The 53,913-nt window shown below is 61.7% G+C and carries 64 protein-coding genes (1 of these 64 running past the window's edge); 30 read left to right on the top strand and 34 right to left on the bottom strand.

Annotation, left to right across the window (positions count from 1 at the left end; translation table 11 throughout):
* Both FEZ61_RS21775 and FEZ61_RS21770 read left to right on the top strand, forming a co-directional pair.
* Positions 1 to 758: the 3' portion of a site-specific DNA-methyltransferase gene (locus tag FEZ61_RS21775; RefSeq protein WP_064306939.1), read on the top strand. 490 nt of this gene lie to the left of the window's left edge; 758 of the gene's 1,248 nt are visible here — the last part of the coding sequence; its start codon lies beyond the left edge, outside the window; its stop codon occupies positions 756 to 758.
* An 85-nt stretch (positions 759 to 843) separates the two neighbouring features.
* Entirely contained in the window at positions 844 to 1,131 is a 288-nt protein-coding gene (locus FEZ61_RS21770; protein WP_064306938.1) for a hypothetical protein, read from the top strand.
* 6 nt (positions 1,132 to 1,137) lie between these two features.
* On the opposite strand, the gene FEZ61_RS21765 is transcribed toward FEZ61_RS21770, so the two are convergent.
* Positions 1,138 to 1,446 carry a hypothetical protein gene (locus tag FEZ61_RS21765; protein WP_064306937.1) on the bottom strand — a complete coding sequence of 103 codons (309 nt, stop codon included), beginning with the start codon at positions 1,444 to 1,446 and terminating at the stop codon, positions 1,138 to 1,140.
* Between the two features lie 98 nt (positions 1,447 to 1,544).
* Here FEZ61_RS21765 and FEZ61_RS21760 point away from each other — a divergent pair, with 98 nt between their 5' ends.
* On the top strand, positions 1,545 to 1,835 hold the full coding sequence (locus FEZ61_RS21760) for a hypothetical protein (protein WP_064306936.1): 291 nt from the start codon (positions 1,545 to 1,547) through the stop codon (positions 1,833 to 1,835).
* On the opposite strand, the gene FEZ61_RS21755 is transcribed toward FEZ61_RS21760, so the two are convergent.
* The 5 genes from FEZ61_RS21755 to FEZ61_RS21735 all read right to left on the bottom strand — a co-directional run bounded on the left by FEZ61_RS21755 (position 1,832) and on the right by FEZ61_RS21735 (position 6,068).
* On the bottom strand, positions 1,832 to 2,200 hold the full coding sequence (locus FEZ61_RS21755) for a response regulator (RefSeq protein WP_231893018.1): 369 nt from the start codon (positions 2,198 to 2,200) through the stop codon (positions 1,832 to 1,834). The genes FEZ61_RS21760 and FEZ61_RS21755 overlap by 4 nt on opposite strands.
* Before the next feature lie 141 nt (positions 2,201 to 2,341).
* Positions 2,342 to 2,668 (bottom strand): hypothetical protein, encoded by a 327-nt coding sequence (locus FEZ61_RS21750; RefSeq protein WP_156522269.1) that lies wholly within the window; start codon positions 2,666 to 2,668, stop codon positions 2,342 to 2,344.
* A complete protein-coding gene (locus FEZ61_RS21745; RefSeq protein WP_064306934.1) occupies positions 2,640 to 4,124 on the bottom strand; it encodes a DUF87 domain-containing protein in 1,485 nt (494 codons plus the stop codon). Before FEZ61_RS21745 ends, FEZ61_RS21750 begins: the two co-directional genes overlap by 29 nt.
* Positions 4,124 to 4,903, bottom strand: coding sequence for a hypothetical protein (locus tag FEZ61_RS21740; protein ID WP_064306933.1), 780 nt, complete (start codon positions 4,901 to 4,903; stop codon positions 4,124 to 4,126). Before FEZ61_RS21740 ends, FEZ61_RS21745 begins: the two co-directional genes overlap by 1 nt.
* A gap of 100 nt (positions 4,904 to 5,003) precedes the next feature.
* Complete coding sequence (locus FEZ61_RS21735) at positions 5,004 to 6,068, bottom strand: helix-turn-helix domain-containing protein (protein WP_064306932.1); 1,065 nt, start codon at positions 6,066 to 6,068, stop codon at positions 5,004 to 5,006.
* A 167-nt stretch (positions 6,069 to 6,235) separates the two neighbouring features.
* Here FEZ61_RS21735 and FEZ61_RS21730 point away from each other — a divergent pair, with 167 nt between their 5' ends.
* Positions 6,236 to 7,027 (top strand): hypothetical protein, encoded by a 792-nt coding sequence (locus FEZ61_RS21730; protein ID WP_064306931.1) that lies wholly within the window; start codon positions 6,236 to 6,238, stop codon positions 7,025 to 7,027.
* Positions 7,028 to 7,095: 68 nt separating this feature from the next.
* On the opposite strand, the gene FEZ61_RS21725 is transcribed toward FEZ61_RS21730, so the two are convergent.
* Positions 7,096 to 7,536 carry a hypothetical protein gene (locus tag FEZ61_RS21725; RefSeq protein WP_064306930.1) on the bottom strand — a complete coding sequence of 147 codons (441 nt, stop codon included), beginning with the start codon at positions 7,534 to 7,536 and terminating at the stop codon, positions 7,096 to 7,098.
* A gap of 426 nt (positions 7,537 to 7,962) precedes the next feature.
* On the opposite strand from FEZ61_RS21725, the gene FEZ61_RS21720 reads away from it, so the two are divergent.
* Positions 7,963 to 8,418: a hypothetical protein gene (locus FEZ61_RS21720; RefSeq protein WP_156522267.1), complete on the top strand. Its 456-nt coding sequence runs from the start codon at positions 7,963 to 7,965 to the stop codon at positions 8,416 to 8,418.
* 59 nt (positions 8,419 to 8,477) lie between these two features.
* Here FEZ61_RS21720 and FEZ61_RS21715 read toward each other — a convergent pair whose 3' ends face one another.
* Positions 8,478 to 8,951 carry a hypothetical protein gene (locus FEZ61_RS21715; RefSeq protein WP_207105571.1) on the bottom strand — a complete coding sequence of 158 codons (474 nt, stop codon included), beginning with the start codon at positions 8,949 to 8,951 and terminating at the stop codon, positions 8,478 to 8,480.
* Positions 8,952 to 9,272: 321 nt separating this feature from the next.
* On the opposite strand from FEZ61_RS21715, the gene FEZ61_RS21710 reads away from it, so the two are divergent.
* The 9 genes from FEZ61_RS21710 to FEZ61_RS21670 all read left to right on the top strand — a co-directional run bounded on the left by FEZ61_RS21710 (position 9,273) and on the right by FEZ61_RS21670 (position 15,627).
* Positions 9,273 to 9,716, top strand: coding sequence for a DUF2170 family protein (locus FEZ61_RS21710; RefSeq protein WP_064306927.1), 444 nt, complete (start codon positions 9,273 to 9,275; stop codon positions 9,714 to 9,716).
* Positions 9,713 to 10,411, top strand: a complete 699-nt coding sequence (locus tag FEZ61_RS21705) for a PspA/IM30 family protein (RefSeq protein WP_064306926.1) — start codon at positions 9,713 to 9,715, stop codon at positions 10,409 to 10,411. Before FEZ61_RS21710 ends, FEZ61_RS21705 begins: the two co-directional genes overlap by 4 nt.
* A 189-nt stretch (positions 10,412 to 10,600) precedes the next feature.
* Complete coding sequence (locus FEZ61_RS21700) at positions 10,601 to 10,855, top strand: hypothetical protein (protein ID WP_156522266.1); 255 nt, start codon at positions 10,601 to 10,603, stop codon at positions 10,853 to 10,855.
* Between the two features lie 23 nt (positions 10,856 to 10,878).
* Positions 10,879 to 11,220 carry a hypothetical protein gene (locus FEZ61_RS21695; RefSeq protein ID WP_156522265.1) on the top strand — a complete coding sequence of 114 codons (342 nt, stop codon included), beginning with the start codon at positions 10,879 to 10,881 and terminating at the stop codon, positions 11,218 to 11,220.
* A 429-nt stretch (positions 11,221 to 11,649) separates the two neighbouring features.
* Entirely contained in the window at positions 11,650 to 12,285 is a 636-nt protein-coding gene (locus tag FEZ61_RS21690) for a DUF2491 family protein (RefSeq protein WP_173150415.1), read from the top strand.
* Positions 12,286 to 12,300: 15 nt separating this feature from the next.
* A complete protein-coding gene (locus FEZ61_RS21685) occupies positions 12,301 to 12,738 on the top strand; it encodes a DUF350 domain-containing protein (RefSeq protein WP_064306923.1) in 438 nt (145 codons plus the stop codon).
* An 11-nt stretch (positions 12,739 to 12,749) separates the two neighbouring features.
* On the top strand, positions 12,750 to 13,532 hold the full coding sequence (locus tag FEZ61_RS21680) for a DUF1190 domain-containing protein (protein ID WP_064306922.1): 783 nt from the start codon (positions 12,750 to 12,752) through the stop codon (positions 13,530 to 13,532).
* A gap of 10 nt (positions 13,533 to 13,542) precedes the next feature.
* Positions 13,543 to 14,697: a glutathionylspermidine synthase family protein gene (locus FEZ61_RS21675; RefSeq protein ID WP_064306921.1), complete on the top strand. Its 1,155-nt coding sequence runs from the start codon at positions 13,543 to 13,545 to the stop codon at positions 14,695 to 14,697.
* A 30-nt stretch (positions 14,698 to 14,727) separates the two neighbouring features.
* Positions 14,728 to 15,627, top strand: a complete 900-nt coding sequence (locus tag FEZ61_RS21670) for a hypothetical protein (protein ID WP_156522264.1) — start codon at positions 14,728 to 14,730, stop codon at positions 15,625 to 15,627.
* 121 nt (positions 15,628 to 15,748) lie between these two features.
* Here FEZ61_RS21670 and FEZ61_RS21665 read toward each other — a convergent pair whose 3' ends face one another.
* The 4 genes from FEZ61_RS21665 to FEZ61_RS21650 form a co-directional block, all read right to left on the bottom strand.
* Positions 15,749 to 16,288: a hypothetical protein gene (locus FEZ61_RS21665; RefSeq protein WP_064306920.1), complete on the bottom strand. Its 540-nt coding sequence runs from the start codon at positions 16,286 to 16,288 to the stop codon at positions 15,749 to 15,751.
* Between the two features lie 65 nt (positions 16,289 to 16,353).
* Positions 16,354 to 16,587 (bottom strand): hypothetical protein, encoded by a 234-nt coding sequence (locus FEZ61_RS21660; protein WP_156522263.1) that lies wholly within the window; start codon positions 16,585 to 16,587, stop codon positions 16,354 to 16,356.
* Positions 16,588 to 16,783: 196 nt separating this feature from the next.
* Positions 16,784 to 17,602, bottom strand: a complete 819-nt coding sequence (locus tag FEZ61_RS21655; protein ID WP_064306918.1) for a hypothetical protein — start codon at positions 17,600 to 17,602, stop codon at positions 16,784 to 16,786.
* Between the two features lie 2 nt (positions 17,603 to 17,604).
* The gene (locus FEZ61_RS21650; protein ID WP_064306917.1) at positions 17,605 to 17,994 is read right to left on the bottom strand and encodes a hypothetical protein; all 390 of its coding nucleotides are present in this window, start codon (positions 17,992 to 17,994) and stop codon (positions 17,605 to 17,607) included.
* A gap of 2 nt (positions 17,995 to 17,996) precedes the next feature.
* On the opposite strand from FEZ61_RS21650, the gene FEZ61_RS21645 reads away from it, so the two are divergent.
* On the top strand, positions 17,997 to 18,146 hold the full coding sequence (locus tag FEZ61_RS21645) for a hypothetical protein (RefSeq protein WP_156522262.1): 150 nt from the start codon (positions 17,997 to 17,999) through the stop codon (positions 18,144 to 18,146).
* Positions 18,147 to 18,594: 448 nt separating this feature from the next.
* Here the strand turns inward: FEZ61_RS21645 and FEZ61_RS21640 are convergent, their stop codons facing one another.
* The 3 genes from FEZ61_RS21640 to FEZ61_RS24720 are packed head-to-tail and all read right to left on the bottom strand — an operon-like array spanning position 18,595 to position 20,678.
* Positions 18,595 to 18,786 carry a hypothetical protein gene (locus tag FEZ61_RS21640; RefSeq protein ID WP_064306916.1) on the bottom strand — a complete coding sequence of 64 codons (192 nt, stop codon included), beginning with the start codon at positions 18,784 to 18,786 and terminating at the stop codon, positions 18,595 to 18,597.
* Complete coding sequence (locus FEZ61_RS21635; protein ID WP_064306915.1) at positions 18,780 to 19,169, bottom strand: hypothetical protein; 390 nt, start codon at positions 19,167 to 19,169, stop codon at positions 18,780 to 18,782. Before FEZ61_RS21635 ends, FEZ61_RS21640 begins: the two co-directional genes overlap by 7 nt.
* Positions 19,170 to 19,184: 15 nt before the next feature.
* Positions 19,185 to 20,678 carry an ATP-binding protein gene (locus tag FEZ61_RS24720; protein ID WP_064306914.1) on the bottom strand — a complete coding sequence of 498 codons (1,494 nt, stop codon included), beginning with the start codon at positions 20,676 to 20,678 and terminating at the stop codon, positions 19,185 to 19,187.
* A gap of 866 nt (positions 20,679 to 21,544) precedes the next feature.
* Between FEZ61_RS24720 and FEZ61_RS21625 the strand changes: the two genes are divergently transcribed.
* Complete coding sequence (locus tag FEZ61_RS21625; RefSeq protein WP_064306913.1) at positions 21,545 to 21,757, top strand: DUF3892 domain-containing protein; 213 nt, start codon at positions 21,545 to 21,547, stop codon at positions 21,755 to 21,757.
* Between the two features lie 92 nt (positions 21,758 to 21,849).
* Here the strand turns inward: FEZ61_RS21625 and FEZ61_RS21620 are convergent, their stop codons facing one another.
* Entirely contained in the window at positions 21,850 to 22,503 is a 654-nt protein-coding gene (locus tag FEZ61_RS21620; RefSeq protein ID WP_064306912.1) for a hypothetical protein, read from the bottom strand.
* 164 nt (positions 22,504 to 22,667) lie between these two features.
* Between FEZ61_RS21620 and FEZ61_RS21615 the strand changes: the two genes are divergently transcribed.
* The 8 genes from FEZ61_RS21615 (at position 22,668) to FEZ61_RS21580 (ending at position 30,981) form a co-directional block, all read left to right on the top strand.
* Positions 22,668 to 24,101 (top strand): Ig-like domain-containing protein, encoded by a 1,434-nt coding sequence (locus FEZ61_RS21615; RefSeq protein WP_064306911.1) that lies wholly within the window; start codon positions 22,668 to 22,670, stop codon positions 24,099 to 24,101.
* 22 nt (positions 24,102 to 24,123) lie between these two features.
* Complete coding sequence (locus tag FEZ61_RS21610) at positions 24,124 to 25,593, top strand: Ig-like domain-containing protein (protein ID WP_082900351.1); 1,470 nt, start codon at positions 24,124 to 24,126, stop codon at positions 25,591 to 25,593.
* Positions 25,594 to 25,661: 68 nt separating this feature from the next.
* The gene (locus FEZ61_RS21605) at positions 25,662 to 25,973 is read left to right on the top strand and encodes a hypothetical protein (RefSeq protein WP_156522261.1); all 312 of its coding nucleotides are present in this window, start codon (positions 25,662 to 25,664) and stop codon (positions 25,971 to 25,973) included.
* A gap of 41 nt (positions 25,974 to 26,014) precedes the next feature.
* Positions 26,015 to 27,190, top strand: a complete 1,176-nt coding sequence (locus FEZ61_RS21600; RefSeq protein WP_156522260.1) for an Ig-like domain-containing protein — start codon at positions 26,015 to 26,017, stop codon at positions 27,188 to 27,190.
* A 180-nt stretch (positions 27,191 to 27,370) separates the two neighbouring features.
* Complete coding sequence (locus FEZ61_RS21595; protein ID WP_064306907.1) at positions 27,371 to 29,581, top strand: DNA cytosine methyltransferase; 2,211 nt, start codon at positions 27,371 to 27,373, stop codon at positions 29,579 to 29,581.
* A gap of 173 nt (positions 29,582 to 29,754) precedes the next feature.
* Positions 29,755 to 30,009 carry a hypothetical protein gene (locus FEZ61_RS21590; protein WP_064306906.1) on the top strand — a complete coding sequence of 85 codons (255 nt, stop codon included), beginning with the start codon at positions 29,755 to 29,757 and terminating at the stop codon, positions 30,007 to 30,009.
* Positions 29,999 to 30,256 (top strand): hypothetical protein, encoded by a 258-nt coding sequence (locus FEZ61_RS21585; protein WP_178121682.1) that lies wholly within the window; start codon positions 29,999 to 30,001, stop codon positions 30,254 to 30,256. Before FEZ61_RS21590 ends, FEZ61_RS21585 begins: the two co-directional genes overlap by 11 nt.
* 161 nt (positions 30,257 to 30,417) lie before the next feature.
* On the top strand, positions 30,418 to 30,981 hold the full coding sequence (locus FEZ61_RS21580; RefSeq protein WP_064306904.1) for a hypothetical protein: 564 nt from the start codon (positions 30,418 to 30,420) through the stop codon (positions 30,979 to 30,981).
* Positions 30,982 to 31,110: 129 nt separating this feature from the next.
* Here FEZ61_RS21580 and FEZ61_RS21575 read toward each other — a convergent pair whose 3' ends face one another.
* The 3 genes from FEZ61_RS21575 to FEZ61_RS21565 form a co-directional block, all read right to left on the bottom strand.
* Positions 31,111 to 31,752 (bottom strand): DUF6012 family protein, encoded by a 642-nt coding sequence (locus FEZ61_RS21575; protein ID WP_064306903.1) that lies wholly within the window; start codon positions 31,750 to 31,752, stop codon positions 31,111 to 31,113.
* A 26-nt stretch (positions 31,753 to 31,778) separates the two neighbouring features.
* Entirely contained in the window at positions 31,779 to 32,096 is a 318-nt protein-coding gene (locus FEZ61_RS21570) for a hypothetical protein (RefSeq protein ID WP_064306902.1), read from the bottom strand.
* 435 nt (positions 32,097 to 32,531) lie between these two features.
* A complete protein-coding gene (locus FEZ61_RS21565) occupies positions 32,532 to 33,125 on the bottom strand; it encodes a hypothetical protein (protein ID WP_064306901.1) in 594 nt (197 codons plus the stop codon).
* A 181-nt stretch (positions 33,126 to 33,306) separates the two neighbouring features.
* Here FEZ61_RS21565 and sppA point away from each other — a divergent pair, with 181 nt between their 5' ends.
* Entirely contained in the window at positions 33,307 to 34,251 is a 945-nt protein-coding gene (sppA, locus tag FEZ61_RS21560; RefSeq protein WP_064306900.1) for a signal peptide peptidase SppA, read from the top strand.
* A gap of 91 nt (positions 34,252 to 34,342) precedes the next feature.
* Here the strand turns inward: sppA and FEZ61_RS21555 are convergent, their stop codons facing one another.
* The 4 genes from FEZ61_RS21555 to FEZ61_RS21540 form a co-directional block, all read right to left on the bottom strand.
* Entirely contained in the window at positions 34,343 to 34,651 is a 309-nt protein-coding gene (locus tag FEZ61_RS21555) for a DUF3509 domain-containing protein (RefSeq protein WP_064306899.1), read from the bottom strand.
* 357 nt (positions 34,652 to 35,008) lie between these two features.
* Entirely contained in the window at positions 35,009 to 35,350 is a 342-nt protein-coding gene (locus tag FEZ61_RS21550) for a hypothetical protein (RefSeq protein ID WP_064306898.1), read from the bottom strand.
* 5 nt (positions 35,351 to 35,355) lie between these two features.
* Positions 35,356 to 35,532 (bottom strand): hypothetical protein, encoded by a 177-nt coding sequence (locus tag FEZ61_RS21545; RefSeq protein WP_173150413.1) that lies wholly within the window; start codon positions 35,530 to 35,532, stop codon positions 35,356 to 35,358.
* A gap of 113 nt (positions 35,533 to 35,645) precedes the next feature.
* Positions 35,646 to 36,635, bottom strand: a complete 990-nt coding sequence (locus tag FEZ61_RS21540) for a hypothetical protein (RefSeq protein WP_173150411.1) — start codon at positions 36,633 to 36,635, stop codon at positions 35,646 to 35,648.
* A gap of 385 nt (positions 36,636 to 37,020) precedes the next feature.
* On the opposite strand from FEZ61_RS21540, the gene FEZ61_RS21535 reads away from it, so the two are divergent.
* The 4 genes from FEZ61_RS21535 (at position 37,021) to FEZ61_RS21520 (ending at position 40,258) form a co-directional block, all read left to right on the top strand.
* Entirely contained in the window at positions 37,021 to 38,079 is a 1,059-nt protein-coding gene (locus FEZ61_RS21535; RefSeq protein ID WP_064306897.1) for a hypothetical protein, read from the top strand.
* Between the two features lie 220 nt (positions 38,080 to 38,299).
* Positions 38,300 to 38,881, top strand: a complete 582-nt coding sequence (locus FEZ61_RS21530) for a hypothetical protein (RefSeq protein ID WP_064306896.1) — start codon at positions 38,300 to 38,302, stop codon at positions 38,879 to 38,881.
* Positions 38,882 to 39,484: 603 nt separating this feature from the next.
* Positions 39,485 to 39,922 carry a glyoxalase superfamily protein gene (locus FEZ61_RS21525; RefSeq protein ID WP_064306895.1) on the top strand — a complete coding sequence of 146 codons (438 nt, stop codon included), beginning with the start codon at positions 39,485 to 39,487 and terminating at the stop codon, positions 39,920 to 39,922.
* Positions 39,923 to 40,258, top strand: a complete 336-nt coding sequence (locus FEZ61_RS21520; RefSeq protein WP_064306894.1) for a hypothetical protein — start codon at positions 39,923 to 39,925, stop codon at positions 40,256 to 40,258. It abuts the gene before it with no gap.
* 126 nt (positions 40,259 to 40,384) lie between these two features.
* Here FEZ61_RS21520 and FEZ61_RS21515 read toward each other — a convergent pair whose 3' ends face one another.
* From FEZ61_RS21515 to FEZ61_RS21495, 5 genes are all read right to left on the bottom strand, one after another.
* Positions 40,385 to 41,710 (bottom strand): HipA domain-containing protein, encoded by a 1,326-nt coding sequence (locus tag FEZ61_RS21515; protein WP_064306893.1) that lies wholly within the window; start codon positions 41,708 to 41,710, stop codon positions 40,385 to 40,387.
* Positions 41,711 to 41,793: 83 nt separating this feature from the next.
* Positions 41,794 to 42,093, bottom strand: a complete 300-nt coding sequence (locus tag FEZ61_RS21510; RefSeq protein ID WP_082900349.1) for a HigA family addiction module antitoxin — start codon at positions 42,091 to 42,093, stop codon at positions 41,794 to 41,796.
* Positions 42,094 to 42,607: 514 nt separating this feature from the next.
* Complete coding sequence (locus tag FEZ61_RS21505; protein WP_064306892.1) at positions 42,608 to 43,027, bottom strand: hypothetical protein; 420 nt, start codon at positions 43,025 to 43,027, stop codon at positions 42,608 to 42,610.
* Entirely contained in the window at positions 43,020 to 43,307 is a 288-nt protein-coding gene (locus FEZ61_RS21500) for a hypothetical protein (protein ID WP_064306891.1), read from the bottom strand. Before FEZ61_RS21500 ends, FEZ61_RS21505 begins: the two co-directional genes overlap by 8 nt.
* A gap of 223 nt (positions 43,308 to 43,530) precedes the next feature.
* Positions 43,531 to 43,881 (bottom strand): hypothetical protein, encoded by a 351-nt coding sequence (locus FEZ61_RS21495; protein WP_064306890.1) that lies wholly within the window; start codon positions 43,879 to 43,881, stop codon positions 43,531 to 43,533.
* Positions 43,882 to 44,028: 147 nt separating this feature from the next.
* On the opposite strand from FEZ61_RS21495, the gene FEZ61_RS21490 reads away from it, so the two are divergent.
* Complete coding sequence (locus tag FEZ61_RS21490; protein WP_064306889.1) at positions 44,029 to 45,159, top strand: phosphoadenosine phosphosulfate reductase family protein; 1,131 nt, start codon at positions 44,029 to 44,031, stop codon at positions 45,157 to 45,159.
* A gap of 65 nt (positions 45,160 to 45,224) precedes the next feature.
* Here the strand turns inward: FEZ61_RS21490 and FEZ61_RS21485 are convergent, their stop codons facing one another.
* The 6 genes from FEZ61_RS21485 to FEZ61_RS21460 all read right to left on the bottom strand — a co-directional run.
* Positions 45,225 to 46,343 carry a hypothetical protein gene (locus FEZ61_RS21485; RefSeq protein ID WP_064306888.1) on the bottom strand — a complete coding sequence of 373 codons (1,119 nt, stop codon included), beginning with the start codon at positions 46,341 to 46,343 and terminating at the stop codon, positions 45,225 to 45,227.
* Positions 46,340 to 47,578 (bottom strand): hypothetical protein, encoded by a 1,239-nt coding sequence (locus FEZ61_RS21480; RefSeq protein ID WP_156522259.1) that lies wholly within the window; start codon positions 47,576 to 47,578, stop codon positions 46,340 to 46,342. The genes FEZ61_RS21485 and FEZ61_RS21480 overlap by 4 nt, the downstream gene beginning before the upstream one ends.
* A 616-nt stretch (positions 47,579 to 48,194) precedes the next feature.
* The gene (locus FEZ61_RS21475; RefSeq protein ID WP_231893025.1) at positions 48,195 to 49,214 is read right to left on the bottom strand and encodes a ParB/RepB/Spo0J family partition protein; all 1,020 of its coding nucleotides are present in this window, start codon (positions 49,212 to 49,214) and stop codon (positions 48,195 to 48,197) included.
* A 5-nt stretch (positions 49,215 to 49,219) separates the two neighbouring features.
* Positions 49,220 to 50,449, bottom strand: a complete 1,230-nt coding sequence (locus FEZ61_RS21470) for an AAA family ATPase (protein WP_064306885.1) — start codon at positions 50,447 to 50,449, stop codon at positions 49,220 to 49,222.
* Positions 50,450 to 50,760: 311 nt separating this feature from the next.
* Positions 50,761 to 53,424, bottom strand: a complete 2,664-nt coding sequence (locus FEZ61_RS21465; protein ID WP_064306884.1) for a DEAD/DEAH box helicase — start codon at positions 53,422 to 53,424, stop codon at positions 50,761 to 50,763.
* A gap of 40 nt (positions 53,425 to 53,464) precedes the next feature.
* On the bottom strand, positions 53,465 to 53,913 hold a 449-nt coding region (locus tag FEZ61_RS21460), incomplete at its 5' end, for a hypothetical protein (protein ID WP_207105570.1).

The raw sequence follows: 53,913 nt of genomic DNA, 5'->3' as shown, positions 1-53,913 counted from the left end.
GCACGATCGAGCCCTTGTTGGGCAACCTTGCCAGCACCGGTAGCCTGGTCCTGAACCTGTCCAACGACATCTTCCTTCACCGATCGCCGGCGCGTTCCACGTATCTGGAGCGTCTCGTCATCGCCCTGGAAGATCGTCTTGGCCTGCACCTGATGGACCGCCTGGTGTGGGAGAACCGTAGCAAGGCACCGGGCCCCCTCCAGTGGGCGAGCCTCAGCCGGCAACAGCTCAACGTTGCTTGGGAGCCTTGCTACTGGTTCTCGCCTGATCCGCTTCGATGCAAAGCGAACAATCGGAGGGTCTTGGTTCCGCATTCCGATCGGCAAGCTAGGCTCATCGCGGCCGGGGGCGAGACGCGGCAGACCTCCTATGGCGACGGCGCTTACCGACTGCGCCCGGGTAGCTTCGCGGCGCCCACAGAGGGTGCCATACCGAAAAACGTGCTGCAGATCGGCCACAGCTGCAGACGCAGCCGTGAGCACCGGAAGGCGTTGATCGAATCCGGCCTACCGGCGCACAGCGCGCCCTTCCCCTTCGCCCTGGCAGACTTCCTCATACGGTGGCTGACCGAGGCGGACGACCTGGTGGTGGATCTGTTCGCCGGCCGCATGATGGTCGGGCGGGCGGCGGAAGAAGCCGGGCGACGCTGGATCTGCGTCGAGAACATCCTCGAGCACGTGATGGGCGCAGCGGCGCTCTTTCGCGGGTTCGACGGCCTGTGGATCAACCCTGCGCTCCAGCCTTCATCGCAGCTTTGAACGCCCGGCGATGGGTCGAACTCAGGCTTTTCGAAGACTGGCCCTGGCTACCCTGCTGCTGTCGATCAAACCGGAGCTCGGCAGCATGCACCTTCTTCAGCGAATCACCCAGGGCACTACGAGCGGGACGCTCCTCGCCGTCGGCTTTTGCAGCGCCATCAGCATCGCATTTTCCGCCGGCCCGCTGAGCCGATCGCTCTCCGGTGGCAACGCCGTCGACGGCTGCCCACTGGCAGCGGATCGGGCGGCGAGCTCCCAGCAGCTCGACGCCGCCAGCCTGGCAGCTTCGCACCCGAACTTGCTGAACGAGCGACCGGCCTCGCCGGACTGGCTCGATCACTCCTTGGCGGCTCTCTACTGCCACACCAAGTAGCTCAGCTCAGGCGTGCTCTGGCCGCCTATGACTTTCATCAATCCTAGCTCCCACCGCGCCCGCTATCCGCCGCCGAGGCTTCTGCTTGCGCTTAAGGTACTCGGCCCGGCACTGGGCAAACCACTCGCCGGCCAGGCGGGCGAGATGTCGATGCTGTGGCGCGGTAATCGAGCCGACATCGAGCAGGGCCAGGATGTATCCTTCCAGCTGCCCGTAGAGGCGAACCAGGTGGCCAAGGCCCATGACGGCCATCTGCTCGATCAGCGCGACCCAGCGCAGCCGCGCTTGGTGGGGAAGAAACTCAAGGTCTGCCATAACGCCTCCTTAAGGTCGTCGTACTACTGTAGACCTTCTCAATTCGGCCGCCATCCCGGTAGTAGGCGTCATCACCGCAAAAATAAGGGCCCGCCGGCATGACATTCTCTCCGGAGCAGCACATCCAGTTTCTGCTTGCCGTGATCGCCCAGGCGAAGCGGCTGCACGCCGAATCGTCCGACGGACACGATATGGATTGGCCTGATCTTGACGATCTGCAGCAGCAGGCGTGGGCGTGGAGCGCCTGTCAGAGCCTGGGCCACCCTCTTCAGCGGTGGCGCGCGGCGATAAGCGCCACACGGCAGCCCGGCCAGACGGTCAAGCAGCTGCTGTCGACCCTCCACGGCCCGGGTACCGCAGGACTCCAAGCTGTTCAGCGTGCAGGCTAGCCCGGGCGCTGGTGGAGCGCCTGGACGTTGCGACACAGGGTGGTCAGCTGACCGAACGACCACGGCTTAGGAAGGAACGAGGCCTTCGGTAGCTCCGGTGTCGCTGACACATCGCCGGACGATACGACGATCGAAGTTGCTGGCCAGCGCGCCATCACCTGCTTGGCCAGGGCCAACCCATCCATGGCTCCGGGCATTCGCACATCGGTGAACAAGAGATCCGGCGCTTGCGCCGCGGTCTGCAGGTGCCGCCAGGCATCGTCCGCCGTTGCGAAGGCAGTGACGTCGAGTCCTTCGGACTCGAAGATCTCGGTCAGCATCTCCACAAGAAGCGGCTCATCTTCAGCAATCACTACCAGGCACATCGAGGCCACCGCTAGAGGAAACGCATGCATCACCAGATGCGGACGGCGAGGCGTTCGTTCGGCTAATCCGATGAAGGGATAGCTAATCCACACGGCATCGCCAATAGTGCGGAGTAGAAGGCCTTATCGCTTATCGCGCGCTTAATTCACCAGCGGCGTGCGGCGCGCCTGCGGCTCCGGCTCAGCCCCCGGTGCAGCACCTGGCGCAGCACTCCGGCATAAGGCGTTGCCAGCCTCATCGGAGATGGCCACAAGCTGCGGGACCTTAGGGCCTGGCCGTACGCCCCACAGGCAGCCCTGGGCGTCCTGCAGCACAGCGCCGCGGCCGATCGGGTTGGCCACGGCCTCCAGGCGGTCGAGCAGGGGGAGTTCGTCCGGCGTTTCGGCCGCAACGGCTCCGGCCAGCGGCAAACTGGCAATCACGGCCAGCAGCAGCCCCTTAAGCAATCGTGCACCAGAACCAGTCATTCTGGGTCTCCCCCTTCATCTTCAACTGAACCAACATGGTCTTCGTCGGGGTCACCCAGGCCAGGGCATCCTCCCGCAAACGAAGCTTGGTGGCGCTCTGGCGCCAGTACATCTCATCGATGCCGAGGACGATCTTGGTCGCAACGGATGCGACGAAGTCCTCCGGAAAATGCGTTGGGCTTTGCGAGGCAGCCACGAGCATCAGGCCGAATTTGCGCGCCTCCTTGGCGATGCGGTTGATTGGGCTCTCGGGGTCGTCGTCGGCGTAGATGTGGGCCTCATCCAGGATCACGACGTCGACGATGTGGTCTTGCTCGCCGCGCTCGACAGCCGCCAGGAACAGCTCCTCCAGCCGAAAGAGCACGATCAGCTTGCGCTCCTCCATCGACAGGGCGTGGATGTTGTAGCGCCATACCGGATTGGTGGGGTCGAAGGGCGGAATCCCCGATTTGAAGATGCCGATCGCCTCGAGGTTCTGCAGCCGATCGACCACCGACTTCAGCACGTCGGTGCTGTCGTAGCGCATCAGGCTGTCGAGCTCCTTGCCGGTGGTGATCGCATCGATGTAGGCGGTATAGCTGTCGATGGCCTTGCGTTTGCTCTTATCGAGCTCCGACTTCTCCGCTTCTTCGTCGAACTGGCTTTGGCCTTTGCGCAGAGCCTGGATCACCTTCTTGCGGTGCCCCTGGGCGGCGCGGTTGGCGACCTCCAGGTAGGTGACGGCCTCGGCGCCGGAGCCCAGAAACGACTGCTGCAGGATGTTCTGCGCCATGCGCAGCGCGTCGCGGATACTAGGATGGGCCCGCCCCATGAGCTTCGGCGGCCAGCGGGTGATGGCGCCCTGGTACTCGATCTGCGGTACCCACCAGCTGTACAACGGCGCGCCCGACCAGCGCGCGCCCAGGGCCTTGGCCTCGTCCTTCTCGCCCTTGGGCACGTCGATGAACAAGCGATCGTCGTTGCCGTCAGTCATGACCACTGCGGCGCCTTCCTCCACAACCCAGGTACTTGGATCCTCCTGCCTGAAGCCGTACTGGGCGTAGACGTCGTTCAGCACATTGCGCAGGCAAGCCTCCTGCTTAGGCCCCATCTGGCGCATGCTGCGATTCATGGTGGCAAGAAAGGACTGCACGCGCTTTCGCACACCGCCGAAGTGCGGATCGGGGTTCACGCGAAGCGGATTGAGGCCGTAGTTGGTGCGCTCGGAAAAACGAACCTCCGACGCCCCGGGAATCGACAGATCGCCGTGCACGTCGAAGATGTGGATCCGCGGAATGTGCCTGCCACAGGACTGCAGCATGTGGCTGATCATCTTGCGCAAGGTGTAGGTCTTGCCGGAGCCGGACATCCCCACCAAGAGGGTGTGGCCGTTCACCAATTTCTCGCTATCCCACATGACCGGGACCTGACGATTCTTCTTTTGCTCAGCCGCGTCGATACCGAAGATGATCTGCATCAGGACGCCTTGTCACCGCGGTTTGGTCGGGCTTCTCCGCCAGCAACCGGCTGTGATGTCCGCATTAGATCCTGACGCGCAGCAGCGCGAAGAGCATTATCCTTCGCAGCGCTTTTTCTCTGGCCAGCGGCGAGCCCGAGGAGCACCAGGCTCACCGCGCCCACCGGTAGACCGTAGGTAAGACGCCCTGTCCAGCAAGAGGTAACGGCATCGACGAGAAAAATTGCTCCTAGCAGAGCGAGCGTTGCCGGGCTGGGCAAATGTCGCTTCCAGCCCAAGCTATCTCGGTGCGCCACTTCCAGAGCCGCCAGCGTCCGGACGCACTTAGGCGTGGTCTGCCGCAGATTCGACTTGTCCAGCGTCTCATTGATGAGTTCGAGTACCTGGTAGGCGTGACTGTCCGACTCGCCAGCGATTAGGCCTTTGACATGGGCGTAGCGTAGATGGCCAACGCGATAAAGACCTTCCGCTTTGGATCGAACTCGCTCCATGTGTGCCGCGAGAAAATCCACCTCTTCATCCAGCCGTAGCGAGCCCCTCGCCATGCGCTGGACTAGAGCCACAGCGTCAGGTATCCCAAGCTGAGTTAGCGAGCAGGCGAGTTCATCCAAATCAGCAACTTCGCTGATTGCAAGATAGCCGTCTGCATAGGGCGCAGTACTGAGCCGTAGTAGCCGGCGATGCATCTGCTTTGGGGATAGCTCGCTTTCAATCGGACACCACGGAAAGGGGTCGATACCTGCGCGCGATAGCGCGGCGAATACAGCATCTGTGTTCATGGACAGAGCTCCTTGGAGAAGCCCAGCATGGCGAAAGGGACTGCAGTTTCGAGCCGAGTTCACTCCCGCAGCGGGAGCGAACCCTGCTCATTCACCGCCCCTACGTACCGTTCCTGCCTTGACCCAGCAGCGCGATGGCGAAGCTCGGCACAGCCCGTCTGCAGATTCGCACATCCAGCGTCTGGCCAGACTCGCCGACCAATCCCAGGCGTACCCCGCCTTCAACCGCCGCAACCTTAGCCGCTGGCGCAGCTGTCTGATCGCTGCACGAAAGCGGTACCGGGTCAGCCGCATAGGTCATCTCTACGCGGGAGGCGATGTCAGGGTCTGAGCGCACGTCCAGGAGGTGAGCCTTGGTTTCGGGTGGCAGTGAGGTAAACAGCACCTCAGTCACCTCAAACCGCACACGCAGGATCCAGCGCTCATCCTGCGCGCGTCGGCGTATCGCGTTGAAGCGTCCGTGCAGTCCGGGCAATCCGACCATGTCACGCAGGGGGAGCCAAAGGCCGGTGCCCAGACTCAAGCGCGATGCTTCCGGAACCTGGCGTTCCTGATGCTCGCCATCAGGGGTGTCAGTGCCGAGCGCTCGCCCATCGCGGCCGTATCGCTCCGGCCAGAGCTCGCGGGGTGACACGCCGAGGCAGCGCGCGATGAGCGCCTGCAGGCCGACATGTGGTGAACGGCCGAGGCTATCGAAGATCTTCCGCGTCACACCGGCATGATGGGTAAGGTGCTCAAGGACGAACTGCCGCTGCTGCAGCCTTGCCTTGATCCAACGAAGCCGGCCTGGCTCAGTGCGAGGACATTCCTGCAAAGGCTGCGGGCGCGTCTCCCATTGGGCGACATGCATGCCGAAGCCCTCCATACCGGCCTGTGCCGCTGTGGCGCCGCTCAGCTGTTCGAGCAGTGCATCGAAGGCCTGCCGTGCGGCCTCCGACCACGGTACGCCATAACGCTCCGGGAAGAGCGCTTCCACGGTCACCTGAAGCGCTTCGGCGATAACCGCTTCTGCAGCAGGAAAGGTGCGCCGTGCGGCGGTCCGCAGGTTCGATAACTGATTGCTATCCGCGAGCTGCGTCAGATTGGTTCCGCGCTGAGTGAGCGCCCGCCGGATGGCTGGCCATCGTCTCTCCAATCGATTCGCTTCAAACCACTGGTTCGTCATATCTACTACCTCTGTTGGGGTAGATCGACGGTCCCACGAGTTTTCAAAATGCAAGTCCGCACTCCAGATACCGGGCTAGAGGGGTTAGAGCCTCGCTCGGTGCGCTTGTGACTTGCGTATTTCAAAAGGCTGACAGGGTAGGCATTTTCCTTAGCGAGTCGCCGACCATGCCGTCATCTTTCACCTGGAATATCGCGTTCCATTCCGGCTTCACCGCCGACAGCGACCTGCAAGCCGCACTCGACGTCGGGATAGCAATTGGGGTCGTCGCCGATCGAGTGACGCTCAGGCAGCAGCTACGGGCCCTGCCTGATCACCTGGACAGGGGTGGGAAGGTCTTCGTCGACTCAGGCGCGTTCACGGCTTTCCGCCGGCAGCTGGCCATGGATTGGCCCAGGGTTCTCACGCTCTATCGCGCCTTGTGCACCACGACCCTGCGGCCGGAGAACCTGAGCATCGTTGCCCCAGACGTAGTGGGCGATCAGCAGGCGACCTTGCTCCTTTGGCACCGCTACGCTCGGGACATACGGAGCTGGATAGACGCCGGCGCCAGGGTGATCATTCCCCTGCAGGCTGGATCGCTATCAGCCGGCGAGCTGCTGCAGGAGGTGATCGGCCTTCTGGGTACCAAGGCGTTCTGCGCCGGTATCCCTTCCAACCTCGCCGCAATGACCGCCGCCGACTGTCGTACGCTTGAGCACAACGACTTCCACATCCTGGGACGGGTGGTGATGACCGACGAGCTACGAGACAAGGTCGAGGCCCTGCTGACCTGCAACGCTGGGGCCACGATCAGCTCTGACGCCAATTGGCTGAGATCTCGCACCAGGCAGATCGCCGGCGCAGTGGAGATGCTGCGTGGCACCCCTCACTTGCTGCAGACCCGCCGCACCCGTGCGGTGAAGGCGCTGCTGATGCAAGATGCGTTTAGAAGCGTCGATCAGTTGGCGCCGCGGTAGAAGGCGGGCGCCGCACCTGAGCGGATAGGCCTACGCGTCGCTGGGCCTCAGCCGCATGAATGCGCCAGTCAACGCGCTGCCAACCGGCGCCCTGCTTGCGACCGCACCGTGTCGTAAGCGACCAGACCGTAGGCCAGTGCCACCCCGCCCGGTGCCACATACATCACCACCTGAGCCATCAACTGCGCCATAGCCTCTAGCTGCTGTTGCATCCGCTCGACCATATCGCCGGTGGCGTGCACATCCATCATGCCCACGAACCCGACGCTCATGACGAGCCCGATTGCGATGACGAATGCCAGCATCCAAGCGGCGTGCTTACGGACGGTATCGAAGCCGACCAGCAAGCCTACACACAGTCCCATGCAGATCGTGTAGTACCAGAACGTCCAGGCGCTGAAGCCAAGCTCCTCCCCGCCCTTGCCGATCAGCACGCTGAAAAACGCAATACCGGCCCCCAGGAAGGAGCCAGCTACCAAACTCCAAAACAAACGGCTAATCGCTTTCATCTCATTCTCCCGTGCAGACATCCTCAGCGGGCCATGCGGTGTCGCTGGGTGCCTACGAATGCGCTGTGCCCACCATGAGCCAGTCGCTGAGCTCGCGCTTGCTGCTGGCGCGTAACCCTTCCCTAGATCTTCCAGGCTTCGCGCATGTGGCTGTGAGCTCATTCGCACCCCAAAAGGGGGTGAACTCGCGCGACGCGCTTTCCACACATCATGAGTGGTGGAACAGGCGTCGCCGCCCATCAGAGGGATCGAGTTCGAGATTGCGTCCCGGTAGGACCTGGCAACCTGCATATTGCCGCCGACTTCGGCGCCGACGTCCGCCTTCTACCCTAATGTCGAGGTCACATGACAGCTCCAGAACCACTATGCCTATTCCTCTCCCGAGCCGATGCAGAACGGTTCCGGCCGGCGGCCGGCGGCCACCTGGTGTCTATCTCCGATGGGCCCGAAGACCTGGCGGTGATCGACGAAACCGAATGGGAGAGCGTCAGCTACCACCACTTCATCGACGCAGGCTTCGATGAGGAGACCATCGCGCTGTACGGCAGCAATTTCGAACGCACCTTTCGGGACTACCTGCTGATGCCCAAGGCTGACGCGCTGCGGGACCGCCTAAATACTCTGGCGCAGCAGCGCGCATTCGTCGTGATCAACTGCCAAGCAGGCAGATCGCGAAGCGCAGCAGCTGCTGCCTATCTCCGGGATCGACACAGCTACCGTCTCGAAAAGCCGACGCCTGATGCGAACATGTGCGTGGTCCGCATGCTCTCCCGCGACGCCTCGTTGATGGCCGCGTATCGCGAGGCCACGAGGCAAACAGAGCCTGCGCAGGCGCCTGGCGGCTTCCTGTCGATTATCAAGTCCATGCTCTCCAGGCTATAGGAGACTCCGCTCAGCAGGTGGCCAAGAGACGCCGGTATCAGCAAGGCGCCTGGCCACCATTAATCTTCAACGGCCCCGCGGCCACCTTTGTAAAGCTGCTCTCGGAAAACACGGTCTAGCAGCGCGCGATTCCGCACCGCCGCGGCCAGGTAGCGGGGCGAGATCTTGTCTCTCACCAGGCGATAGCCTTCGGTGGCCTCCCTGTGCAGCCAGACGTACGCGCCGATCTGGAATGCCAGAACTACCGAAGGCAGGATCGCCATCCACCAGCGCCAGCCGCCGGCGACGCTGACCACCACGCTTAGAGACATCAGGACCAGCCCCCATGCCAGCAGGCCTTGGCGGCCGGCGAAGAAAGGCCGCGCCGATAGATAGGCGTGGATAGCGCCGACGCCCAGCGCTTCGCGCCGATCCAGAGTCTGCAGCTGTTGCAGCACTCGCTCGAGGTCCTGTTCGGCTGGTTCGTTCTTGAAATCGGGAAGCATCCCATAACTCTCGTTGGGGGAGTTGTAGTTCGCGAAGACAACGCGCATCGCTCTGAGCGTTATCAGATAGCGTCAGCGAGGCCACTCAGATACGGACACTCGTTGCCAAACCTGCGTCGCCGCAGGGCATTCGGCAAGGCAAGGCGTGGGTGAACTGGAGACCTGGATTGTACCCGTCCGCTGCGTCGCGGGGATCACCGGACAGTTGGGCCAGGACCCGGTCTGCAGGCATCGAAGGTACCGCGTACAGATGGAATGTGGGGTTCACGCCCCCAGGCGGGGCGAACTCGGCCTTGCATTTCCACGGGAGGCGGCAAGCTAGGCTCTGGCAGCGCCATGCTGCAAATTGCCACCGCCAAGGAGCGATGCATGCCCTCACCGAACTGGACTCCCTCAACGCTCTACGACGCACTGGCGTCTGGCGTTTCTGTCAGCAGCTTCGCCTTCGACGTCACCCTCCTGGACCAGCAAGACGCGATTCGCGTCGTACTGCCGGCGATGGGCGACCTCAAGATCTACATCGCTGTCGTCAACGACGTAGTCGTGGTCGACTCAGCCCTCGTGCCTGCTGAGGCGGTCAGCGACGCCCAGGCCTTCAATGCTGCGGTCCTTTCATCCCGCAGCCTATTCCCGCTTTCCGCTATCGGCCTCGAGACCGACGCTGACGGCACTGGCCATTACGTCATGTATGGCTCGCTGCATGCCGGCTCCGACCTGGCCACCGTACTGACCGAGATCTTCACGCTGGCAACCAACGTGCAAACCGCGGCCGCGACCTTCCAATCGTTCTTCAAGCAGCAGGATTCCCTATGACCAGCCCCTCCATCCTCTCCAAACTCGTCACCCTGTTCCGCGGTAAGGTCACCGAGGCCGGTACCGCGGTGATCGACGCCAACGCGACCACCATCATCGACCAGGAAATCCGCGATGCTCGGGCAGCGATCGATCAAGGCAAGCGCGAGCTGGCCATCCTCATGGGCCAGCAGACCCTCGTGGAGCGCGAAATCGAGCAGCTGGAAGCGTCTATTCAGCAGGACGAGAAAGCGGCCCGCGCCGCCCTGGAAAAAGGCGCGCAGGACCTGGCAGAAGAGGTAGCAGGCCGGATCGCACGCACCGAGACCGCCCTCGAAGGGAAGTGCAGCATGGCTGCGGACTATGCGCGCAATATCGCCTCCATCAAAGGCAGCCTCGATACCTCGGCCGGCACCATCCAGCAGCTGGAGCAGCGTATCCAGGTTGCGAAGGCCCACCAGGTCACCCACAGCGCCCGGACGAACGCCTCTCTGGCCAGCGGACAGGCGAATGGCCGGATGAAGACCGCGGTTGACTCGCTCGCACGCATGGAGCAGCGCCTGCAGCAGCAAACGGCGACTCAGGACGCTGCTGAGCAGCTGGCCAAGGAGGCGTCGGGTGCTGATCTCGACGAGCGCCTGAAGAATGCCGGCATCACACCCGGCAAGCAGAGTGCAGCCGCCGTGCTGGAACGACTGAAGCGGCCGTCCGCCTGACACCAGCGGGCCCGACACGGGATCAGGTATCCGGGCAGATGTTTCTGCCTCGGCTACCTGACGCTCTAGATCCCTCCATGTTCAGCATGGCCCCATTCTAAAGAGTGGAACCACTGGCGAAACTTTTTAAAACGCGAATGTGAATGGCTCGATTCCAACTATTTCGCTTCAAAACGATAGGTTTGACGTATGAATGCTGACCATACTGAAGAACTTGCACAAGCTCGTCGTGAGAAGCTGAAAGCTCTTGCGCGGACGAGCCTTTGGTTTATTCCTTTTACCCTAGGAACAATGATCGCAGCTCTGTATGAGATGAATAATACAGAAGGTACTATGCTCTCATTAATGACTCTTAACGTGGAAGTTTGTTCTTGGGCGGCACCGGGTTTCGCTATGTTCGCTGTGCTTTTTCGGTTGCTTCTTGCTAATATGCAAAAGCCCTGAAACACCTTTGACGAAGATCATGCGTGCCAAGCCAGACTTCGTTGGTCCAACGCTGGACCCGTCTAGCAAGCCATTTAGCTGAAAATGGTCAAGCTTTAAAATTACTTTTTATCTTAGGACTCCTCTATATTTCTGCTGCTCTCTTGATGCTACTTGCCTACGTCGTCTTGGTGTTCACTATCATTCCACTGCACGATGTCCAGTCAATCGAGCAATTTTTCAACATCCTTATTACATACGTCTGGGGTGCGGCCTGCATCGTCGCGGTCATCGCCATAGTGGGCATCTATCTTTTTGTATGGATCGAAAATCGCAATGACGCGAAGGAAGAAGAGGAGAAATCCAAGCTCGCAGGTAGGGAGTGATGCCGAGATGATCCTAAGGGTGCTCATCGTTCTTATCTGCACGATAGCGGTCCCGACTATCGTAGTGCTGCACGACATTCAATCTGCAGAGCAGTTTGTCCGGATTTTCAGCATATACATGCTGGCAGCGATACTGGTTCCAGCAGTGCTTTACGGTATTGCTCGCTGTGCACTCGCCTGGCTAGACAGATAGACCAACCCCCGCGACGACCACGCCAGTCTGCGCTATCTCATGCCTGGTCACGCTTGGTGGGGTGATGCCCTGGCGCTCGTCACCCGGTTCACGCCCTGTCCCGGGGCGAACTCGCCACCCCTTCGGAGCTTGCATATTTACCTTTGCCGGTAGCGTGATCCTGCCGGCGACGCGTAACGGACCTTGCCGGCGGCCATCAGCCATTCCCACCGTCACGAGGATCCTCAATGTCACTCTTGCAACGTATCCGCAGCGCACTGGGTTTCAGTGCCATGCCTACCGGCCAACTCGTCGTAGGCTATCCCCTGGATTTGCGCGAGGGTCTTCCCCTCACCATCGACCCCCAGCTAGCCAGCGCCATGACTGGCCTGACGCTGGTCACCTTCCCCGGTGCGCAGCCCATTGAGAACATCGGCGTCATTGACCTCGGTGCTGGCGCGCAGCTCTACCGGGTCTACCTTGCCGATGAGGACTACTGGCTCCAGGTGCACACAGAGCACGGGCAGGTCGAGTCGATCGTCCTGTTCAATTACCTCAGTTGGTTGCCCATGGAATCGCAAGACCACCTCCTGCAGACCGCCGGCCCGGCTAGCCCCATCGGCCGCCCCACCTACCTGCTCGACGGCGTCACCTTCAGTCGCGACTGGGGTACCGCCGGCAATCAAGCAGAGCTCCAGAGCTTTACCGAGCGCTTTCCTCCAGCAAACCACGAACGGGACCAGGTGCAGCACCGGGCCATGCTCTACAGCCGTGACCTCGGCATTCCTGGCCGGCGGGAATTTCTGCTGTTCTCAGTCGAGGAAAACGCCCTGGGCGAGGTTTCCGTTTCAACCTCGCGCGGCCTGACGCTCTTCGCTCACGACCTCATCTGAATCAAGGATTGACCCATGCTCGACGCTCTGCAACTCACCCTGACCCTGTCCCTGAATCCGACCGCCCTGCTGGGGTTCGTCCTGTACGTGGCCACCGCCTGTGTCCTGCTGGCCCTGTTCCAATTCGCCTACACCAAGGTGACCCCGCACAACGAATGGGCGCTGATCCGGGCAAACAACACCGCAGCGGCCATCGCCCTGGGCGGCGCCATCATCGGATTCGCCTTGCCGGCCAGCAACGTCATCGCCTATTCCGTGAACCTCCTGGACTTCGTCGTCTGGGCGGTCCTGGGCGCCTTCATCCAGTTGGGCGCGTTCTTCGCGACCTCACTCGTGCTGCGGCCGCTGCGTACCCGAATCGAGAGCGGCGAAATCGCGGCCGGCGTCTACGTCGCGGCGGTGGCCATTGCCGTGGGCCTGATCAACGCCGCCTGCATGACGCCCAGCGCCTAAGGAAGAACGCCATGAAACGCAGTTCACGTGTCCAACTGTCCTTGCTCGCCGTAGCCGTCGTATCGGTCAGCGGCTGCGATGCCCCGGAGAAAGGCCAGGTCCTCAACAAGGTGGCGTCCTTCGACTCCGTGAAGCAGTGCGTCGACGCACGCATTCCGGATAACATCTGCGCCGAGTCCTACATGGACGCGCTGGCCGAGCACAAACGGCGCGCGCCCACCTATGACACCCAGGCGCAGTGCGAGGAAGACTTCGTCGCCGGCTACTGCGAAACGGCTGATGCCGGCAAGTTCGCGCCGAAATTTGGCGGCTTCGAGATCGCCGCCAGCGGGCGTGCTACCGAATCGCAGATCGCCGCGGCGCAAGCGGCGGCAAACAGCAGCCATGCGGGCGGCTCGAACGACGGCCTGCTCACCGGTCTGCTGATCGGCAGCATGCTCAACAACGGCGGGACCAGCCGCTTCAGCGAGCCGGTCTACCGCTACCGGGATGATCGCGGTGGCTTCGCCTCCTCCAGCCTCAATCGACGCATCGAGACGGGATCGCATTTCAGCAATTCGACCCAGGCTCGCACGAGCAATGCCTACACCGCGCCAGCGCCCCGGGTGAGCAGCGGCTACACGAGTCCGCCGTCTACCAGTCGCTATTCCAGCTCCCCCAGCACCAGCTCTACCAGCTCGATCGGCAGTAGTCGGTCCTCCATAAACACCTCCGCCGCTACCTCGCGTGGTGGCTTTGGCGGCAGCGCCGTTGCGAGAGCAAGCGGCTTCAGCGGCGGCAGCTTCGGCGGCTAGGGAGAACACCATGCAACGCATTGCTCATCAAGAACGACCAGACTGGCAGGCCCGGGCCGAGCGCAACGGTTTCAAGTTTCACACCATAGAGGGGGAGCGCTACTGGGACGAGCGTCACTACTACGCCTTCACCCTCGACCAGGTCGAGAAGGACCTCGAGGCGCCCACCGAAGAGCTGCACCACATGTGCCTTGACCTGGTAGGCCGTGTTGTACGCGATGAGCAGTTGCTGAAGCGCCTGGGCATCCCAGAGGCGTTCTTCGACCCGATCGCAGAATCATGGCGAGAGGGGCATCCGCACCTCTATGGCCGCTTCGACCTGGTCTACGACGGCAAGCGCCCGGCCAAGATGATCGAAGCCAACTACGACACCCCCACGTCGATCTACGAAGCGGCAGCGTTCCAATGGGACTGGCTTGAGGATGGCATGGCGCGCGGCCTGCTCCCCCAAGGAAGCGACCAGTTCAACAGCATCGAGGAAAGACTGGGCCAGGCGTTCCAGGCGCTGCGCCTGAAGCACCCCTTTTACTTCGCCTCCATCGACGGCTCCGAAGAAGACAAAGGCACCTGCGATTACCTGCGCGCTGTTGCCGAGAAGGCCGGCCTGCAGACCGAACACATCTACCTGCAGGAGATTGGCCTGCAGGAAGGTCGCTTCGTCGACCTGCAGGACCGGTGGATCCCCCACCTCTTCAAACTGCACCCCTGGGAGTTCATCTTCGAGGAAGACTTCGGCGCGGCGGTGGCCAAGTCGGACACCCAGTTCATCGAGCCCATGTGGAAGGCCATCATCTCCAACAAGGGCATGCTGCCGCTGCTTTGGGAGATGCACCGCGGGCACCCGAATCTGCTGGAATGCCACGTCGACACGACGCGCTCCGCCCCGGTACCGCCGGGCTGGGTGCGCAAGCCGTTCTTCTCGCGTGAGGGCTCGAACATCGAGCTGCACACCGCCAACGGCGAACGCGAGGTCGTGGATGGCCCGTACGGCGATTCGCCTCAGATCCTGCAGCGCTGTGCGTCGCTGCCACGCTTTGGCCAGGACTACACCCTGATCGGCAGCTGGGTGATCGGCGATTGCGCGGCTGGGATCGGTATTCGAGAGGACAGCACCTTAGTGACCAAGGATAGCTCGCGCTTCGTGCCACACCTTATCAAAGCCTGATCGGGTTAATCAAATAGATAGGACGCCTACTTGGATATCTGTTTTAAACTCATTGAAAAAGCCACGCTCTCAGAATGGCTATCATTTCTGGTAATAATACTTGGTGTCACGCTATCAGTCTTTTGGGGTTTTGTAATTGCATCAAACTTGAAGTCTTTCGACCCACCGCTGATATGCCGTAGCCGCATTTTCAGGCTGCTCATGTCTCTGCACGGTAAGTACCTGGGCATTCCTATAAGCGTCACGTTACTGATGGCAGGGTGGGTGCTCCTGGTAGATAATTTTCGCTTTCTAATTGTCTGTCAAAATCCCACGCAGCCAATGGACGTACTGGGTCTCTTTACTTGCTTTTTCGTTCCGCTCGTCTTATGGTTTTTTTTTGCTCGTGGTCAGGGATTGCCGTTCCGCCTAAACGAGTCTCTGAGAATGTCGTGGGATCGGAAAAATCAGCTACAACTGCATTTGAGCGGGCCTGTACCCCGAGCGATTTCAAAGAAATATATTCTGAAAACGGCACTTGAGCTCCACAGCCATCTCACCCAACTCAGAAGGCACAATATCTACAATACGACAGTATTAGAGAGTTGGCTTTTCTTGAGAAAAGCAATCACGGTCAGCCCCCGTTTGATTCAACTTCGCCAAAAGCTTTATTTCGCGGATCTTCACATTGCTCACTCCAGAGCAGAACATGTGCAAAATAAGCCAAAACGACTGGCGTTGCTATTCGTATTAAAGCTTCGGATCGTTGGTCGTCTTATCCTGTCGAGCCAAGAGATATATCAGCTGATGAGCCAGATATGTGTTGAGGACCTTATGCTCGACGGAGCAGACCATCATCGCAGGCCTCAGGGGGATGCCGAGATTTTTGTGCAATCTTTGTCACTGCTTGATAGCAGCTATAGATTTGAAGAACGGCCTATAAAAAATTAAATCTGGTCACAGTATTCATGTTGATCATCCACTACCCACACATCGTAAAATATTTCGTACCCTTCTCTACGGGTATCGAAATCAAATAAAAAAGCCCGGCAATGCCGGGCTTTTTTATTAATCAACCACTAGCCGTGCAAGCTCGGACAAGGCCATGAAGCCCCAGCCCGATCTCGTCGGCAGGCACATCGAGCCTGGCCAGCTCGAACCCGAACTGGCAGACCCGTGCGTAGCTGCTAACGCTGGGCACGGCAGGGGTTCGCAATTCCCGGCCGGAGCCGAGCATCACGATGTCCTCCGCCGGCGCCGGAGCGCCATGCGCCTTCAGCGCGTGCATCTGCTCATCAAGCGACCAGCCGAACAGCTGACCGTAGTGCTCAACGACCTCCCTGATCTGCCAGACCTCGTCCGGCCGAACAGGGAAGGCGCTCCAGTCGATCCAGCCTTGCAGCCGGAACACGATCTCCTTGGGGTTGCCCCAGGCGACCGTGCATTGCACCCGGCGTAAGGCAAAGGTACCTACGGCTGCCTGATGTACCTGGTCGCGAAGGTTGTGCTCGTCGAAGTCATGAACGTCGGCGATGCCCATCCCGACATAGGCGGTCAGCGTCGAGCCCTCGATAGGCCAGATGTTGCCGTTGGCGAAGCGTGCGTAGTGCATGGGTGTTCTCCTGGATCTCCAGCTGCGTCCCATAGCGGGGCGCAGCCGTCACGTCCGTGTGATGGTCAGAGGATGATGCGACGCGCGCTTGCCGGTACCGGGCGGGCGGCAGGTGCGTTCAGTTCGATCCAGTTGCACTGGTAGGTGCCGGCTATTGCCTGGCAGACCGGCACGATCCGCTTTGCCTGGACCAGGGATCCGGGGCCGGCAGGCGTTACAGGTGCGCTGGTGCAGCCGAGCAGCGTGCAGGACGCCAACACGAAGGTGAGGAGGAACAGGAGAAAGCGAGATTTTTTCATGAAAGGTCTCATCGATGGACGGACCTTTCCCCATACGGGGATTGGCCCGTATGGGTGGGAGAGTGCTGCAGAGCAGCTGAGGGTGGCCGAATGGCCGTCTGGACCGCAACGCATGTTGCAGATCAAGAACCTCGATTCTACGACGCGCCAAACGCTCGGTCCAGAGGCGTTCCAGGGCCACAGCCAAAACGCCTGATCAGTCCAGAAAGAGCTTGCGGCCTGACTGGGATTGCTCGCTGACCACCTTCGCTGCGGACGGCGGCTGCGCCGCGGTAGGTAGCTCGGGCGGCTCGGTCAAGGCGGAGCGCCTTGACCGAGTCTGCACCGCCGCCAGATTGGTCAGCGAGGGCGGTCCGCTCTCCACCTGAGGTGCTGCAGACCGCGCGCGCGCAGTCGCGGCGTAGGCCTCAATCAGGTCATTCTGCGAGCCACGTCGTATGGCGGTACGCCGGCTCTCCCACCAGGCAAGGCCTATAAAAAATGCTGCTAGCAGCACGGCGAGACATAAGGCTACCGCAAGAAGAAGCATCGCCTGTGATCGCCCGGCTACATCGGCTTCGGTAGGCACCGCCACGGCGATGTCCTCCAGCGAATCCTGCATGTGCAGATCTGTGGAAGATGGATAGGTGACGGATAAGAGCAAACCCGGGTTAGCCCTGCGCGAGCGGGTCATCTCATTGAGGGTTCCATTGCCCCCGGAAAGCCGCTGCACAGTTTCATCCAAGGTGAAGGTCTTGCCGGTGACCGTTCCGCCGAGGAAGTGATTGAGACCATCAGGATCCAGGACGCGGCACACCAGCCCGCTGGCGCGCTCGATGTACCGCCCTGGGCAGATTTGAACCTCATCTGATCCGTCAGACTTCGTCACTACCCGGTATTGATCGTCGGCGATGAAATACGCCCTACTGGCCCCAACGCTCGGCTGACTACGTGGTTCCAGATCTGGAAGTGCGGCAAGCACAGACGACGTAGTGAAGCCGAGCAGAGCGAAACAGAAAACGTGCAGTCGGGTCACCACTATGCTCCAGCCCCGTGATCAATTTGGGGCAGGTGCTTGCCCTGGGCCCAGATCAGATGCTTCTCGAAGGCGATCGCCTCGTGCCGCTCAATGAATGGGCCGTACCGCTTCTCGTCGACCAGAACGAGCCAGGCGCACCGCCAGGTCCTGGTCCAGGCGGCAAGCTTCGTCGACTCTCCTGCGACGCTGCGAATGGCGCCGAAGAACAGCCGTTTCAGGGCGCCGGCCGGTACCACGTGAGAAACCCGCTTGCGCTCAAATGACTCGAGCTGCAGGCCAGCAAAGCTCACTTCGTCCTGGAAGCCGGTCACCGTCCCTGCGGAAATCACGATGCGGCTGGGCGCTGCGGCCCGGCCGCCGGCAGATTGCCGATGCACGGAGCTGGTCATGCTTGCGGTCCTTCGTCGAGGAACAGGCGGCGCCCTGCGTGGCCGGTATCCATACCTATCCCTGCGGCCGCGCGCTGTTCGCTACCGACGCGCTGATTCTCCGGCACGACAGTAGGCTGGCGGAGGAGCAGTGGCGCAACTGGCTGAGGTGAGGCCGGCACAGCAGTAACAGGCTGGGGTTCTTCTGCGATAGGCGTTGCGGCCCCACCAGGCCCAGGTGTCCACCAGTGATCAACAAGCGACAAGAATAGGGATCCGAGCATCACCACTACGGCGACTACCTCGAAGAACACCATCAGCGCTGGAGAGAGATCGGTTGCTAAGGCCAGTCCGACGGCGAAACAAGCACCGGTCACTGGAACATATATCCATCCAGAGTCGTAGTAGTGTTCGAGGCACCACACCCAGGCTGACATGCAGAAGATGCCGAACGATCCGAAGACCCACGGTCGTACATGCTGATCGATGACCGATGCAGATGGCCAGCCAAGCCAGTAGAGCGCGAGACATGCTGCAACCGGCGGCAGGGTAGCGATCCCAATGAGGGTGCAGTGGTGTCTTTTCTTCATGAGTAGACCATGCGGTAGGTAGTCGGCGAGGTCAGTAGATGACCTTCTGGGTAATTACGGCCTGCAGCTCGAATGCATGCTCCGGCTTCAGCTCGACTTCGGTGACTTCAGTCCCTTCCAGCCGCAGCCGATGCTCTAGGTCCTCGCACGTCTTGCCCTCGAAGCCCTGGAGGTCGGCGGTCACCTTTGCCGCTTTGATCGTCACCATTACGCGCTTCACCATACTGCCTCCTCAGCAATCACTTCCAAATGGCCGTTCTCCCGCCGGATCTCCACCTGGTAATTCTCGGCACGCAGGGCCGCGGCGTAGTGCTGCGCAAGGTACATATCGGCCAGCTCTGCGCTAACCCGGCGCGTCCACTCTCCCACGTCACCGTAGTGCTCCTGGTAGGGCATGTAGCGGCCGTCCTCGAGGTTGAAGCCCAGACGGAACTGAGGCCTTTCCGGGTGTTGAAGCACCAGGTCGTAACGCTCCGTGGTGTAGCCGACCATGACCCGGTACAGCCTTTCGTTGGTCAGCACGATGCCCAGCTCAGCCAGAGCTGTTTTGAAGACCACCGCGTCGCTGTAGGCGACCGTAACCTGCCCTTTCACGATATGGCTCATGTCTGATAAATCCTCTTAACCCAGTTCCAGTGCCCGTCCGCCGTACGGCTCGACGATCGGGTCGAGCGTGTTGGCGCGGGTGAATCCGTCCTCGCCCAGGCGGCGAATGGCATCGATGTCGGCCTTGCGGGTCTCGCTCGAAGGGCTGATGTCCTCCAACGCCTGCAGCAGCAGGGTCTGGCCTACCGGAGCGTCGTGCTCGGCCGCCAGATAACGCGCATCGGTAACGGCTTGCTCGATCTCGGCGCCGGTGTACCCGTCGCTCGTACGCACCAGCACGGCAAGATCAAGATCCTCCGCCTCGCACTGGGCGATCCGTAGATGGATGTTCAGGATGGCCTCACGCTCATCCGCGCTCGGCAGGTCGATGAAAAAGCAGCGATCCCATCGGCCGGCACGCATCAGTTCCGGCGGCAACGCCGCGACCCGGTTAGCCGAAGCTACGATGAAGACCTGCTCACGGCGCTCCTGCAGCCAGTACAGGAAGCTGCCAAGCAGCCGGCGCGAGATCTCGTTATCGGCCTCGCCACTGGCGAAGGCCTTGTCGATCTCGTCGATCAGCACGGTGACGGGCGCAATCTGCTCGATCGTCTGCAGGGCCTGACGGAACCGCTGCTCGGTCTCACCCTGGTACTTGGAGTAGAAGCGATTCATGTCGAGGCGCACGAGCGTGGTACCAAAGACGCCGGCGGCGGCCTTGGCCATGAGGGTCTTGCCACCGCCCGGCACGCCGGCCAGCAGCACGCCTTTGAGCGGTAGGTTCTTCTCCCAGCCCACCTTGCGGCCGCGCAGGAAGCGCTTGAGCGGCTCCAGGCCGCCGACGGTATCGATCTCTACCGGCTCCAGCACATCCAGGCCAACCTCGCGCAGGATGTGGTGCTTCTCACGGCGGATCTCCGACAGGTACTCCTTCCCGTTGCGGCGGCTGTTGGCTGCCAGGATGAAGACGTTGCGCATCTGGGTGTGGCTCAGCCCCATCGCGTGGTTCGCGACCACGCCGCGTTCCTCTTCCGTGAAGATCGACGCTTCCGCACCGCTCCCCGTGGCGCGGCCACCATTGAGCGACCGCTGCACGTCTTGCTCCGCGGTCTCGATAACGGCGATGACTTCGGACCTTGTCATGGGCGGCAGGTCGATGTGGTAGACGAACTCCTCCGATAGCCCTTCTCGCCCGGCGATGACGTAGCTGACGCCGTATTTCTCGAGGGCACCGAGGCTACCCTTTAGGGCAGGCAGATTTTCGCTGGAGCTGCGCTGCCGGTCCTGAAAATACGGATCGAAGATCACCACGCCCCGCTTGGCATCCGGTCCTTCCGCGATCTGCTTGATCTGGCCTGGATCGGGTACCAGCTTGAACGGCATCTCGTGGTAATGCCGGCCCAGGTCGGCGGCGACTCTCTTGACCGCGGCGCGCGCGCGGGCGACTTCGAATGTCTTGAGGGCCACGACTGGGAAGGCGCAGCGGAAAGCCGCGGTAATGCGTTCGAGGACTTCGTTCTCTTGAGACACGGCCCAAGCTCCTATGCACAGTGGCGATGGAGTTAGGTTGTCATTACGGCGTAGAGAATAAGGCGCAGTTTGCGCCCTCAGCGGGGGTGAACCGGCAGGATCTGGCTCGATGCGGCCAGAGCAGATCCGGCCCTTACCAGGCCGCGGGAGCAGTAATCGTCGAACCAGCCCCCCTAATCAATCACCTATCCACAGGCGGGCAAGTAGGCGGCAAAATCAACATCTGGTGACCTTATCCCCAAAGGCCACCATATATTGTGTCTGTTCGGTTGCTGAGGGGCGGTGACGCCTACCTCTGTCAAGACTGTCTTGCCTAACGAGGAGGGCTTATCCTGTCGCCCGAATTATTGGGATAGAGCAGATCCACGACCTGGATCAAAATCCCCACTTATTGTGGTGTAGCTACCAAAAAACACTAAATGTAGTATCTGGAGACAATGGCCAGCTCATAAGAGGTGGCTTGGCAAGGATGCCGGAGATGAGGGTGACCTAGGTCATCCTGGAGAGAAGATACGGGTGGACTGCGACTAGCTTCCTAGGGCGCACCGCAGCCACCCGTGGCTCCGAAACGACACCGGTGAGCAGCATTTCGGAAGGCCGTATTTAACGCCCGACGTGATTCACACGTCAAAGGGTTTTGATGACGGTCGAGGCGCCGCTCACCCTCAAACTTGCTCTATTTGAGGGTCCATCTTCATGACCAACGTACCACTCCGCCGCTGTCGTATTCGGCGCATTCCTCGCGTCAAAACCGTGTTCGTTCACCGCTATCGGCGCTTCCGCTTCGGGCGCTGGGAGGACGTCTGCCAGCACTACCGCTGTCTGCCGCAACCACAGCTTGTCTTCGACTTCGGGGAGGACTGAGCATGGCCAAGCACATTCGCGGCAACGGTGACGGCAAGAACCGCGAGAACCAGTCCTACACCATCCCAGGCCGGGGCACTGTCCCGCGGCCTCAGCTGGTGCGGGAAGTCGAAGCGGGCAAGCACCCGCATTTCGGGATCGTGACCCGCAACGGAACGCCTTATGTCCGGGCGAACCCGGACGGGCGGAAAGGCAACAACGTCGACCAGGACTAGGTTCACCCAGGCCACGGATGGCCTACCACCTCCTCCGCGCAGGAGCACCTGGCGTGCGCATGATCGCTGCAAGCCAAGCTAAAGCTCACTATTCACACTGGCGCGGCCTGGGCGCTTTCAGGCACGCCACCCAACGCGGTCTGCATGAGCGCAGGTGCTACCTCCGACGCTTCGCCTGCGAGCCGCGGCTTGATCCGATCGGTGACGTCACGCGCTAGCGTGCTGATGACCGACCAATCGACCTGCAGCCAGTATCCGACGACGGAGCCGGTCATCGTGCGATCCAGCGGCGAAAGCCTGCCTTTCAACAGCAGCTCCATGTCGACCTTGAGCGCGTCAACGTGGAAGCCGGCCTTCTCCGACGTGATCCAGAAGCCTGGATCCTGAATGCGGAACATCAGGTCGAGGGTGAGGCGCGCCAGCTCGAGCAGAGGCTCTTGCGTGGCAGCAGCGTGGCTGCGGAAGCCCGCAATCTGAAGCTGCCGTGAGCGCCGAATGCGGTCCGCCCACGCCTGCTGCTTGGCAGAGCCACCCCATAGGTCAGGAAGTCCCGATTCGGCGACAGCCTGCGCCGCAGGCGCACACGCCCAGGCCGATCGCAGTTGCTTGGAGCAGTCGCTGCACAGCGAATAGCGCGCGTAGCGCTCTTCATCCTGGCGCGCCTTGCTGGATTGGTAGTGGAAGGATGCGTTGTCGGTGTGGCCGCACACGCGGCGCGTGGCAGCAGAGAAGTGGGTGGTGGTCATGGCTTGCTCCTTAAGAAAGCTCAAGCATCCCCTCACTTCTGAAAACGCAAGCGCTGCGCCGGCGGTCCCCTCTATCCACGCCCTGCACTGGCTCGAATCGACCCCAAAGTAGGCTTTTGACGGCACCACAATGGGCTATCGGCAATGCCTATCGAGCCATCAGTATGTCCCGCCTGCAGAAAGCTCTATCCGCCAATCAAAAAGTCTTGCTCGCACTTTTGCTGAGCGCGCTTGCCTGGACGAGCACAGCGCAAGCCGAGACATGCAAGCTCGATGGCGCAACCTACTTCTGGCTATACGCAAGCGGAGATACCAACGACACGCTCTATCGCTACCTCTACATCGAGGGGCAAGAGCTCTACAGCGTCGACAATATCGAGATTGAGCGGGGGGGCTACTTCACCGCCTCCAACGGCAAACGCTACCGCATTGGGGGAATGACCGACCGAAACTCCGACCATCAAGAGGTCTGCGGGGATTTCGGACCGACCTATCAAAGCACGCAGTCAGAAACACAACAGGCGAACTGCCCAGCGACTCATCCTAGCGGTTCCATCACTCAGCAGCGCACATTCGAAGTTTGGTCCGATGGCAGTCGGCGCAACTATTCCGGCTGGAACGAGACCGGCCGTAATTGCCAGGCGGTCTATAACTCGACGCAAACGGAGTCCCGCAATCAGGACTGCCCGGCGACTCATCCCCAGGGCACCATTACGCAGCAGCAGACCTATGAGGTCTGGTCGGACGGCAGCCGGCGCAATGATTCCGGCTGGAGGACGACCGGCAACACCTGCACCGCGATCTACTCGTCCAAGGGATCGGAGAGCCGTCAGCTGAGCTGCCCGGCCGCGACGCCGAGCGGCACCTGGACCCAGAGCCGCAGCTATGACCTCTACACCGACGGCAGCCATCGTAACGAGTCGGCCTGGGGCGACACCTCCACCTGCTACAACCGGACGCCAATTGCCGGCAACCTGGCGATCGCCAGCGACGAGGACACGCCGGCCAGCGGCACCCTGCCGGTGACCGACGACCACTCGACCTTCACCTACCAGATCGTCAGCGCGGCGCCTGCAGCCGCGGGTACCGCTCGCTTCGCCGGTAACACCGTCGTAATCACACCTACGGCCGATTGGAATGGCGCGACGTCGATGACCTACCGCGCCCAGGACCCCAGCGGCGCCTGGTCGAACGTGGCCACCGTGTCGATCACCATCCGGCCGGTGAATGATGCCCCTATCGCCGAGGCCAAGAGCCTGATCCTTGATGAGGACACCCAAGCCAGCGTGCTGCTGTCCGCAACGGACATCGACTCCCCTGCCCCTACTGCCTTCCAGCTCGTCGCCATGCCGCCGGCCGCGGTTGGCCAGGTCACCCTCGCCGGAGCCACCGCCACCTTCAAGCCGGCCAAGGACTGGAACGGCGCCACCCAGTTCACCTACCGCGCCCAGGATACCGCCGGCGCCTGGTCGGCGCCGGCGGCGGTCGCCGTCACCGTGCGGCCGGTAAACGACGAGCCCGTGCTGACTGATGTTTCGCTCGAGATAAGGACGAAGGAGTCCCTGCCGGTGACCACGCGGGCAGTAATCATCCGCTGACCGCTCCATAGGGGGAGTAACCATGATCCGTCGTTTGTTGATCGCACTGTCTGCTGGCGGCGCACTCATGTCGCCCAACTACGGCATGGCATACCCCAACCCGCCGACGCAGGGCTATCACCCGGAGCTGATGTCAGGAGCTGATTGCTCCTATGGCTACTTCACGACCCGCTCCGCGGCGAACGGATACACCGCGGTGCTTGGTCCGCCGGACGCATCGTGGATGGTCTGGGATGACTGGCCAGGATCGAAGTGGGGTGGCGATGGATCCGCGATCGTAGAGCGAGAGGGTAGGCGCTACTTCGTCGGACCATACTCTTCATCGCAACCGGACAGCGGAGGCACCGCGTACACCTGGTCGATCTGCCAGGCCGCAAACGTGTACTACGTTCGGACAGAATCCGAGAGCCAGCAGGCTAACTGTCCCGTCAATCAACCCGCAGGGTCGGTGACCCAAAGCAGAACGTATCAGCTGTGGTCCGACGGCAGCCGCCGCAATTATTCCGGCTGGAGCGAGACGAGCCGCACCTGCCAGGCCGTCTACAACTCGACCCAGACCGAGTACAGAAACCAGAGCTGCCCCGCTACGCAGCCCCAGGGCACTATCAACCAGCGGCGGACCTACGAGGTGTGGTCCGACGGCAGCCAGCGCAATGACTCCGGCTGGACCACCACCAGCAACACCTGCACCGCGGTCTATGCCTCGAGCGCATCGGAAACGCGCCAGCTCGCTTGCCCGGCAGCGACGCCGACGGGACCCTGGACCCAACGCCGCACCTATGACGTCTACAGCGACGGCAGCCGGTGCAATGAGTCCGCCTGGATCGATACCGCCACCTGCTACAACCGGACGCCGGTCGCCGGCAACCTGGCGATCACTAGCGACGAGGACACGCCGGCCAGCGGCGCCCTGCCGGTTACCGACGACCACTCCACCTTCACCTACCAGATCGTCAGCGCGGCGCCTGCAGCCGCGGGCACCGCGCGCTTCGCCGGGAACACCGTTGTCTTCACGCCAGCGACTGACTGGAATGGCGCTACGTCGATGACCTATCGCGCCCAGGACCCCAGCGGCGCCTGGTCGAACGCGGCCACCGTGTCGATCACCATCCGGCCGGTGAACGATGCCCCCGTCGCCGAGGCCAAGACTCTGAGCCTCGATGAGGACACCCAGGCCAGCGTGCTGCTGTCCGCAACGGACATCGACTCCCCTGCCCCCACTGCCTTCCAGCTCGTCGCCATGCCGCCGGCCGCGGTTGGCCAGGTCACCCTCGCCGGAGCCACCGCCACCTTCAAGCCGGCCAAGGACTGGAACGGCGCCACCCAGTTCACCTACCGCGCCCAGGATACCGCCGGCGCCTGGTCGGCGCCGGCGGCGGTCGCCGTCACCGTGCGGCCGGTAAACGACACACCTGCGCTGACCGATGTTTCGCTCGAGATTAGGACGAAGGAATCGGTGCCGGTCACCACGCGTGCCCGGGTCAGCCAGTGACAGCTCGCCAGCCTTGCATTCTGGAGATAGGCAATAGCCTCGACTGACCCAGTCACATGAGGCGCCCCATGGAAGTACTACGCAGCTCTTTCACTGCCGGCGGCGAGCGGGTCTACCTGCTCTTCCAGCCAACCATCAGGCGATTTCGCCTGGCCACACGTTGGTGCTACGTCGCGAGCTTTCTGCAGCTGCAGGACGCGACGGATGCCTTCGAGGCCTTGGAGCTTTCGGATCGGCCGGCGGCTCAGCTTGGACGGCTATTGGTCCGAGCGGTGCGAAAAACACCTCGATCGATACCGGGCTCCCGCCGTCATGCGATGTGGAGGATCAACCGCATCCTCGACTTCATCGACGCCCGCGCGTCTGGAACGGCCAGTTGAATCCCCTTCCACGGCGTGAACTCACGCCCCAGGGCTATCCCATGTCCCGTTTACTTGTCCCACTCCCCTATGCCGAGGTGGCTATGCCTTCGCGCCCAACCGCACCTGCACCGATCACGATCGTCGCTGCGGCCCTACTCCTCCTGCTCAGCCTCTTCAGCGCGCTGTCCCGTGCGGACGAGGTCGGCACGACCTTCAGCCAGAACTCCTTCATCTGCGACTCGAACTCACCCGGGTATTGGAACGGTGGACTGGACAGTGGCTGGAAAAACCACATCATTTCAGTCTATCGGCAATACCCCACCAACTTAGGTCGGTGCCCCGATCAAGGCGGCTGGACCTATTGGCAAGGTGACATTCCAAAGTACAACGATACTTATGAAAGCTTTCGCAAACGCTGGAACGAAGCGGCGGATGCCGATGTTAGGGACAAAGGCGGCCCGGCTGGCTACCAAGCAAAGTTCGATGCGGAGTGCCTCGACTCTGCCCGGCAGATTTACGGAAACTATGTCATTACCGCACGGTATGTTCACTACACCGGCAACGGGTGCGAAATCACCCGAGTCATTCCCAATACGCCACCAACGGCCCTGAATTCGACGGCCACGGTCAACGAAGACGCCATAGGCCGGTTCAACCTGCAGGCGTACGATTCAGACGGGAACATCGTCACCTATTCCGTCATTCAACCACCAAGCGTTGGTACCATTTCGCAGAGCACCTCGACTATCACGTACTGGCCGCCAGCGGACTGGTCTGGTACTACCTCAATGACCTTCCAGGTCACCGACAACCGCCGCGCTACCTCAAATATCGCCACCGTCACCATCGTCGTCATGCCGGTGAATGATCCGCCCGTCGTCCAGCCGGTTTCCCTGACCACGGACGAGGACACGCCGGTTGAGACGACGCTGTCAGGTACCGATATCGACTCGGCGCCGCCCTCCTACTTCGAGCTGGTCTCTCCGCCACTCAAGACCGTGGGCGTTGCAACCATTCAGGGCGCCAACCTGCGTTTCGAGCCGGCCAAGGACTGGAATGGCACAGCCAGCTTCACCTACCGGGCACGCGACCCCGAGGGCGCCTATTCGGCTGCTGCAAGGGTGACGGTGCTGGTGCGGCCGATCAACGATGCCCCGACCGCAACGACACCGCTGCAGATCAAAACGGTGGAGTCCAGGCCTGCGACGGTCCGCGCCCGGGTCACGACGCCTTGATGATGGGGAGCGAAAGATTCTTTCCCTACCCCGCATCTTCTGAGGACCTACCTGCCTGAGGCAGCCAGTGGCTACGTCGCCGGCCCGCTAGTGCAGGCTCACGAGCTTGCGTTTTCAGAGACGCCTGGAGGATGGGCTCAGTGAGGCGGCTGGCGCCTCGACGCACTGAGGCCCCTCCCCATGACCGCATTTCCCCGCAAGCAAGCTCCTGTCGACTTCAAGACTCAGTACAGCCTGAGCTTCACCGCCCAGGAAGATGAGATCGTTGTCGACTTCTTCTGCGGCGGCGGCGGCGCCGGGACCGGGCTCGAGATGGGCCTGGGGCGCCCAGTTGCGGTGGCCAAGAACCACTCTGCAAAAGCCATCAGCATGCACACCGCTAACCACCCGGCGGCGCGGCATTTCACCACCGATGTCTTCGAGGGCGACCCCGACACCGAGTGCGGCGGCCGCCGGGTGGGATGGTTTCACATGTCGCCCGACTGCACCCACCACAGCCAGGCGGCCGGCGGACAGCCGCGGCAGCACGAGATCCGCAACCTCTCTTGGATTGGGCTGAAATGGGCGGGCAAGAAGCGTCCACGGGTTATCAGCCTCGAGAACGTGAAGCAGATCCTGCAGTGGGGCCCGCTGATCGCCAAGCGCGACCCTGCCACCGGCCGGGTCGTGACCTTGGATCGTATCCCTCACCCGACGAAGCCCAAGAAGTTCGTGAATCGGGTAGCCGAGGTCGGTGAGCAGGTGCCGGTCCGCAACCAGTTCCTCGTGCCTGACCCCAAGCGCAAGGGGCAAAGCTGGCGCCGGTTCGTGCAGCTGCTGCAGGGCATGGGTTACGAAGTCGAATGGGAGGTCGGCCGGGCCTCCAGCTATGGTGCGCCGACTAGCCGCGAGCGCTTGTTTATGATCGCTCGCTGCGACGGTCAGCCGATCGTCTGGCCAGCACAGACCCACGCCAAGAAGCCGGCCAAGGGACAGAAGCCGCTGCGCGTCGCCGCTGAGTGCATCGACTGGTCGGTCCCGTGCCCGTCGATCTTCAAGCGCAAAAAGCCGTTGGCTGCGGCCACGCTTCGCCGCGTCGCCAAGGGCCTGCGCAAATTCGTCCTGGAGTCGGCTGATCCCTTCATCGTGCCGATCGCCAACTGGTCCCGAGAGGCGGCCGTCTCGGTGGGTGAGCCGCTGCACACCATCACGGCTTGGCCTCGAGGCGGATCCTTCGCGGTGGCAAGCCCGATCATCGTGCCGGCTACCCACCAGGGCGCTGATCGGGTGCACGACCCGCGTGAGCCACTGCCGACCGTGACGTGCGCCAACCGCGGCGAGCAGATGCTGGTCAGCCCCACGCTGATCGGCCTGGGAGGCCCGGCCTATGCAGGGAAGCCTGCCGACGCCGGCGCCCCGCTGGGGAGCATCCTGACCGAGAACCACCGCGCGGTGGTGGCGCCCACGCTCGTATCGGTGGGCTACGGCGAGCGCCAGGGGCAAGAACCGCGCGTACCGGGCCTGGACAAGCCGCTGGGCACGGTGATGGCCGGTGGGATCAAGCACGCGGTCGCGGCTGCGCACCTGGTGAAATTCCGCTTCGACTCCGCCGGCGCCGCGGCCGATGAGCCGATGCCCACCATCACCAGTGGCGGTGAATGTCAGCGCCCCGCCGGCGCGGCGCATGCGATGGGGGTCTGCACGGCGTTCCTGGAACAGGCGAACGGCGGTTTCAACACCACGCCTGCACACAGCGTCGAACAGCCGATGACCACTATTACCAACACGGGCAGCCAACAGCGCCTGGCGGTGGCCACCCTCGCTCATCTGCGCGGCAATTGCGATGCCCGCTCACTCGAGGAGCCGCTCCACACCATCAGTGCCTCGGGCCAGCACCACGGTGCGATCACCGCCTTTCTGTCCCGGCAGTTCGGCGGCTCCGTCGGCCAACGCGTCGACAAACCGGCGCCGACCATCACCGCCGGCGGCGGCGGCAAGACCTCGGTAGTCGAGCTGCAGCTCTCGCCGGAAGTCGAAGCCGGTGCCCTGCGCGTCGCCGCCTTCCTGATGAGCTATTACGGTGCGGATAACACGAGCCGGCCGGACGAGCCCTCCCCCACCATCACCACAAAGGACCGGCTGGCGCTCGTCACCGTCACGATCGGAGGTACCCCTTACGTCGTGGTCGACATCGGCCTGCGCATGCTGCAGCCGCGCGAGTTGTACCGCGCCCAGGGCTTCCCGGACTCCTACCAGATCGAGTTTGGCCATGACGGCAAGCCGTTCACCAAATCCGAGCAGGTCCACATGTGCGGCATCAGCGTCTCCCCGCCGCACATGGCGGCGATTGCCCGGGCCAACGACCCCTGGCGCGCCGCAGTGGCCACTCCGCAGCGAACAGCTGCGGCATAGCGTCAAGTCACCGATTCGGCCGGTGGCGGCGACGCCTGGCCGATCGAAGCAACACCCATTACTCAGGAGAAGAACGACGTGAACGACTCATATCAAGGCGCGATGGTGGAGGCGGCGCAGCGCCGTCGTCGCTTAGTGATGAACGCAGCCCAGAGCACCCGAGCGGAACAGCCGTGAGCGGAGCAACGATCTACGTGTCGGCCGAGGACCTGGATGCCTTGCAGGAAGCCGACGGTATTTTGTACGCGCTTTTTGAAGCCACGGACGGAGAGGCGACCAGCTTGAATCTTGCGCGCGATGGCCTCCGCCGTGTGATCGAAAAGACGCAGAAGGCCACGCGTGCCGCCGGCGGACGTCGTCTGGTACGGACCGCATTACGCTACGCGGAAACCTTTGAAGGAGAGGATCGTGCCCCAGATGGACTATGAACCGTATGCAGGAATCATCCAGCGGGCGCTACAAGCTCGCGGTACCACGGAGGGTGATCTCGCCCGCGATCCGAGATATCTCGCGCCCGGCTATGTCGTCCGAATGTGCGCAGCGCTGGCCAGGGCCGCTGCTGAGCGCAGCGGGCGCGACGTGGCGCTCGACGAAGTCATCCGCCTGGAGCGTACCTGCACCGGTGCCGACTACCACCACAAGCTGGCACTGCGCTGCGCCCAGCTCGCCGGTTGAGCGTCGGCTGCGGTCCACGATCCGCCAGCGTGGAGAACCGCGCGGGCAGAGGAGCGCCCTCGCTATTGAGGCCCCGCCACAGGCGGTTATTGGCACTAGCGCGTCGACGGAGATGGGTTACGTTGGCCACCACCTGGTCTTTCGCCTCACGGGAGTAGCGAATGAGCTCAAGCTGGATCCTCACCCAGTCTGGCAAGCAGTTTGACCTGCTGGCCCCTGAAGCCGGCATGGTGGTGATGGATGACATTGCCCATGCACTGGCGAACATCTGCCGATTCGCGGGTTATACCCAGACCCACTACAGCGTTGGCCAACACAGCGTATTGGCTAGCCACCTGGTGCCGCCGGCGGACGCGCTTCACGCGCTGCTGCATGATGCCGCCGAGGCCTATGTCGGCGACATGGTGAGTCCCCTCAAGAACCTGCTGCCAGGCTTCAAGGCGATCGAGGCGCGAATCTGGATGGCCATCGCAGCGCGCTTCGAGATCGCTGAGCAGATGCCGGCGAGCATCAAGGAGGCAGACCTGGTGCTGATGGCAACCGAGCGACGCAATCTGCTCCCGCCGGGTCCGCCTTGGCCGTCGCTCGAGGGGATCCAGCCGCTTCCCAACCAGATAGTGCCCTGGGCGCCGGCCTTCACGCGCCTGGCATTCAAAAGACGCTTCAGACAGCTGGTGCGGCTCAGTGGCAATTTTGCTCGGTTGCGCCAGGCGGCCGAGGCCTAGGCCACCTATGCACGGTGGCACGCTATCAGGCGGTTTCACCGTGTAAGAATCTTACAAAGGCGTAGCGGCAGCAGAGATCCGGCCAGGCGGTATCCAGAGAGCGAAAGAATCTTTCGCTGGCACTCCGGCCTAGTCCTCACCGCCAGCAAAGGGATAGGGATCGCCCCCCTGGCTTGCGGTACCGAGCGGACAGGTCACGACGTCCGCGAGGCGCGGCGCCCGATGACACAGGGAATCGTACAGCCGCTTGAACCAATCGCCCCGTTCCAGCAGCGGGACCTGGAACGACTCCTCGCGCTCGAGCAGCAGCCCGTTGCTTCCTACTCGCTGGTTGACGACCTTGTCGTGGGGCACCAGGCACGTCGCTTCCAGCCGCGGCTGGACGAAGGTCGGGATCGAGTGTTGATGCTCTGTCGGCCGCTGTGGCCAAGTCGCCATCTTGTCTGAGACGACCTTGTAGGCGCCTGGCTCGCCCAGCAGCTCATAGTGCACGCGATGGACGATCACCTGCTCTGCCGCGACCGCCCACCGATACACCACGGTGAACGGCTTGGCCGGCTGGAGCGTATCGATCAGCAAACCTACCCGCGCCATCCGGCCGCGCTTACTGCAGCCAATCGCCATGCGCTTGTTCGGCATCGGCCGGCGTGTGGCCAGGTCCACCCGATCACGCAGGAGCAGGCCCACCGAGTCGATCCGCAGGTTGATCAGCTGGACGTGCGGACCGGAGGCTGGACAGGTCAGGAACCGTGGTACCAAGTGGATGAGCATGAGCGGCTGCCTAGCGCGTCGGGGTGCTAGCCAGCCGAAACCTGCGAAGGAGATCGCTTGAACAGCGGATCGGCGCCCTCGAAGACGTTATCCGGCGCTTCCGGCCACTCACGGCGGATGGCATCGAAGTCGCCTTCGTTCCAGCAGCGCAGAAAGGTCATGCCTTCGTCGGTTTCCAGCGCGAAGGCGATCGCGGCCGTGGATGCGTCAGGTGCCTGGTCGACTTTCTTCAACGCGTCGTCAATCGCGGCAGCGTAGCCTTCACGGTAAGCGTCATCTGGATGGGCCTTGGTGGGGCCAGCCGTGGGGATCAGTGCACCGATCATGTTGTACAGGTCGAGCATGGGGCCGTCCTCGATAGAAGTGGTCCGTCCCAGATCAACGCGCTTTCCCACTTGGCAGCAAAGGCGTCGACCCGGGCGGTCGGCCTAGTGTGCAGCTGCCGCCCTCAGCGCAAGCGGCGATTCACGCCCTTCTTGGTAGGGGATTCGGGGGTTGCCCGAGATGCTGCATCGAGCTCGGCTTGGAGCTCACCAGGCGTGCCGGTGATCTCTGCCAGGAGCTGCCGGGCCAACGCGTGCGCATCGTGATCCGCCGCTGGCGCCGACCGAGCGCGCGCTGGCCCATCGATTGTCGGGCCCGGCGCCCTGGCACGAGGTTGAGTCATATTCACCCTCCGAAACGTGGGACGCTGACTGTCATTCCGGTAGCACGCGGCGTCAAGAGGACATCTAGCCAGCCGCCAGCACCGGGCGCCATCGACAGGCGCCGGTGGCGTATCAGGCCGGCGGGGTGTGCCGGCGCGAACGTTCCGCAGCCAAGAAGCCCTTCACCAGAACCGAGCCCCAGGTGTAGAGGGTCTGTCCAAACACCCCGTAGTAGAAGGTGAGTAGCCAGGGGCCGGGTGTAGGCGCGTCGAGCATACGTGCCAATCCGAAGGGGGCGCCGGCCAGGGATGCAATCAGCGCGAGGAAAAGGAGGTAGTCGCCCATCTGGCTGCCATGGCTCACCGGCGGCGCCACTGGCTCCGGGGTTTTGAAGGGAGTGGTGTCCCAGGTCTCGACCAGGCCCAGCGCGCTGCGGACGGCCGCCGGCGCCAGGGACACTTTCGGATCGACATCCAACCGCAGCACCTGGATGCCGCGCATCTCGTCCCAACTCAATCCGTAGCCTTCTGCAGCGAGCTGCTCCAGAGCGCTGATCAGCGCGGTATGGGTCGCCTTGCCATGCCACAGCCCATCGCGGTGATCGATCCAGATGCTTCTGGCACCTTGCGCCTGGGCGCATGCCAAACGGGCCTTGATGGCCTTGAGGTAAATGGCCGGATCGACTGGCAGGGTGCGACCGCCCCTGTGCTCGAGCGCGTATTTCATGGCTGGAATCCCGACTGGAAGAAGGGATCAGTATCAGCGCGCCACCTCGCCCTAGGCTGGCGATTCAAGCTTTTCCAGGGCGAGAACCGGGCCGGTACACACCCATTCAAGGGGCGAACTCGTGACTTTTTCGGCGCGGGTCTCGCGACACTGGCGGTCTGATACCCGCCACGAGGTTCCAATGTCCGAACACGACAACACGCTACTTCCCGAACTCATCCGCGACCTCATCAAAGAGCGGCGCGCTTCTCGCCGGCTGAAGCTGCTCAAGTACTCCTTCTGGGGTACCGGCCTGCTGCTGGTTGCAGGTGCGGTACTGGTCGAGCACCTGCAACTCGACGAGGCGGATGAAGCCAAGCAGATCACGGCCGTCATCCAGGTGCGGGGCGAGATCGCCGACGGCGCCGAGGCCAACGCCGCCGCGCTGAAGAAGGCCATCGGGCGCGCGTTCGATGACGAGCGCGCCAAAGCCGTGGTTCTCAAGATCAACTCGCCCGGCGGCAGCCCGGTACAGGCCGGCCAGGTGTTCGACGAGATCAAGCGCCAGCGCGGCCTGCATCCGAAGGTGCCGGTCTACGCCGTCATCGAGGACCTGGGCGCCTCAGGTGCCTACTACATCGCCGCGGCCGCCGACGAGATCGTGGCCGATAAAGCCTCGCTGGTCGGCTCCATCGGCGTGACGGCGGCCTCGTTCGGCTTCGTCGACCTGATGAACCGCGTCGGGGTGGAGCGCCGGGCCTACACCTCCGGCGCGCACAAGGCGTTCCTGGATCCGTTCCAGCCGAAGAACCCTGAAGAGACCGTCTTCTGGAACGAAGTGCTCAAGCAGACACACCAGCAGTTCATCCAGTCGGTAAAGACCGGCCGAGGCGATCGCCTAAAGGATGCCGATCATCCGGAGCTCTTCTCCGGCCTGATCTGGACCGGCGAGCAGGCCAAGCAGCTGGGGCTAATCGATAAGCTGGGGGATGTCGACTATGTCGCCCGGGACCTGGTGGGCGCCACCAGCCAGGTCGACTTCACCGTCAAGGACAATGCCTTTGATCGGTTCGCGAAGCGCCTGGGCGCCTCTGCTGCGCAGCAGCTGTCGATCGCGCTCGGCTTCAGTGGTGTGTCGCTGCGATGAGGAGTAGGGACGGCCGCCGGCCTCCCCAATAGCGATAGCCGCGCCTTACGATGCCTCAGGCGCGGTCACTATCTGTACCTGTCCGAATGAGCTATTTCGCCTTGCGCGCGGCATGCAGCTCTGGATTGAAAGACTCCAACCCGCGCGAGCCTAGGCGCCGCATCAGCTTCGCGTGCTCCTCCTCACCGCCCTCCCGACCCAGTGCCACATCGCGCCTGAAATCGTTGATGACATCGGCGAGCTTGGCCGGATCTTCCAGGTCCGCAAGCTTCACAGCGCGCGTGACCTCCGCCTCCTCATAACTGACCGTTACCACCAGCGCCCTGTCAGCCGGACGTGGCGCAGCTGTGGTGGTGTACGGCGCTAGAGCCGCTCTAAGCCGATCGATTCCTTGTTCCATGACCTCTCCTTGCTATGGGCAACGGTTACCGAGGTCATAGAGATCGCCGATCTCGCTTAAAGGTCCTACTGCGGTGGGAAATCTGAGGAAACGAGACTTTGGACGTGGGCTGGGCCTGACCGGCGTGTCTGCTGACGGGGGGCTAGGGGATAAGCCTATCCAACGACTGAGCTCCCGGCAGCCGCCGTCCCGATACGAGGGAACCCTTCGCCCGCGTGGCATTTGGAGATTGCCGGACAGGCAAAACCACTACAGGCGATTGACCGACCTGGATGTCAGCTTCCAGGCCGGCGGGCAAGCGTTTGACCTGGGCGATTGCCAAGCTGTTCAGAAGGCGTAGGCGCGCGACTTGAAGCGTTACGCGCCGGGCCCTCTGGGTGAGTCCGGCGAACGATGGAAAAGGAGTGCAAAAGGCCCAACGAGGCAGACGCCCGACAGCAAGATCCAGAAGGTGATGAACGTCGCCTCCCCTCGTTCATAGCGCGGCGCTTCAGCGCCGAGCGCGCCCTGGCCATACCACAGCAACAAGGCCACCAACGCAAGGCCTAGCGCCCACAGAGCCGGGGCGTAGTCCTGCCGGATATCCAGGTTGATGAGGAGCTTCCACAGCCACGCACCCGCGTTGCAGACGCTGGCTATCACGCAGAGCCACATCAGGGCGTAAAAGATGTCGGCATAGAAGGCGGGGATGATTTCCATTTTCTCTAGCTCCCGAGGTTAGCCGTCAGCTCGTAGGCGACGAGCCAATCGCTCCCTGCCTCGCCGGCGTCGCCCACAACGCCGCTATCCAGCTGCTCCCGCAGGCGGGCTGCAAGCTCTTCGACCGAATCGCACCCCATGTCCCCGAGCTCGTCAGTCGTTACCTCAATGCGTACCTTCATCGGTGATCCCCCCTATAGGCCAGGTGACCATCACACTGACATAACTCAGCGCTGCTGCGAGCGAGGTTCATACCGATCAAGGGCGCGAACTGGCAGTAAGCTCGCCTCCAACGCTAGCAGGGAGCAGCCATGCTGGATTGGAACGCGACGAGCGAGGCCCGAGCCTGGCGGCACGCCTCAAGGTACCCAGGAAAGGAACACGGAACATCGGCCAGCGCATCGGCAAGCGCCTGGCAAAAGTTTGCGAGCGCGAATGGCTCGTCTATCCCCTCTCCCGCGCCGACCAGGTAGTTCGGCGAGACTTCGACGACCAGGCTGGGATTTGAAGCTGCCTCGCGCCGCAATATGAAGCGGCCTCCCGAAAGCTCGCGGATCAGCCGCCCCAGCGGTATCCGCGCAAAGCTGCGAGCGTCATCGAAGATACCGGCGAGCTCACGGATCCGGGCGAAGTGCTCGCGCCAGCGTCCCTCCTCCTCTGCTCGCGCTCGCGCAGCCCTCTCCAGGTACCACCGTTCGTACTCAACCACCGGTAGCCCTCGGTACAACACATCCTCGAGCTTCTTTTGCTCAGGACTATCGATCCAGCGGTCTCGGGTCTGCGACACGTAGGCAATCAGCAGGTGCGCGCACCCATGCTGCCGCAGGCGCTCAACCTGGTGTTCAAGTGAGGCGGCCGGATCCCACATCCACGCCGGCGCAAAGCACTCGATCTGTGCCGCGAGCGCAGCGGTCGCAGCGTGCACGTCAGCCAGTACCTGGAACCAGAGCTCTGCCGTGATGGCGCCGGCCTGGTGATCGAGCGGGAGCCGAGAGAGGCGGTGAGGCAGGGCCAGGGCCTGATCCACGAACCCAGGCAGCCGCCGAACGCCGAAGGTGTGGCGTTCCGCGGGGCGGTGGTGCCGCGCCCGTGCTTCGGCCTCTAGCGCGCGCTGCAGGATGTCCGGCAGCCACGGCAGCGCTGCGGCCATACCCCAGCGCTCGGCAAACTGGCGAGCGCTGAACGTCCCGTTCTTGCCGTTGGGCACCACGAACCAACCACACTGGACAGCTTCGTCTATGAGCTGGACGGACGGCTGCAGGTGAACGGGCACTGCGGCCAGCACGTCACGAACAGCGTCCGCCGGAAGGTATGCGAGGTACCGTCGTGCCCAGGGATAGGCCTCCTTGCACAGGACCGCCTGGCGGTAGTGCTCGAGGGGGAAAAAAGCCCGTTCCTAGGCGAGGGATTCTATGGATTTCATCTTGGTGGCCTGCAGTTGATGCAGACAGCGTACGAAGAACCGATAGAACGCAAGGGGTCAGTGTCCGACCCAAAGCTATCGTTGGCGGTGGGCAGTTACCAGTTAAGAGCAGCCCTCACAGTTTTCCTATAGACGACGGCTTAAGTCTGAAAGCAGACATGTTCAGGTGCTGTGAAGCGTTTATGCGGGTCGCAATCCAATGCGCATGCTACATTTATCAGGTAACGATTGGGTGAAGAATAATTTAATGAAACGCGTAACAAGACAATCAACCAAATTTGGTGCATTAGATTTGGCAGCGGATATTGGCCGGGAGTTTAATCTTCCACTTAACCGCATTGGCGAGGTGTTTTCCTTTGACGAAGCCACCAAGCTTGGAATCGAGGATATGCGCCTTCTGATAGGCCGCCGGGCTGAGAAGATGTTCGAGTACATGGTGGCTTCGTTAGGGCAGGCAGATCTTATTGCTCCAGAAGATACAGCGGCTCCACTTTATGACGGGGCCGATGTCCAAGCCCCTGACTACTTCGTAGCGCTCAAAACCGGTGAGCGCTACTTCGTGGAGGTCAAGCACGCGCGTACGGAGAACTTCAATCAACCAGTGACATTCAGCAAGAATTACTTAGCAAGGCTCAAGCGCTATGCCTATCTCAAGGGTCAATCACTCACGATTGCCGTTTATTGGCAGTCGCTTGGGCAATGGACCATAAACAAGGTAGAAGACTTTGAGACACCAAAAGGTACGATAAATCTACGGTTTCCAGAGGCCTTGCAGCGCAACATCGCCGGAGCCTTTGGCGACCGATTAATTGGCGTAGTTCCCCCGCTCGTATGCCGCATACATGCAAAGCCAGAATACCCAAATTCAATTAGCGAGGACGGAATCGCTAATTTCATCATCAATGGCATCTCGTTCTATTCTGAAGGAAAAGAGATAATCTGTGACTTAGAGCGGCAAGTGGCGTTCTATCTGATATTTCACTCAACCTGGGAAGAACACGCCCCCGTTGCGAAGATGGACGGCGACAGGGTGGACTTCATAGAGTTTTTTGCAAAGCCGCTCGATCGCAATGAGGCGCAGGAGTTCGAGATTATTGGATCGACCGCTGGCATGGTCTCAAGGCATTTCGAGTGGCTTACGACGGCGGATGCACGCATTGTTCGCCTCACCCCTCAACTTAAGCCAAGCGAGATGGCTCCCGCCTTTGACGATTCCTATAGAGGAGAGATTCTCCGCATGTGGCTTCTTCAAATACAGCCAAACTATGGGCCCCTTATACACAAAGTGGGTCGAGACCTGGAGTAGGCTTCCGGCAAATCTACGACTGCTGCAAGGTGGGCATAGGCTTTCGAGTTGTGGACGAAAGCTATGGGTAGATTGTTGTCATCGGCTATTTTCGGTTTTGGTATTTTCAGAATCTCGCAGCAATTTCAGATATTGCCTTGAGGCCTGCCGGGTGCCTGTCCCCTTGCGTTTTAAAAAGCTATGTCAGGGTGAATGGCAGATATCAACCAGGAGCCTCACCATGACCATCGCAACCCTCCCCTCCTCTACCAACGATACGGCACAGAGCACCGTCGTACCGGGCCGCCTGGTCTTTCATCGCGACGAGCCGTCCCGCTTCGGCCCCATCGAAGTATTGAGCCACGATGGCGTGGTGAAGGGCCGATCGATGAAGCAGCAGCAGGCGCTACCGTTCGAGCCGGAGGCGCTCCTCACTGCCGCGCAGCTGGCGGAAGTCATCATTGATCTCGCCGGCAAGGCGACGACACCGGCCAGCGCTGACCAGTTGGCGGCCTACGCTCGCACCCTGGCCGAGGCCTATGGTGCGCATAGCCAAGCGGGTGATCTCGCCGTCGGCGACTTCGCGTTCTACCGCGAGGATCCAGATGCTTATGGGCCCCTCTCCATCCAGGCGGTTGCCTCGAAGGTGACGGCCTACAGCAAGTACAAAGAGCTGGAGCTGGACTTCGACCAGACGGACCTGAGCACTGCTGACCAGCTGGCTGAGGAGCTCATCGGTGCCCTCACCATCGAAGAAGCTGAGCGGCGGCAGCTGAAGGTGTCAGCTCGCGCCAAAGCTCTGGCTGCCTCGTTTGCGAGTTAATATCATCTGGCAGCTGCCGTAACAGCGCGCACCCTGCCGAAGCCCTCCTTGTCGAGGGCTTCGTCTTGCTGGTTTCCCAGTCACGGGCGAGTTTTCTGAGCAGCCAGGCATTTTCTGCCGCAGTAAAGGCGATAGAGGCCATTTTTGATAAGCATCACGTCTGAGTGGGCGACGCCTCCACCGAAGGCCGTAGCGTTACGAGATAATCTAGAAGCTCGGCGCCAATAAGCAAAGTCTGCCCTCGGTTTCTTCGCAACATAGTCGGCTGCCTACGGAACGTTCAAACATGGCCGCTAGACGGTTATGGTTCTAGCTGTGCGCTAGGAAATGTCCAAAGCGTAGATCAGCGAGCTGCCCGGGGATGCCGGTACCGCTATCTTCGGCGTCAGCGATTGGCATGGACAATCAGCTACGGCCACGCCCATCGCGGAACTTGATAATCTCATATGGTTGAAATAGGCTACAACAAGGCCACTTGCTGCCCGCCCCCTCCGCCATATCGGCATGGTGAAAGCAAGGCTCTACCTCCTAATGGTGATTCTCACCGGCAGGTCGCAATGGAGGGCCGACACGCGATGCGAGCCGGTATCTTGAGAACACATCATGACCACGATCGAATCGCTTAAATCGCAGGCCAAGCGTCTGCGCGCTCACCTATCTGCGAAGAACATACAGCTTACCCATAGCCAGGCTCTCGAAGCCGTTGCTGCCATGCACGGACATCGCGACTGGAATACGGCTTCAGCCGCAGCAGACGATCACGTCACGTTCACCCCCAAGTCCTACCGCGTCAGATTTTCGCTCGACGAGTTCTTGGGTGGAGACCTAGGGCCTGCCGAAGTGCAAACGGAAGGCACCTACAGACGTGGCTACCACCAATGTGCTGCTGAAATCATGCATGCGATGCGAGGACCCAGGCCGATTACAGCCGCCATATTGGAGTCTTGGGTAGAAGGGGCGGGAATGGAATGGCGAAAAGATAAGCCTTTAAATCGCATGATTACGGCGCCCGGTTTTGTGAATGTGAGCGAGGAAGAATAGATGCTATTTAAGTTTTCTAACGTTCAGGATACGGCAAGCGCGCTTATCGAATCATCAGCTACCTTCTCAACTAAGTACAAGACGCTTGAAGACGCCATCCAGTATTTAAAGCAACAGTCTGTGATGCTTTATGAGCGGGCGTATGGTGACGTTGAAGATGCTGAAGACGTAGGTGATGGGGTTTTACAAGTCCCAATATGGCGGAATGTCGGAACAACCTACTACGCCGTGCGTTCTCCGAACCCTCCTGACGGTGAGGAGTGGGCCGTTAAATCCAATACCCCGAATGCTGCGTACATCGACGTCGTTTTTTGGATGGCTGTGTCTCTTAACTAATCAGACAGGCGTGCTCAGGGTCCGAAGGCCGCTAGCCATGGGATTTGGAAGCCTAGTCTCAAAAGCCAGGCTTCCAAATTTTTTAGCGTCAGTCCGTGGGCAAGAACGCTTGGGCGCCAAGCTTCGCTATCGCAGATCTGCTTTCTGCAGGTAACCATCTAGCCACCGCAGCGGGATCGTGGGGTGCTCCCAGGCACTGGTCGGCAGCACCGGCTGCAGGAGATCAGGCAGCGCGCGCAGTCGCTCAGCGTTTTGCCTCAGAGCGAGCCACAGCCTCTCCGGATCGTCCCATGCCGCCAACAGCTGGCAGACCTCCCGCCAGTTGATGGTGCCGCCCTGCTCAACCGGCGCCGGCCATCTGGTGGCCCGAGTGACCCCCTGCTCATCCATCGCCATGGGCGCCAGGTCGTAGATCGGCGCCAGCCGTACGCCCTCTCCGTCACGCAAGATCGCAGCGTTGCGGCCATGGTTGTCCGTGTTGCCCACCACCTGATTGAGCAAGTCCCGCAGCAGGTACTCATCGAGTAAGCCTGGAATAGCGGCGTCCTGGCCGGAAGCCCGCCACACCCTTACCAGGGCCTCAATAGCGTCGAGGTGCCCCAGGTAGCTCCCGGGCACCAGCGTACCTGTCAACGAATAGATCGACTCGACAGCGACCCGCTCAAGACCCGCGGCACCGGGTCGGCGGTCGAAGCGTGGCAACCATAGGCTCGGCTGCCTACCCTCCTCGAGCATGAGCCCATCAACAGAGATCGTCTCCAGGCCCAGGCTATCCACCGCCAAGTAATACCGGTACTCGCTACGAAGCACGTCCTGGTCCGCCGCGCGCCCCTGGTTGCGGGGAAATTTGACGAGCCAGTGCCGAGCTGCCAAGTCGTCAGCAAGAGTGCCGTCCAGGTACAGCTCGCCTTGAGTACCCTGGGTCAGCAGCAGCTTTGGCGCATCGCCCCCGGCGCCGGTGGCGCTTCCTAGGAGGGCACCTTGCGCATAGGCGTGATCAAGGAAGTCGGGGCCCTGATCGATGACCTGGTCTCGCCGGAATGCGATCGGCGCCCACTCCTCGCCGATCGTTGCGGCTTCGCGGATCCGCAGCTGACCGATCGGGGCAAGGGTACAGCGCGCTAGCAGTTCGAATGCCGGCTGGGTGGCTTGCCCGCTTACCAGCGCGAGACGGGGAAGCAGGAATCGACGCGCCGCACCGGAGGGCACGATATCGAACAGGAACGCCGGCCAATGCGAGAGACGAACAACGTCCCAGCTCAGCGGGAGATTCGCGCTCACGGCGTGCTGCAGCGATGGGCCGGATTCGGTCAGGTACTGAGCGAGAAATGACGCCAGGTAGCGGCAGCTGCAGGGGCTGTTGACAGGATGCCTGCCTGGATCGTCAAAGTGGATGTTGAGTGCATCCTGCCAATGACCATCGACGAACGCCTGGACGACTAGATCGGCCATAGCCGGCCGCCCAATGTGTCGCCGTGGGTTGCTGCATATCGGCTTGTCGCTGGCGCAGCAGGGGTCAGTTGAAACGCCATGCGCTATTGCTTCAATCCGCAAGCAGGCTTGGTCTCGGCCGCCTGCTGGGCAACAGCTGCAACCCTCTCATCGCAGGTGGCCTGTAGCGACAGCCAGAAACCCTCAGATGTCTTGAAATGTGCCGCCAGCTTCGACGCCAGCTCAGGCGTCACAGGCGCGCGCTCATTCACCACCGCCTCCACCGTAGCGGCCGGAACGCCAAGCCGCTCAGCAAACGCTATCGTGTCGGTCTGCAGCGGTACCAGGAACTCCCCCCTGAGGATCTCGCCCGGGTGGATCGGCGGCATACCGTTCTTGATCACTGCGATTCTCCTGGGGCGGCTTGTCAGGTCAGTATGCCGGCATTGAGCCGCGGAGAGGAGGACAGGCCGTAAAAGGCCGCTGGCGTATCACCTGGTGCCGGCCAGGCAAAGCATCGGTGGCACCTGCAGCAAGCCGCTGGTGCCAAAGACCCCATCCGCGCTACTGGAGTTGATCAAACCGCCCCTTTCGAGCCGGTCGACGCTTGGAATGCCACTCTGCTCCTGGCCGAGAGACCTTACCGGGGTGTGATATCCGGGGACTTGTTACTGGAAGGATCCTTGCCAAACAGGAACACCGAGGCTTCGGCTTCCAGGGCGTTCTGCCAGTCGAGCGTGGTCTCCTGCCTTGCATCATTCCGGCAGACCTCTACCCGTGCTTTGCGCCAGGTCGTTGCGCTTAGGGTCGTAGCGCTGCCACATAAATTCTGGTCATAGGTACGCCCCGCCCACGATGCCCCAGGGCCAGGTGCGAGACCGCGGGGAGGGGTAAACGCCAAAGCCTGCTGCTGTTGCATCACAGGAGAGGCAACTGTCGGTTTGCATCCGCCTCGTCTTGAAACGCCTGGATCGCCTCGTCATCAGCATCACACCCGCGGCCGGCGCCCAGCAGGCCGGCGAAATGCGCCTTCAAGGCCTGTTCGCCCTGGCCGCCCTGGCCGCCCGGGGCGAGCTGGTCGATCGCATGCCAAGGCACCAACCGCTCCGGCGGCAGAAACCGATAGGGATCGGCCACCAGCCCGCAGGCAAAGCGGCCGGTACCGAGCGAGATCAACGCTCGGCACCTCTCCTCGTCACCTAGCTCCTTGCCGAGGTCGCACACCTCGGCAATACAGCACAGGCCGCATCCGTTGCACGGTTTGCCCTGCGGCGGCTTATCCATCGAGACCAGGTGGAGCAGATGCCAGACGGCGCCTGCAGGCTCGAGCTTATCCATCTACCCTCCCCTTCTCACCGGCGCGGCCCGAAAAAACCCTGCCCAGGTCACCCGGGCGCCATTGGGCAACCGGCTCATCACAGTCGGCGCAGTAGAGAATCTTCCCATCGCGGACCTTCAGGTTCGAGTACATATCGGTGTTGTCCGCAGTGCCCCCGTCCAGGTCGACGTAATACTCGCCTGACCCCTGGTAGTGCCGCTTGATGAAGAAATGTACCCGGTTTCCGCAGGACGGACAGGACACCGGGTCATCGATCGTCTGCAGGTTGCTACTGCGCATTATTTGCCACCTCGGCGCGCGGTTCCGGATTTCCTGCCTGATCGGCCTTTTCCACCTCGGTTCTTCCTGCCCTTTTTGCCTGGCTTCCCCCACCCTGCACCCCAGGGGTCGACGCGGATGTCAGGGTACTGGTCTTTGACCGCGTTCCAGCTCGCCTCACGCGCTGGGAGCGTCGCTTCGACATAGGGTTCCCAGCCGACCCAACTGATCGCATCCATCAGCTCTATGCACAACTCCCCCCGTCGATCGGTGACAGGAGGCCGTGCTCGTCGATAATACGGGTGTCACCGAACGACCAGGTCTGCTCGTCGAGCTCGACCGCCATGAACACTTCCCACTCGGTCGTGTCGTCATCCGGGCCTGGATAGGCCACCCAGGCCTCACCGATCTGCAACGGCCCGTACTTCGTCTGGAAGGTGACCGTCACGTGGCCGCGGGCATAGTGCAGCCGCGGATTGCCGGTACCGCGCACTTTTTTGATAACTGACGCGACGCTCATCGGCGGCAGGTCTTTCTCCGGAGCGTGCGCAAGGTGCTCGAGTAACTCAACGAAATCGTCGTAGCGGATATCCATCGTCTCAGGTCCATGAGGGGTACCCCGATACCCTGGCACCTTTCCTGAGAATGCAAGGACGATCCCGCATGGACGCAAGCCGTGCAGAAGTTGCATTCCTGGGGATTGGGAGATCCTGCAGAGGTCCTTCCAATAGCGGATCTCCTCATGTCTGTCGTCGCCCGAACTGCTGAAATCGACGCCCTCCTCTCCCGTGATGCCGTGGTCGCCATCGGCGTAAGCGGCGGCAAGGACTCGGACGCCTGTGCACTGGCAACGGCTGCCTACCTGGACCAGCTTGGCCACCGTGGGCCCCGGCTGCTGATTCATGCCGATCTTGGCTCGGTGGAGTGGGAGCAGAGCCTCCCCAAGTGCCAGGAACTGGCCAGTGCGATCGGCTGGGAGCTTGCCGTCGTACGCCGTGAGGCGGGCGGGATGATGGAGCGTTGGGAGGGCCGTTGGGACAACAACGTTCGTCGCTACGCTGACCTTTCGTGCGTGAAGCTGATCCTGCCCTGGAGCACACCGTCGATGCGCTTCTGCACCTCGGAGCTCAAGAGCGCGGTGATCGCCAGCTACCTCAAGAAGCGTTTTCCCGGACAAGACATCATCAACGTCACCGGCATCCGTCGCCAGGAAAGCTCCAGCCGCAGCAAGATGCCGGTATCCAAGGTAGACACCCGACTTAGCCGGCGCGGCCTGCAAGGCTTGGTGTGGAATTCGATCATCGAATGGACGCTGCCTGAGGTACTGGGCGAGATTGCCGGCCACGGCCGAGAGCTGCACGAGGCCTACACGCGTTACGGCATGAGCCGAGTGAGCTGCTCGTTCTGCATCATGGCCTCCAAGCCTGATTTGATCGCTTCCGCCGCCTGCGCGAGCAACCAGGATACCTATCGCAGGATGGTTGCCCTTGAAGCGAGGTCTTCGTTCTCGTTTCAGTCCGGCGCCTGGCTGGGCGACATCGCCCCTCATTTGCTCGACCACAAGGCATTGGCGCGGATCCGTAATGCGAAAGAGGTATGCCGCATACGCGAATCTGCGGAGGCGACGATCCCTCGGCATCTCCACTACGTCTCTGGATGGCCCACCTGTATCCCAACCGCACATGAAGCTGAACTGCTCGCAGGCGTGCGGCTGACCGTCGCGCGATCGTTGAAGCTCGACGTAGCGTGTACCACCGGCTCTGAGGTCAGGGCTCGTTATGCGGAGCTGTACGCGGCCAAGCCCGATCAGATCGTGGATGCACCCGTTCACCTGATTCACCCGGCTGCATCGCAGATCGCGTTCGAGTTCTGATCGCGACGCTGAGTGTTCACCCGCCCTGCCCAATACCCAGGCGTGCAGTGATCGCTTCGTGGCCATCAGGCTGGCATCGCCGGGTGGTGAAGTCTTGGCGTCGTCCACGTGCCCTGCCTGATAAGCTTCGCAGCAATGTTGATAGCTTTAGCTGTTGGGTGCTTGGCCAGCGCGCCATTCTGCAGGCTTTGAAAAACCTCCTTGGCCAACTGAGGTAGGCGATCGCTGGCGACGCCGCTCTTCACAAGCTTTTCCATGATTGAAAAAAGCCACGACGCGTTTTGTGTTTTTTCTCTCGGAAGAGTTATTTCTTGGGGGGCAATTCTGGTCCCCCCTCTTTTAAGATTTGGCCCCCCTGCCGCGGGCACCTGATTACCGGCTTCGCGAGGGGCATCGTGGTTCATACGTAGTCGGCTCGGCACGTCGGGCGCTTTCGGTTTCGTGCCGATGCTTCTGAGGGCAAGCCGCTCGATGGCAGTGAGTGAACGGCCTTCTCTCTGAGCTGATGCCTGGATGACCATTGCAGCATCTACCTCCGTGTCGCACGCCTGTTTTACGTCTCCGCAAAGGCTTTCTACGTCACCACTGGTGGATATCCCGTCACCGTGCGCTTCCACCGTTACTGCCATTTGATCTGAATGCCCTTCAGAAGCCGATAGCTCACCTTGGGTAGAGGCAGTGGACTTCGGCATGTCCGGTTGACGAATACCCGTCGGCTTCACACCGATCTCCCCTTCTACCTGGTTACTTCTCCCGCTGGTCTCGAGGGTCTCGACTAACCCTTCGAGCGCAGCTTCGCGCTGCTTTCGATCAGGGCAGCTGACGTTCAGCTTGGCCAGGATCACTTCGCTGAGCCTAATGCGGAAGACGTTCGGCAGACTCATGCCGTTCTCTGCTCTTCGTACCACGACCTCAAGCAGCCCCCGCTCGACCAGTCGCTTGCACAAGCGCTTGGCCGTGTTCTCTGAAAACCCAAAACGCTTCGCGAGGAAAGACCAGCTGATCTCCCGCTCCATGTTCGGATTGCTGCTGCAGAGATCGTAAAGCGAGAGCCACATTCCGAAGCTATCAAGGCCGATCTCAGCGACGCGCTGGAGATGCCTCAGGTAGGTGACGGGAATCATAGTGAAGGGCTTCGATCTGCTGTGATGGTAGAGGTCGTTCACAGTGCATAGGGTGGTCATCGTGTTTTTCCTAGGCATAAAAAAACCCGCCTAGTGGCGGGTTTCTTGGGCGTCCTACCGATTTGGCGGCGCCGGTCTATGTGAGGTGGTGGTGGAGGGCCTGTATCAGGCGGAGCGGACTCATAGCCTACTGATTGGCGAGGGAGGCCAATCGTGGTCGGCGCTAATCGCCGGTTGGCCCAGAAGCTATAAATGGGGTCATCCAATTTGTCGTATGCATACGACAAATCCTGAGCGACCAGGGTGGAGGCGGCCTGCACAGCAGAGCGCCGGACCGTTTTGTCGTATGCATACGACAAAGCCGAAGAGGCCAGATCGGGCACCTGGCGCAGGTCTGAGGCGATGGCGATCTTGTCGTATGCATACGACAAATCCTGAACGTCCAGAGTGGAAGCGGCCGGCGCCGGAGAGCACCGGACCGTTTTGTCGTATGCATACGACAAAATTGAGCTACCCAGATCGGGCACCAGGTACCGGGCCGAGGCACCGGCCATCTTGTCGTATGCATACGACAAATCCTGAACGTCCAAAGTGGAAGCGGCCAGCTCAGCGGAGCGCAGGACCGGTTTGTCGTATGCATACGACAAAATCGAGCTACCTAGATCGGGCACCAGGTGCCTGGCCGAGGCCCCGGCCATCTCGTTGTATGCATACGACAAATCGTGAACGTCCACGGTGGAAGCGGCCAGCTCAGCGGAGCGCAGGACCGGTTTGTCGTATGCATACGACAAAATCGAGCTACCTAGATCGGGCACCAGGTGCCGGGCCGAGGCACCGGCCATTTTGTTGTATGCATACGACAAATCCTGAACGTCCAGGGTGGAAGCGGCCAGCTCTGCAGAGCGCAGGACCGGTTTGTCGTATGCATACGACAAAATCGAGCTACCTAGATCGGGCACCAGGTGCCGGGCCGAGGAACCGGCCATCTTGTCGTATGCATACGACAAATCCTGAACGTCCAGGGTGGAAGCGGCCGGCGCCGGGGAGCACCGGACCGATTTGTCGTATGCATACGACAAAACTGAAGCAACCAGATCAGGCACCTGGCGCAGGTCAGAGGCGATGGCGATCTTGTCGTATGCATACGACAAATGCCGAGCGCCCAGAGTGGAAGCGGTCAGCTCAGCGGTGCGCCGGACCATTTTGTCGTATGCATACGACAAGTCCGAACCATCCAGATTGGGCGCCAAGCGCAGGTCCGAAGCCTCGTCGATTTTGTCGTATGCATACGACAAGCCCCGGGCGTCCCGCGTGGAAGCGGCCGGCGCCGGGGAGCACCGGACCGTTTTGTCGTATGCATACGACAAAATCGAGCTACCCCGATCGGGCACCAGGTACCGGGCCGAGGCACCGGCCATCTTGTCGTATGCATACGACAAATCCCGGGCGTCCAGGGTGGAAGCGGCCGGCGCCGGGGAGCACCGGACCGTTTTGTCGTATGCATACGACAAATTTGGGCGTGCTGAAACAGGCCTCGCCCGAGGCCCCTGTTGTAGGGCGAAGCTGTCGTATGCATACGGCTGACTGTCCACGCTTCGCTCACTTACGCGGCGTTGACGAAGGACGAGATCAGATTTGTCGTATGCATACGACAAATTCACAGAGAATGAAGCAAATGCAATCCTTACCACCCTCGAATCGAGGGAACGCGAGATAAGCGCCCCGTGCTTCAGTAGGGGAGGGCGAGGTCTCGCTGTACGCTGCACGGTCTCCGAGGGCTCATCCGTGGAACCCGCAGCTAACCGCCCAGAATTGAACCGGCCCTGAACGACGCAACTTATCGGAGCGCTATAAGCACGAAAGGCGAGCAACCTAAAAGGTGCTCGCCCACGTGCAACGCTGCCCGACGGTCTAGTCTTCACTGGCGCCAGCATCTCCTTGTTGCTCGAGCAAAGCAGCAATTCGCTTCGACAAGTCATCCAGGGTTAGGTCGCTGTTGAGCTTTGAAGACAGGGTGATCTGGACCGACCCCCGCTCCGTGCGACGGATGCTTCCCAGTTTCTCGCCGCTTTTACCTACGACCTCGATCGCACTAGCGGCACCCACCGCGCCCTGGTTGCTGCGCACTACCCGCTGCAGAACCTTGTCGCTCATAGCACCCGACCTGATCCGTGGGGCCAGCTCTATAAGGGTGCGCTTGTAGCGCTCTCCGTGATTCTCGTCGTTGACCAGAGCCACGATGGCTTTAGCGGTCAAGACACTGACCTTACCCATGGGCCCGATCGCATCCATCAGCTCGCGCGGAATCCGGAAGAAGGTCAGCAGGTTGTTAAGCGTTTGCCGTTGCAGGCCCAACTCCGCAGCCAGCGACGTCTGATTCTTGTAGACGCCTTGATCTAGGGCTCGCTGATATGATTTGGCTTTGGCCCAACTCGAGAGGTTCTCCCGAAGGTTGTTCTCATGCTCCATGGCGGCGAAGGCGGACTTATCGTCCAGCTCTTTCACAACACACAAGAACGGCCGCTCAAGATCCTTGGATACGAGCCAACGCCTAAGGCCGAAGATAAGCTCGTAATGCCCTGGTTTGCTCGGGTTGGGACGAACGAGCCCGGGAACCGCCTGGCCCGCTGCGCGAATGGCCTGCGTCAGCTGGTCCAGATCGCCCATTTCATCTTCGGGGCGATCAGCAAACGCCCACGGCTCTACAAGAGACGGATCGATCTCCTGAATAAGATTTCCCTGCCGTTCCGCGTCGGAGATCTCCGGTTGCTGCGGCGCCTTGGGTTTCTCAGGAAACCGCGCAAGCAGGCTGTCACCGCCTACGCTCTGGGCATCAGGATGAACACGTCGGGGGCCTGCGGCAGCCAGCTTTTGTTTTTCTTCGACAAGCTGCGCGGTGAACAGTCCTGCTACACCGGGCGCTCGAGGCATGTCACTCACTTATCTCTCCCCGCAGCTTGCGCCTGCTGTTCCCAGATAGTTTTCAAATCTTTAAGAATCTCATCGTTGACGCCATCGAGAATTTCGACAGCGCGGCGATAAGAGTCGCGAGTGGATCTCGACGGAACTTGGTCGTACACAGAAGAAAGTTCCGCGTTGGCGCGCTCAATGGCGGCCGTAAGATTGACTACATTGCTCAACACGTAGTCGCCGTAAAGATGGCGAATACGCTGTTCTATCTTCATCGCCGCTTGAAACTTGGGCCCTGGATGACGGGTGATCATCAGGCGCAAGTAATCAAATTCCTTTTCTGCCGCCTCAAACAGGCTGGCCAGAGCGGAGCAAAGCATCACGAAGGACGCGTAATCATAGGTGCCTGGCGGGATCGGCACAATAAGGCCATTTGCCGCCATCATGGCGTTCAGCGATACGCTCGCCATGTTCGGGCCGCAGTCGAGAAGAATCAGGTCATATTCGTCTCTTACAACATCGAGCGCATTACGCAGGCGGAACACCGGGCTGCCAAGATTTTCCGAGTTGTTCATCTCGGGATTAGGCAACTGGATATCCAGTTCCTGCAAACTTAAGTTCGCCGGTATCAGATGGATACCTGGGAAGTAGGATTCGAAAGTGCAGCGCCGAATTGCCTGGGGATCCAACAACAGCGCCTGGTTGATGATATCTTCGCTGCTGAGTTCGATATCGGGAATATAGGGGCCGAGGTTGACGGTGCTGGATGCTTGCGGGTCAAGATCGACCACCAGCACTCTGAGGCCTTCGATAGCTGCCTTCTGGGCCAGATGAACGACCGTGGTCGTCTTGGCGACACCACCCTTGAAGTTCGATACGGCGATGATAATCGAGCTGGAGCCGGCGGGTCGGAGGTAGCGTGAGCCGAACCGATCGCGGTAGCGGTTGATGTCGTCCAGGGTAAACGACCACTTACCGCGCTCGTCCTTGGGGATCGGCTTGGCAGAGGAGTCGCCTGCCTCGAAGGCCGCCACGATCTCAGCTTCGGCTGCGCGTATCGTATTGGGCGACTTGTCGATCAGCTGAGCGGCTTCGGCCAGGGACCAGGTGCGGGCACGTTTCTGCTCGTCCGGCTTGATGACGTCGGTGCGCAGCATGGCCAGCTCCGCGTTTCCCTTCTCGGAGAAACTGCGAAGCAATGCGCCGGCGTTTTTTGCGCCCAACTGACTCGGTACGTGCTCGAACAGCTTATTCATCCCACACTCCGCTTTGAATGGTCAACGGCGTAATAATGCTCTTTGAGCGTTCAGTCCGCAATAGTGCATTCAGCATCTTTTACGGTGTGCGGACGGCTGTGCTCTCGTTTTGCCGTGGTAGGACGAGCCGCGCGCAGTTGCACAGAGAGCACCCCTTTCCAGCGGCAAAATGCCATCAATCGGGCGGAGTGCAGTCTCGGCTATCGAATTAGAGAGGAGTTTCAATGCGTTAGGGGGCAGGTTCACACCCTTTAAGGGCGTGAACTGCGAAATATCGACGCCCCGCAGGCTTTACTGCACAGCGTGGACTGCTACGACAAAACGCCCAATCGGCGTAGGGCGGCTTGCTTCGTATCGTGGAGCTTGCCGGCCTTTAGTAGGGTTTTCTGCCGAGATACCCATGAACCCAGCCGCAGGCCGGCAGCTGTCACGTGTTTCACCGGTACCGAGCCGCCGGCATTGGCGGCCAGGTAGTCTTGGAGCGCTGCAAAGTGCTGTTGCCACGCAGCTTCCGCAGGATCGAACGAAAACCCAGCGGCCAGCAGCCGGCCGTGATCCGGATCCTCCGGTTTGTCCTTCAGCCGCGTGCGCTGATTCGAGCACCACCTGCCGAGCTTGTAACCATCGCCAGCCACGTAGGCGATCGGCACATCGCAGTGGCCATGCGCGGCCTTGAACTGCTCCAGGTGCTGCAGGCCCTGGTCGAAGGCCGCACCGAACATCTCCCACACGAAACCCAGCTGATTCAGCAGCTCAATGCGCTGCGCGTCCATTTGGCCGTCGCGGTAGCGCGCGCGCTGGTTCCCGACCCAGGTACCAAGCGCTGTCCCATCAGGCAGCACGAAGTCGAGCGGCACATTCACATGGCCATGCCGTGTACCGAACTCCTGCAGCGCGGCGTAGGCGGCTTCCCAGCGAGCGTCCAACACGCCAGCGCCGAAATCGAAGCCCAGGGCGGCCAGCCGATCGCGCCTGGACAGGTCGATCTGACGGCTGCGCTGGTTCCGACACCAGTCCGCCAGATCGGTACCGTCTACCAGCACCTGGCGCTGGGCGATGCGGAGGTGACCGTGCTGCTCCTTAAACGCCACCAGCGCCTGATACCGTTTCTCCCAGGCGTCGTCGAAGGGGCTCAGGATGAAGCCCAGGGCCTCAAGCAGCTGCTTTTTCCGCGGCGCCAGCCGGCCGATGCGATAGGCCTTGCGCTGCTCGCTGCACCAGTGGCCCAGGGCGAGCCCGTCTGCGGTGACGACGTCGACGGCGGGGGAGGGCGATCCCGTGTCTGCCAGATAGCTGCGTAAGGATTCGTACCCCCGCTCCCAGGCATGCTCTCGCGGATCGAACTCGAAGCCGATGGCCTCCAGCTGCTCGGCACGGTTGGGTGCAAGCCGGCCTAGCCGGTGGAGCGCGCGCTGGCGAGAGCACCAGGCGCCCAGGGTATGCCCACCCGGTGTGCGATAGCTGCGGGCGACCCGGGCGTGGCCCCGGTCAGTCACGAACGCACGCAGGAGACCGTAATAGTGCGGCCAGCTGCCGGCGATGCGCCCTACCAGCTCCGTTGATAGCACAGCCTTGAGGCTGGCGGCCCAGGCGCCCGCGTCGAGACGACCTGCAGGCGCGATGACGTGCAGCTTGTTGAACCAGCCGGGCGACGCAGGCTGTCCGGTTTCGCCCTGGTCTACTGCAGCGCGCTGCACCTCGTTGAGCATGGCGTCGTCCTGCTCGGCGAGCGCCGCCAGGGTCCGCCAGACCGTGGACATGTCGCTGCGCGCCACGGCCTGAATGAGGGACTCGCCGGAGCTCCGCTTTAGGCGTAGGGGTATCAGGACATAGCCGTAGCGCTTGCCCGGCGCCTTGCGCACCGCGCGGCCGAGCGCCTGGACGATGTCGACGTGGCTTTCCCGCCGGTGCATGAAGGCGACCAGGTCGGTATCCGGCACGTCCACCCCTTCAGCCAGGCAGCGTGCGCAGGACAGCGCTGCGCGCGGGGCCCGGCCGTACTGGTGCAGCAGGCGGGTGCGCTGCCACGAGGGGAAAGACCCATCGATGTGGCGCGCCCAGAAGTCGCCGGCGCCGACGGCCTCCCGCAGCGCGGTGGCAAAGCGCTTCGACTGCGAGATCCGCGAGTAGAAGGCGAAAGCCTTTCGGGCGCCGACGTCTGTCATCGCCCGCAGCAACTCCTGGGCATGCACCGCGTAGCGGCGCTCCTCATCTTCCAGCGCTTCGGCGAGCTGCTCGTCGTCCACCTCCTCTACAGAGATGATGACGCGGAAATCGCAGATGATCCCCGCCGCGACGGCCGCGGAGTAGCTGAGCTCGTAGGCAACCGGACCGAAGACGGCCTCATCCGTCATGGAGTAAATGGGCCCGGTACCGGCCGGGCCTTCCTCCTCAGCGATGGCCAACGGCGTCGCGGTAAGGAAGAGGCGCTTGTCGATGCGCAGGGTAGCGTGGTCACTCAGCGCGAAGCTGTTGCGGCGGCCGGCGGCGCCGGCTGTCTTGTGCGCCTCGTCGAGGATCCCCAGGTCAAAGGCAAAACCGGGCGGCAGGCCCTGGGCGAGGGTAGGGGCACTGGCGTAGGTGCACAACACGATCAGGTCTCGACCCAGGGTGCTGACCTTGAGCGCGATCTCCTCAGGCGAGGTAGTGACCGCCACCGGAAGATCCTCGAGCACCTCATGCTCGTCGTCGAGCGTGGCCACACTCTCGTCGCTGCAGACGCACAGCACGCGCTCCAGATCCAGCTCGGCGTTGCTCACCCAGGCCTGCAGCGTCTGGCTGACCAGCGCGAGCGAGGGTAGGAAGATGACGATACTGCGGGCATCGAGCGCCGCGGCGACACCCTGCGCAAGCCGAGTCTTGCCGGTCCCACACGCCATATGCACCTGCAGCCGGGCCCGCCGCTTGAATCCGTCCAGGATGCGGGCGCGGGCTTCGAGCTGGTGGGGGGCGAGAAGGCTGGAGGAAAACTGCATCGGTAGTGGGCGGCGGTGATGTAGTAGGGGAGGGGGGTGATTATCGCACCGAATCGGCTTGTGCTTCAGGTGCTCGGCCGCGCACAGGGATACCGCGGCGCTGACGGGCGCTGGCATAGCGGGCAGGGGTCCCTCCATGCTGCGCCGCCAGGTCCTCATCTGACCAGGTACCCAACAGGCCGGTGATTTCCCTGAGCGGCGTCTTGTTCGAAAGCACCTGCTCGCCGCGGCGGATGGCCTGGATCTGCACCACGCCGCAGCCAGCCCGGGCGGCTAAGGCCTCGTCAGATAGGAGGGGTAGCAGCGCCTGCAACTCGGCCGTCCAGTTCAGGGCGTCGCGGGTCGCCGGAATGCCACGGTCCCGACGCAACTTGCTGACCACGGGTTGAGCGATACCAAGCGTAGAGCCGATCGCCAGGTCGGTGACGGTGCCCAGCATGGCGTCCATCTCTGATCGATCCGGTACGTGCCGAGGGATGCCAAGCCGCG

This window comes from Pseudomonas sp. MS15a(2019) (assembly GCF_013277805.1).
GTDB lineage: Bacteria > Pseudomonadota > Gammaproteobacteria > Pseudomonadales > Pseudomonadaceae > Chryseomonas > Chryseomonas benzopyrenica.
This window is presented reverse-complemented; position numbering and strand designations above follow the sequence as displayed.

Bases quoted from the DNA above. Each gene is read 5' to 3' on its own strand.
- FEZ61_RS21580 (WP_064306904.1), top strand. From the start codon at position 30,418: ATGAGCTCAAGCTGGATCCTCACCCAGTCTGGCAAGCAGTTTGACCTG.
- FEZ61_RS21530 (WP_064306896.1), top strand. From the start codon at position 38,300: ATGACCATCGCAACCCTCCCCTCCTCTACCAACGATACGGCACAGAGC.
- FEZ61_RS21765 (WP_064306937.1), bottom strand. From the start codon at position 1,446: ATGGCAGACCTTGAGTTTCTTCCCCACCAAGCGCGGCTGCGCTGGGTC.
- FEZ61_RS21570 (WP_064306902.1), bottom strand. From the start codon at position 32,096: ATGCTCGACCTGTACAACATGATCGGTGCACTGATCCCCACGGCTGGC.
- FEZ61_RS21565 (WP_064306901.1), bottom strand. From the start codon at position 33,125: ATGAAATACGCGCTCGAGCACAGGGGCGGTCGCACCCTGCCAGTCGAT.
- FEZ61_RS21575 (WP_064306903.1), bottom strand. From the start codon at position 31,752: ATGCTCATCCACTTGGTACCACGGTTCCTGACCTGTCCAGCCTCCGGT.
- FEZ61_RS21665 (WP_064306920.1), bottom strand. From the start codon at position 16,288: ATGCACTACGCACGCTTCGCCAACGGCAACATCTGGCCTATCGAGGGC.
- FEZ61_RS21490 (WP_064306889.1), top strand. From the start codon at position 44,029: ATGTCTGTCGTCGCCCGAACTGCTGAAATCGACGCCCTCCTCTCCCGT.
- FEZ61_RS21635 (WP_064306915.1), bottom strand. From the start codon at position 19,169: ATGAGCCATATCGTGAAAGGGCAGGTTACGGTCGCCTACAGCGACGCG.
- FEZ61_RS21515 (WP_064306893.1), bottom strand. From the start codon at position 41,710: ATGGCCGATCTAGTCGTCCAGGCGTTCGTCGATGGTCATTGGCAGGAT.
- FEZ61_RS21710 (WP_064306927.1), top strand. From the start codon at position 9,273: ATGCCCTCACCGAACTGGACTCCCTCAACGCTCTACGACGCACTGGCG.
- FEZ61_RS21660 (WP_156522263.1), bottom strand. From the start codon at position 16,587: ATGAAAAAATCTCGCTTTCTCCTGTTCCTCCTCACCTTCGTGTTGGCG.
- FEZ61_RS21740 (WP_064306933.1), bottom strand. From the start codon at position 4,903: ATGAACACAGATGCTGTATTCGCCGCGCTATCGCGCGCAGGTATCGAC.
- FEZ61_RS21680 (WP_064306922.1), top strand. From the start codon at position 12,750: ATGAAACGCAGTTCACGTGTCCAACTGTCCTTGCTCGCCGTAGCCGTC.
- FEZ61_RS21555 (WP_064306899.1), bottom strand. From the start codon at position 34,651: ATGGAACAAGGAATCGATCGGCTTAGAGCGGCTCTAGCGCCGTACACC.
- FEZ61_RS21755 (WP_231893018.1), bottom strand. From the start codon at position 2,200: ATGTGCCTGGTAGTGATTGCTGAAGATGAGCCGCTTCTTGTGGAGATG.
- FEZ61_RS21770 (WP_064306938.1), top strand. From the start codon at position 844: ATGCACCTTCTTCAGCGAATCACCCAGGGCACTACGAGCGGGACGCTC.
- FEZ61_RS21735 (WP_064306932.1), bottom strand. From the start codon at position 6,068: ATGACGAACCAGTGGTTTGAAGCGAATCGATTGGAGAGACGATGGCCA.
- FEZ61_RS21605 (WP_156522261.1), top strand. From the start codon at position 25,662: ATGGAAGTACTACGCAGCTCTTTCACTGCCGGCGGCGAGCGGGTCTAC.
- FEZ61_RS21745 (WP_064306934.1), bottom strand. From the start codon at position 4,124: ATGCAGATCATCTTCGGTATCGACGCGGCTGAGCAAAAGAAGAATCGT.
- FEZ61_RS21505 (WP_064306892.1), bottom strand. From the start codon at position 43,027: ATGGATAAGCTCGAGCCTGCAGGCGCCGTCTGGCATCTGCTCCACCTG.
- FEZ61_RS21500 (WP_064306891.1), bottom strand. From the start codon at position 43,307: ATGCGCAGTAGCAACCTGCAGACGATCGATGACCCGGTGTCCTGTCCG.
- FEZ61_RS21750 (WP_156522269.1), bottom strand. From the start codon at position 2,668: ATGACTGGTTCTGGTGCACGATTGCTTAAGGGGCTGCTGCTGGCCGTG.
- FEZ61_RS21650 (WP_064306917.1), bottom strand. From the start codon at position 17,994: ATGACCAGCTCCGTGCATCGGCAATCTGCCGGCGGCCGGGCCGCAGCG.
- FEZ61_RS21610 (WP_082900351.1), top strand. From the start codon at position 24,124: ATGATCCGTCGTTTGTTGATCGCACTGTCTGCTGGCGGCGCACTCATG.
- FEZ61_RS21545 (WP_173150413.1), bottom strand. From the start codon at position 35,532: ATGAAGGTACGCATTGAGGTAACGACTGACGAGCTCGGGGACATGGGG.
- FEZ61_RS21485 (WP_064306888.1), bottom strand. From the start codon at position 46,343: ATGACCACCCTATGCACTGTGAACGACCTCTACCATCACAGCAGATCG.
- FEZ61_RS21475 (WP_231893025.1), bottom strand. From the start codon at position 49,214: ATGCCTCGAGCGCCCGGTGTAGCAGGACTGTTCACCGCGCAGCTTGTC.
- FEZ61_RS21470 (WP_064306885.1), bottom strand. From the start codon at position 50,449: ATGAATAAGCTGTTCGAGCACGTACCGAGTCAGTTGGGCGCAAAAAAC.
- FEZ61_RS21585 (WP_178121682.1), top strand. From the start codon at position 29,999: ATGGACTATGAACCGTATGCAGGAATCATCCAGCGGGCGCTACAAGCT.
- FEZ61_RS21550 (WP_064306898.1), bottom strand. From the start codon at position 35,350: ATGGAAATCATCCCCGCCTTCTATGCCGACATCTTTTACGCCCTGATG.
- FEZ61_RS21465 (WP_064306884.1), bottom strand. From the start codon at position 53,424: ATGCAGTTTTCCTCCAGCCTTCTCGCCCCCCACCAGCTCGAAGCCCGC.
- FEZ61_RS21700 (WP_156522266.1), top strand. From the start codon at position 10,601: ATGAATGCTGACCATACTGAAGAACTTGCACAAGCTCGTCGTGAGAAG.
- FEZ61_RS21495 (WP_064306890.1), bottom strand. From the start codon at position 43,881: ATGGATATCCGCTACGACGATTTCGTTGAGTTACTCGAGCACCTTGCG.
- FEZ61_RS21615 (WP_064306911.1), top strand. From the start codon at position 22,668: ATGTCCCGCCTGCAGAAAGCTCTATCCGCCAATCAAAAAGTCTTGCTC.
- FEZ61_RS21620 (WP_064306912.1), bottom strand. From the start codon at position 22,503: ATGACCACCACCCACTTCTCTGCTGCCACGCGCCGCGTGTGCGGCCAC.
- FEZ61_RS21725 (WP_064306930.1), bottom strand. From the start codon at position 7,536: ATGAAAGCGATTAGCCGTTTGTTTTGGAGTTTGGTAGCTGGCTCCTTC.
- FEZ61_RS21760 (WP_064306936.1), top strand. From the start codon at position 1,545: ATGACATTCTCTCCGGAGCAGCACATCCAGTTTCTGCTTGCCGTGATC.
- FEZ61_RS21705 (WP_064306926.1), top strand. From the start codon at position 9,713: ATGACCAGCCCCTCCATCCTCTCCAAACTCGTCACCCTGTTCCGCGGT.
- FEZ61_RS21625 (WP_064306913.1), top strand. From the start codon at position 21,545: ATGGCCAAGCACATTCGCGGCAACGGTGACGGCAAGAACCGCGAGAAC.
- FEZ61_RS21535 (WP_064306897.1), top strand. From the start codon at position 37,021: ATGAAACGCGTAACAAGACAATCAACCAAATTTGGTGCATTAGATTTG.
- FEZ61_RS21685 (WP_064306923.1), top strand. From the start codon at position 12,301: ATGCTCGACGCTCTGCAACTCACCCTGACCCTGTCCCTGAATCCGACC.
- FEZ61_RS21675 (WP_064306921.1), top strand. From the start codon at position 13,543: ATGCAACGCATTGCTCATCAAGAACGACCAGACTGGCAGGCCCGGGCC.
- sppA (WP_064306900.1), top strand. From the start codon at position 33,307: ATGTCCGAACACGACAACACGCTACTTCCCGAACTCATCCGCGACCTC.
- FEZ61_RS21520 (WP_064306894.1), top strand. From the start codon at position 39,923: ATGCTATTTAAGTTTTCTAACGTTCAGGATACGGCAAGCGCGCTTATC.
- FEZ61_RS21715 (WP_207105571.1), bottom strand. From the start codon at position 8,951: ATGCGCGTTGTCTTCGCGAACTACAACTCCCCCAACGAGAGTTATGGG.
- FEZ61_RS21525 (WP_064306895.1), top strand. From the start codon at position 39,485: ATGACCACGATCGAATCGCTTAAATCGCAGGCCAAGCGTCTGCGCGCT.
- FEZ61_RS21600 (WP_156522260.1), top strand. From the start codon at position 26,015: ATGTCCCGTTTACTTGTCCCACTCCCCTATGCCGAGGTGGCTATGCCT.
- FEZ61_RS21640 (WP_064306916.1), bottom strand. From the start codon at position 18,786: ATGGTGAAGCGCGTAATGGTGACGATCAAAGCGGCAAAGGTGACCGCC.
- FEZ61_RS21730 (WP_064306931.1), top strand. From the start codon at position 6,236: ATGCCGTCATCTTTCACCTGGAATATCGCGTTCCATTCCGGCTTCACC.
- FEZ61_RS21595 (WP_064306907.1), top strand. From the start codon at position 27,371: ATGACCGCATTTCCCCGCAAGCAAGCTCCTGTCGACTTCAAGACTCAG.